Annotated in this window: 53 protein-coding genes, 4 tRNA genes, 3 rRNA genes and 3 pseudogenes (2 of these 63 cut by a window edge); 23 read left to right on the forward strand and 40 right to left on the reverse strand. The window is 50.9% G+C overall.

Going from position 1 to position 57671, the window contains the following annotated elements; translation table 11 throughout:
• From yafO to lafU, 4 genes are all read right to left on the reverse strand, one after another.
• Positions 1–125: the 5' portion of a type II toxin-antitoxin system mRNA interferase toxin YafO gene (gene yafO, locus ACU8XX_RS19515; RefSeq protein WP_001263493.1), read on the reverse strand. It extends 274 nt beyond the left edge of the window; only the first 125 of its 399 coding nucleotides appear in the window; it begins with the start codon at positions 123–125; the stop codon falls past the left edge of the window.
• 2 nt (positions 126–127) lie between these two features.
• Positions 128–421: a type I toxin-antitoxin system antitoxin YafN gene (gene yafN / locus ACU8XX_RS19520; protein ID WP_000554757.1), complete on the reverse strand. Its 294-nt coding sequence runs from the start codon at positions 419–421 to the stop codon at positions 128–130.
• Between the two features lie 51 nt (positions 422–472).
• Positions 473–1528, reverse strand: coding sequence for a DNA polymerase IV (gene dinB, locus ACU8XX_RS19525; RefSeq protein ID WP_112034092.1), 1056 nt, complete (start codon positions 1526–1528; stop codon positions 473–475).
• Between the two features lie 70 nt (positions 1529–1598).
• A complete protein-coding gene (gene lafU, locus ACU8XX_RS19530; protein ID WP_000207587.1) occupies positions 1599–2384 on the reverse strand; it encodes a putative lateral flagellar export/assembly protein LafU in 786 nt (261 codons plus the stop codon).
• On the opposite strand from lafU, the pseudogene ACU8XX_RS19535 reads away from it, so the two are divergent.
• A pseudogene (locus ACU8XX_RS19535) lies at positions 2350–4068 on the forward strand (flagellar biosynthesis protein FlhA); the annotation flags it as partial. The gene lafU and the pseudogene ACU8XX_RS19535 overlap by 35 nt on opposite strands.
• Before the next feature lie 215 nt (positions 4069–4283).
• Here the strand turns inward: ACU8XX_RS19535 and rayT are convergent.
• Both rayT and ACU8XX_RS19545 read right to left on the reverse strand, forming a co-directional pair.
• Positions 4284–4781 carry an REP-associated tyrosine transposase RayT gene (gene rayT, locus ACU8XX_RS19540; RefSeq protein ID WP_000006261.1) on the reverse strand — a complete coding sequence of 166 codons (498 nt, stop codon included), beginning with the start codon at positions 4779–4781 and terminating at the stop codon, positions 4284–4286.
• Between the two features lie 175 nt (positions 4782–4956).
• Complete coding sequence (locus ACU8XX_RS19545) at positions 4957–5706, reverse strand: C40 family peptidase (RefSeq protein WP_001301253.1); 750 nt, start codon at positions 5704–5706, stop codon at positions 4957–4959.
• A 209-nt stretch (positions 5707–5915) separates the two neighbouring features.
• Between ACU8XX_RS19545 and dinJ the strand changes: the two genes are divergently transcribed.
• The 3 genes from dinJ (at position 5916) to dpaA (ending at position 7353) form a co-directional block, all read left to right on the forward strand.
• Entirely contained in the window at positions 5916–6176 is a 261-nt protein-coding gene (gene dinJ / locus ACU8XX_RS19550) for a type II toxin-antitoxin system antitoxin DinJ (protein ID WP_000729704.1), read from the forward strand.
• 2 nt (positions 6177–6178) lie between these two features.
• Entirely contained in the window at positions 6179–6457 is a 279-nt protein-coding gene (yafQ, locus tag ACU8XX_RS19555) for a type II toxin-antitoxin system mRNA interferase toxin YafQ (RefSeq protein WP_000615979.1), read from the forward strand.
• A 155-nt stretch (positions 6458–6612) separates the two neighbouring features.
• Positions 6613–7353, forward strand: coding sequence for a peptidoglycan meso-diaminopimelic acid protein amidase (dpaA, locus tag ACU8XX_RS19560; protein WP_001225679.1), 741 nt, complete (start codon positions 6613–6615; stop codon positions 7351–7353).
• Here the strand turns inward: dpaA and ACU8XX_RS19565 are convergent.
• Positions 7324–8091 carry a class II glutamine amidotransferase gene (locus ACU8XX_RS19565; protein WP_000333379.1) on the reverse strand — a complete coding sequence of 256 codons (768 nt, stop codon included), beginning with the start codon at positions 8089–8091 and terminating at the stop codon, positions 7324–7326. The genes dpaA and ACU8XX_RS19565 overlap by 30 nt on opposite strands.
• A 205-nt stretch (positions 8092–8296) precedes the next feature.
• A complete protein-coding gene (gene lpcA / locus ACU8XX_RS19570; protein ID WP_000284050.1) occupies positions 8297–8875 on the reverse strand; it encodes a D-sedoheptulose 7-phosphate isomerase in 579 nt (192 codons plus the stop codon).
• 239 nt (positions 8876–9114) lie between these two features.
• Between lpcA and fadE the strand changes: the two genes are divergently transcribed.
• Positions 9115–11559 (forward strand): acyl-CoA dehydrogenase FadE, encoded by a 2445-nt coding sequence (gene fadE / locus ACU8XX_RS19575; RefSeq protein WP_000973083.1) that lies wholly within the window; start codon positions 9115–9117, stop codon positions 11557–11559.
• Between the two features lie 42 nt (positions 11560–11601).
• Here fadE and ivy read toward each other — a convergent pair whose 3' ends face one another.
• Positions 11602–12048 carry an Ivy family C-type lysozyme inhibitor gene (gene ivy, locus ACU8XX_RS19580; protein ID WP_001308392.1) on the reverse strand — a complete coding sequence of 149 codons (447 nt, stop codon included), beginning with the start codon at positions 12046–12048 and terminating at the stop codon, positions 11602–11604.
• Between the two features lie 180 nt (positions 12049–12228).
• Between ivy and yafV the strand changes: the two genes are divergently transcribed.
• On the forward strand, positions 12229–12999 hold the full coding sequence (gene yafV, locus ACU8XX_RS19585) for a 2-oxoglutaramate amidase (RefSeq protein WP_001118040.1): 771 nt from the start codon (positions 12229–12231) through the stop codon (positions 12997–12999).
• A 50-nt stretch (positions 13000–13049) separates the two neighbouring features.
• Here the strand turns inward: yafV and ACU8XX_RS19590 are convergent.
• A pseudogene (locus ACU8XX_RS19590) lies at positions 13050–13358 on the reverse strand (ISAs1 family transposase); the annotation flags it as partial.
• Between the two features lie 48 nt (positions 13359–13406).
• On the opposite strand from ACU8XX_RS19590, the gene ACU8XX_RS19595 reads away from it, so the two are divergent.
• From ACU8XX_RS19595 to ykfM, 4 genes and pseudogenes are all read left to right on the forward strand, one after another.
• Positions 13407–14104 (forward strand): IS1-like element IS1A family transposase gene (locus tag ACU8XX_RS19595; protein WP_103215986.1). Its coding sequence is split into 2 segments (ribosomal slippage): positions 13407–13656 and positions 13656–14104, totalling 699 coding nucleotides; the frame shifts between segments, so codons are not numbered across the junction.
• A gap of 15 nt (positions 14105–14119) precedes the next feature.
• A pseudogene (locus tag ACU8XX_RS19600) lies at positions 14120–14494 on the forward strand (Hcp family type VI secretion system effector); the annotation flags it as partial.
• Positions 14495–14537: 43 nt separating this feature from the next.
• Complete coding sequence (locus tag ACU8XX_RS19605; RefSeq protein WP_154311844.1) at positions 14538–15452, forward strand: hypothetical protein; 915 nt, start codon at positions 14538–14540, stop codon at positions 15450–15452.
• 9 nt (positions 15453–15461) lie between these two features.
• Positions 15462–15941 (forward strand): protein YkfM, encoded by a 480-nt coding sequence (ykfM, locus tag ACU8XX_RS19610; RefSeq protein WP_016241900.1) that lies wholly within the window; start codon positions 15462–15464, stop codon positions 15939–15941.
• A gap of 136 nt (positions 15942–16077) precedes the next feature.
• On the opposite strand, the gene ACU8XX_RS19615 is transcribed toward ykfM, so the two are convergent.
• The 3 genes from ACU8XX_RS19615 to dnaQ all read right to left on the reverse strand — a co-directional run bounded on the left by ACU8XX_RS19615 (position 16078) and on the right by dnaQ (position 18133).
• Positions 16078–16863, reverse strand: coding sequence for a hypothetical protein (locus ACU8XX_RS19615; protein ID WP_001053628.1), 786 nt, complete (start codon positions 16861–16863; stop codon positions 16078–16080).
• A 329-nt stretch (positions 16864–17192) separates the two neighbouring features.
• Positions 17193–17269: transfer RNA gene (locus ACU8XX_RS19620), tRNA-Asp, on the reverse strand.
• Positions 17270–17401: 132 nt separating this feature from the next.
• Positions 17402–18133 carry a DNA polymerase III subunit epsilon gene (dnaQ, locus tag ACU8XX_RS19625; protein WP_001300756.1) on the reverse strand — a complete coding sequence of 244 codons (732 nt, stop codon included), beginning with the start codon at positions 18131–18133 and terminating at the stop codon, positions 17402–17404.
• A 64-nt stretch (positions 18134–18197) separates the two neighbouring features.
• Between dnaQ and rnhA the strand changes: the two genes are divergently transcribed.
• Positions 18198–18665, forward strand: coding sequence for a ribonuclease HI (gene rnhA, locus ACU8XX_RS19630; protein WP_000917883.1), 468 nt, complete (start codon positions 18198–18200; stop codon positions 18663–18665).
• Here the strand turns inward: rnhA and ACU8XX_RS19635 are convergent.
• Positions 18662–19384: a class I SAM-dependent methyltransferase gene (locus tag ACU8XX_RS19635; protein WP_001295200.1), complete on the reverse strand. Its 723-nt coding sequence runs from the start codon at positions 19382–19384 to the stop codon at positions 18662–18664. The genes rnhA and ACU8XX_RS19635 overlap by 4 nt on opposite strands.
• A 33-nt stretch (positions 19385–19417) precedes the next feature.
• Here ACU8XX_RS19635 and gloB point away from each other — a divergent pair, with 33 nt between their 5' ends.
• Positions 19418–20173, forward strand: a complete 756-nt coding sequence (gloB, locus tag ACU8XX_RS19640) for a hydroxyacylglutathione hydrolase (RefSeq protein ID WP_001052721.1) — start codon at positions 19418–19420, stop codon at positions 20171–20173.
• 71 nt (positions 20174–20244) lie between these two features.
• The gene (gene mltD, locus ACU8XX_RS19645; RefSeq protein WP_000644685.1) at positions 20245–21603 is read left to right on the forward strand and encodes a murein transglycosylase D; all 1359 of its coding nucleotides are present in this window, start codon (positions 20245–20247) and stop codon (positions 21601–21603) included.
• Positions 21604–21650: 47 nt separating this feature from the next.
• Here the strand turns inward: mltD and ACU8XX_RS19650 are convergent, their stop codons facing one another.
• Positions 21651–22274 (reverse strand): class I SAM-dependent methyltransferase, encoded by a 624-nt coding sequence (locus tag ACU8XX_RS19650; protein WP_000016012.1) that lies wholly within the window; start codon positions 22272–22274, stop codon positions 21651–21653.
• Positions 22275–22277: 3 nt separating this feature from the next.
• Complete coding sequence (locus ACU8XX_RS19655; RefSeq protein WP_001230983.1) at positions 22278–23078, reverse strand: endonuclease/exonuclease/phosphatase family protein; 801 nt, start codon at positions 23076–23078, stop codon at positions 22278–22280.
• 240 nt (positions 23079–23318) lie between these two features.
• Between ACU8XX_RS19655 and yafC the strand changes: the two genes are divergently transcribed.
• Positions 23319–24233, forward strand: coding sequence for a DNA-binding transcriptional regulator YafC (gene yafC / locus ACU8XX_RS19660; protein ID WP_000648577.1), 915 nt, complete (start codon positions 23319–23321; stop codon positions 24231–24233).
• Here yafC and dkgB read toward each other — a convergent pair.
• The 8 genes from dkgB to gmhB all read right to left on the reverse strand — a co-directional run bounded on the left by dkgB (position 24230) and on the right by gmhB (position 31458).
• Positions 24230–25033, reverse strand: coding sequence for a 2,5-didehydrogluconate reductase DkgB (gene dkgB / locus ACU8XX_RS19665; protein ID WP_000997033.1), 804 nt, complete (start codon positions 25031–25033; stop codon positions 24230–24232). The two genes, yafC and dkgB, sit on opposite strands and share 4 nt — an antisense overlap.
• Before the next feature lie 162 nt (positions 25034–25195).
• A tRNA-Asp gene (locus tag ACU8XX_RS19670) sits at positions 25196–25272 on the reverse strand.
• Positions 25273–25326: 54 nt separating this feature from the next.
• Positions 25327–25442, reverse strand: a 5S ribosomal RNA gene (rrf, locus tag ACU8XX_RS19675).
• A gap of 188 nt (positions 25443–25630) precedes the next feature.
• Positions 25631–28534 (reverse strand): 23S ribosomal RNA (locus tag ACU8XX_RS19680).
• Between the two features lie 183 nt (positions 28535–28717).
• Positions 28718–28793: transfer RNA gene (locus tag ACU8XX_RS19685), tRNA-Ala, on the reverse strand.
• Positions 28794–28835: 42 nt separating this feature from the next.
• Positions 28836–28912 (reverse strand) — tRNA-Ile (locus ACU8XX_RS19690).
• 68 nt (positions 28913–28980) lie between these two features.
• Positions 28981–30522: ribosomal RNA gene (locus tag ACU8XX_RS19695) — 16S ribosomal RNA — on the reverse strand.
• Together the 16S, 23S and 5S rRNA genes with 3 tRNA genes alongside form the textbook arrangement of a ribosomal RNA operon.
• A 363-nt stretch (positions 30523–30885) precedes the next feature.
• Positions 30886–31458, reverse strand: coding sequence for a D-glycero-beta-D-manno-heptose 1,7-bisphosphate 7-phosphatase (gene gmhB, locus ACU8XX_RS19700; protein WP_001140174.1), 573 nt, complete (start codon positions 31456–31458; stop codon positions 30886–30888).
• A 187-nt stretch (positions 31459–31645) separates the two neighbouring features.
• Between gmhB and metN the strand changes: the two genes are divergently transcribed.
• The 7 genes from metN (at position 31646) to ACU8XX_RS19735 (ending at position 38110) form a co-directional block, all read left to right on the forward strand.
• Positions 31646–32677: a methionine ABC transporter ATP-binding protein MetN gene (gene metN / locus ACU8XX_RS19705; protein ID WP_000593994.1), complete on the forward strand. Its 1032-nt coding sequence runs from the start codon at positions 31646–31648 to the stop codon at positions 32675–32677.
• Positions 32670–33323 carry a methionine ABC transporter permease MetI gene (locus ACU8XX_RS19710; RefSeq protein WP_001294600.1) on the forward strand — a complete coding sequence of 218 codons (654 nt, stop codon included), beginning with the start codon at positions 32670–32672 and terminating at the stop codon, positions 33321–33323. Before metN ends, ACU8XX_RS19710 begins: the two co-directional genes overlap by 8 nt.
• Before the next feature lie 39 nt (positions 33324–33362).
• Positions 33363–34178: a methionine ABC transporter substrate-binding lipoprotein MetQ gene (gene metQ, locus ACU8XX_RS19715; RefSeq protein ID WP_000874226.1), complete on the forward strand. Its 816-nt coding sequence runs from the start codon at positions 33363–33365 to the stop codon at positions 34176–34178.
• Positions 34179–34295: 117 nt separating this feature from the next.
• A complete protein-coding gene (gene rcsF, locus ACU8XX_RS19720; protein ID WP_001202329.1) occupies positions 34296–34700 on the forward strand; it encodes an Rcs stress response system protein RcsF in 405 nt (134 codons plus the stop codon).
• Positions 34697–35404 carry a tRNA (N6-threonylcarbamoyladenosine(37)-N6)-methyltransferase TrmO gene (gene tsaA, locus ACU8XX_RS19725; protein WP_000094011.1) on the forward strand — a complete coding sequence of 236 codons (708 nt, stop codon included), beginning with the start codon at positions 34697–34699 and terminating at the stop codon, positions 35402–35404. Before rcsF ends, tsaA begins: the two co-directional genes overlap by 4 nt.
• Positions 35405–35514: 110 nt before the next feature.
• The gene (gene proS / locus ACU8XX_RS19730; protein WP_446908311.1) at positions 35515–37233 is read left to right on the forward strand and encodes a proline--tRNA ligase; all 1719 of its coding nucleotides are present in this window, start codon (positions 35515–35517) and stop codon (positions 37231–37233) included.
• Positions 37234–37285: 52 nt separating this feature from the next.
• Positions 37286–38110, forward strand: a complete 825-nt coding sequence (locus ACU8XX_RS19735) for a YaeF family permuted papain-like enzyme (RefSeq protein WP_001301405.1) — start codon at positions 37286–37288, stop codon at positions 38108–38110.
• 199 nt (positions 38111–38309) lie between these two features.
• On the opposite strand, the gene nlpE is transcribed toward ACU8XX_RS19735, so the two are convergent.
• Genes nlpE through ACU8XX_RS19750 form a run of 3 tightly spaced genes read right to left on the reverse strand, consistent with a single transcriptional unit; the run spans position 38310 to position 39998 of the window.
• A complete protein-coding gene (nlpE, locus tag ACU8XX_RS19740) occupies positions 38310–39020 on the reverse strand; it encodes an envelope stress response activation lipoprotein NlpE (protein ID WP_000239183.1) in 711 nt (236 codons plus the stop codon).
• Positions 39021–39033: 13 nt separating this feature from the next.
• Positions 39034–39456 (reverse strand): alternative ribosome rescue aminoacyl-tRNA hydrolase ArfB, encoded by a 423-nt coding sequence (arfB, locus tag ACU8XX_RS19745; protein WP_240765269.1) that lies wholly within the window; start codon positions 39454–39456, stop codon positions 39034–39036.
• Positions 39453–39998, reverse strand: a complete 546-nt coding sequence (locus ACU8XX_RS19750; protein ID WP_001185290.1) for a YaeQ family protein — start codon at positions 39996–39998, stop codon at positions 39453–39455. Before ACU8XX_RS19750 ends, arfB begins: the two co-directional genes overlap by 4 nt.
• A 165-nt stretch (positions 39999–40163) precedes the next feature.
• On the opposite strand from ACU8XX_RS19750, the gene ACU8XX_RS19755 reads away from it, so the two are divergent.
• Together ACU8XX_RS19755 and rof are read left to right on the forward strand one after the other, a co-directional pair.
• Complete coding sequence (locus ACU8XX_RS19755) at positions 40164–40364, forward strand: YaeP family protein (protein WP_000417058.1); 201 nt, start codon at positions 40164–40166, stop codon at positions 40362–40364.
• Entirely contained in the window at positions 40351–40611 is a 261-nt protein-coding gene (gene rof, locus ACU8XX_RS19760) for a Rho-binding antiterminator (protein ID WP_000062312.1), read from the forward strand. Before ACU8XX_RS19755 ends, rof begins: the two co-directional genes overlap by 14 nt.
• Positions 40612–40659: 48 nt before the next feature.
• On the opposite strand, the gene tilS is transcribed toward rof, so the two are convergent.
• The 13 genes from tilS to rseP all read right to left on the reverse strand — a co-directional run.
• Positions 40660–41958 (reverse strand): tRNA lysidine(34) synthetase TilS, encoded by a 1299-nt coding sequence (gene tilS, locus ACU8XX_RS19765; RefSeq protein WP_016241848.1) that lies wholly within the window; start codon positions 41956–41958, stop codon positions 40660–40662.
• Positions 41959–42022: 64 nt separating this feature from the next.
• Entirely contained in the window at positions 42023–42412 is a 390-nt protein-coding gene (locus ACU8XX_RS19770; RefSeq protein WP_000901098.1) for a VOC family protein, read from the reverse strand.
• 56 nt (positions 42413–42468) lie between these two features.
• Positions 42469–44610: a lysine decarboxylase LdcC gene (ldcC, locus tag ACU8XX_RS19775; protein ID WP_001020973.1), complete on the reverse strand. Its 2142-nt coding sequence runs from the start codon at positions 44608–44610 to the stop codon at positions 42469–42471.
• Positions 44611–44708: 98 nt separating this feature from the next.
• Positions 44709–45668 (reverse strand): acetyl-CoA carboxylase carboxyl transferase subunit alpha, encoded by a 960-nt coding sequence (accA, locus tag ACU8XX_RS19780; RefSeq protein ID WP_000055746.1) that lies wholly within the window; start codon positions 45666–45668, stop codon positions 44709–44711.
• A gap of 12 nt (positions 45669–45680) precedes the next feature.
• A complete protein-coding gene (dnaE, locus tag ACU8XX_RS19785) occupies positions 45681–49163 on the reverse strand; it encodes a DNA polymerase III subunit alpha (RefSeq protein ID WP_001294774.1) in 3483 nt (1160 codons plus the stop codon).
• 36 nt (positions 49164–49199) lie between these two features.
• Positions 49200–49796 carry a ribonuclease HII gene (gene rnhB / locus ACU8XX_RS19790; protein WP_000569405.1) on the reverse strand — a complete coding sequence of 199 codons (597 nt, stop codon included), beginning with the start codon at positions 49794–49796 and terminating at the stop codon, positions 49200–49202.
• Positions 49793–50941 (reverse strand): lipid-A-disaccharide synthase, encoded by a 1149-nt coding sequence (lpxB, locus tag ACU8XX_RS19795; RefSeq protein ID WP_016241847.1) that lies wholly within the window; start codon positions 50939–50941, stop codon positions 49793–49795. Before lpxB ends, rnhB begins: the two co-directional genes overlap by 4 nt.
• On the reverse strand, positions 50941–51729 hold the full coding sequence (gene lpxA / locus ACU8XX_RS19800) for an acyl-ACP--UDP-N-acetylglucosamine O-acyltransferase (protein WP_000565966.1): 789 nt from the start codon (positions 51727–51729) through the stop codon (positions 50941–50943). Before lpxA ends, lpxB begins: the two co-directional genes overlap by 1 nt.
• A 3-nt stretch (positions 51730–51732) precedes the next feature.
• Complete coding sequence (gene fabZ, locus ACU8XX_RS19805) at positions 51733–52188, reverse strand: 3-hydroxyacyl-ACP dehydratase FabZ (protein ID WP_000210739.1); 456 nt, start codon at positions 52186–52188, stop codon at positions 51733–51735.
• 104 nt (positions 52189–52292) lie between these two features.
• Positions 52293–53318: a UDP-3-O-(3-hydroxymyristoyl)glucosamine N-acyltransferase gene (lpxD, locus tag ACU8XX_RS19810; protein ID WP_001139279.1), complete on the reverse strand. Its 1026-nt coding sequence runs from the start codon at positions 53316–53318 to the stop codon at positions 52293–52295.
• A gap of 3 nt (positions 53319–53321) precedes the next feature.
• Positions 53322–53807, reverse strand: coding sequence for a molecular chaperone Skp (gene skp, locus ACU8XX_RS19815; protein WP_000758956.1), 486 nt, complete (start codon positions 53805–53807; stop codon positions 53322–53324).
• A gap of 121 nt (positions 53808–53928) precedes the next feature.
• On the reverse strand, positions 53929–56361 hold the full coding sequence (gene bamA, locus ACU8XX_RS19820; protein ID WP_001240896.1) for an outer membrane protein assembly factor BamA: 2433 nt from the start codon (positions 56359–56361) through the stop codon (positions 53929–53931).
• A gap of 29 nt (positions 56362–56390) precedes the next feature.
• Positions 56391–57671, reverse strand: the 3' portion of a protein-coding gene (rseP, locus tag ACU8XX_RS19825; protein ID WP_001295561.1) for a sigma E protease regulator RseP. It continues 72 nt past the right edge of the window; the window shows 1281 of its 1353 coding nt (coding positions 73–1353); its start codon lies beyond the right edge, outside the window; the stop codon is at positions 56391–56393.

Genomic DNA, 57671 nt, shown 5'->3' on the forward strand with positions numbered 1-57671 from the left:
GCATCGCGACCAAATATATCTGGCAAAACACCGTCACGCTTATAGGAAATAAAATCCGCCGTTAACGCATCAAGTTCCTCTGCTGTAAGTTGCAGGCGAATAAGTTTTGTTTTGAATACCCGCATCCTTATTCCTTAAAGTCATTGAAATCATCATCCGTCATATCATTAAGATATTTTTCAGCTCGGCGTGTAATTTCCTCTAATCTTGCAGCACTTGGACGGAAGCGCGCCTTTATGGGCTTTTTCTCCTCTTGTTCAGCAAGCATGTCCATTAACGCTTCGAATGCGCTGGCACTTAAGAGATATCCTGCGGGGCGATTATTAGAAAGAACCGCAACCGGTTGATCAATAAAGTATTTAGCTGGGTTTTTACGTAACTCAGTAATATTGACCGATTTTTCAGCGAGAATTCGATGCATGCAGTGATCCCCTCATAATAATGCACACCAGAATAGACATAATAGTATACATCATAATCCCAGCACCAGTTGTCTTTCCATTTGCGGATCAAGCAACGTCACATGCAGCCCCACCAGTCGCACACCGCGCCCGCCGCGGCGTTCATCCCAGGTTTTACGCGCGGTGGCGATTAAGTCAGCTTTATTCAGCCGCGGCCAGACGTGCTCCTGAGTGGTTTGCTGAAAATCGTCGAACTTTAATTTCACCCCCTGGCGGGCAATCAGTAAATCAGGTTTTACCTTTGCCAGACGGCGTTCAAGTTCCGGATACAGCCGCTCGATAATCGCTTCACATTCAGACCAGTGGTGGATATCTTCCGCCATCGTGCGTTCCACGCCGACGGATTTTCGCAACCGTTCGCTGTTAACGTCGCGCTCGTCAATCCCCTGACTACGCTCCCACAAAATGCGGCCAAATTTGCCAAAGCGTTTAAGCAGCATCACCAGATCACACTTTTGTACATCACCGCAGGTTCGTAGCCCCATCGCTTCCAGTTTTGCCGCCGAGACTTTGCCGACGCCGGGGATTTTTGCCAGTGGTAAGGTTTGTAAAAATGCCGGAACTTCTGCCGGCGTAATCACAAACTGGCCGTTGGGTTTATTCATGTCGGAGGCGATTTTGGCGAGAAACTTTACGGGTGCCACGCCCGCAGACGCCGTCAGTTGCAGCTCGTTGAAAATCGTCTGGCGGATTTCCTGGGCGATGAGGGTCGCAGAACCGTGGCAATGGACGCTATTGGTGACGTCGAGATAAGCCTCATCCAGTGACAACGGTTCAATACGCGAGGTGTAGCGCGAGAAGATTTCGCGGATATGATTTGAGGCTTCTTTGTAGGCGTCAAAGCGCCCCGGAAGCAAGGTGAGATGCGGGCATAATTTGAGCGCCATCCCTGTCGGCATAGCGCTACGTACGCCAAATTTACGCGCGGGATAATTGGCGGTGCTGATCACCCCCCGACGTTCGCGGCTGCCGCCAATAGCAATAGGGATATCGCGCAGGGCGGGATTGTCGCGCATCTCCACTGCGGCGAAAAAGCAGTCCATATCCACATGAATGATTTTACGCATTACTCACCTCTCAACACTGGTAAAGTATACAGTGATTTCAGGGTTTGAGAAATGCGTAAAGATTCAGCATTTAGCGCGTTCGCTGCGAAAGCACCTGCTGCTTATCCAGCTTTTGCACCAGCGGCTGCACCACTTTATCCCCATGCTGACCAAAGTATTGATACAGCGTATCGGACGCACTTTTGGTCAGCACCATAATCTCGATGCGCCGATTACCCGCACTTTGCGGATTCTTCGCGTCCAGCAGCATCTGGTCCGCCATTGCGCTTACCTGCATCACTTTATCTTCCGGCATTCCGGCCTCTTCCAGCACCCGACGAGCCGAAAGCGCGCGGTCACCCGAAAGGTTCCAGTTGTTGTAGATATTGTTTTTGTAGGCCATCGCATCGGTATGCCCGGTAATAATAATTTTATTATCGAGCGAGTCGAACACTGGCGCGAGCTCCACCAGCAGCGTTTTAAAGAACGGCATAATCTTCGCGCTGCCGCGTTCAAACATATTGCGGTTCTGGTCATCTTTAATCAGCACGCGCAATCCCTGGGGAACAATCTCCATCTCCAGATTCGCTTCCATATGCGCATCACGGGCAATGGTGTTGATACTGGTTGCCAGCTCGCCAAGCTCGGTGGCGGATTTCTTCTTCAGCAGCGCTGTTTTCTCGTTGACGTCTCGCGCTTTTTTCTCCGTCTCTTCCGGCACCGCCACGGTGGCAGGTTTTGGCGGATGAGACGGGCTGATTTTATTTAACGGCGACAATCCGCCGCCACTGAAAATCGACTGCCCGTGCAGCGCGGCGATAATGCTTTCACGCTCGGATTTACTGACGCTGTTGACAATCAACTTTATTGTCGTCACCAAAGGGGCCGAGCGTATTTCCGAGGTTTCTGCCCGCTTTACCTTAGACGCGATGCCCGGCAAACAGATGGCGATTGACGCCGATCTTAACGCCGGATTGATCAACCAGGCGCAGGCGCAAACCCGGCGTAAAGATGTTGCCAGCGAGGCCGATTTCTACGGCGCGATGGACGGGGCATCGAAGTTTGTGCGCGGGGACGCCATCGCCGGGATGATGATTCTGGCGATCAACCTGATCGGCGGCGTCTGTATCGGGATCTTCAAATACAACCTGAGCGCCGATGCTGCCTTCCAGCAGTATGTGCTGATGACCATCGGCGACGGCCTGGTGGCGCAGATCCCTTCCCTGCTGCTCTCCACGGCGGCGGCGATTATCGTCACCCGCGTCAGCGACAACGGCGATATCGCCCATGACGTGCGCCACCAGCTGCTGGCAAGCCCGTCGGTGCTCTACACCGCTACCGGGATTATGTTTGTGCTGGCGATGGTGCCGGGAATGCCGCATCTGCCGTTTTTGCTGTTCAGCGCCCTGCTTGGCTTTACCGGCTGGCGGATGAGCAAACGCCCGCAGGCGGCGGAAGCGGAAGAGAAAAGTCTCGAAACGCTGACCCGCACCATCACCGAAACCAGCGAGCAACAGGTCAGTTGGGAAACCATTCCGCTGATCGAGCCCATCAGCTTAAGCCTCGGCTACAAGCTGGTGGCGCTGGTGGACAAAGCCCAGGGCAACCCGCTCACCCAGCGTATTCGCGGCGTGCGACAGGTGATTTCTGACGGCAACGGCGTGCTGCTGCCGGAGATCCGCATTCGGGAAAACTTCCGCCTTAAGCCCAGCCAGTACGCTATTTTCATCAACGGCATTAAGGCTGATGAAGCGGATATTCCGGCGGATAAACTGATGGCCCTGCCCTCCAGCGAAACCTACGGCGAGATTGACGGCGTGCTGGGGAACGACCCGGCGTATGGGATGCCGGTCACCTGGATCCAGCCTGCGCAGAAGGCGAAGGCGCTGAATATGGGGTATCAGGTGATCGACAGCGCCAGCGTGATTGCTACCCATGTGAACAAGATTGTGCGCAGCTATATTCCTGATTTGTTTAACTATGATGATATTACGCAGTTGCATAACCGTTTGGCGTCGATGGCACCGCGCCTGGCGGAAGATTTAAGCGCGGCGCTCAATTACAGCCAGTTGCTGAAAGTGTACCGGGCGCTGCTGACCGAAGGCGTTTCCCTGCGCGATATCGTCACCATCGCCACCGTGCTGGTCGCCAGTAGCGCGGTGACCAAAGATCATATTCTGCTGGCAGCTGATGTGCGCCTGGCGCTGCGGCGCAGCATTACCCATCCGTTCGTTCGCAAGCAGGAGCTGACGGTGTATACGCTGAATAATGAACTGGAAAATCTGCTGACCAATGTGGTGAATCAGGCGCAACAGGGCGGGAAAGTGATGCTTGACAGCGTGCCAGTGGACCCGAATATGCTCAACCAGTTCCAGAGCACGATGCCACAGGTGAAAGAGCAGATGAAAGCGGCGGGGAAAGACCCGGTGCTGCTGGTGCCACCGCAGCTGCGCCCTTTGCTGGCGCGTTATGCAAGGTTGTTTGCGCCGGGGCTGCATGTGCTGTCGTATAACGAAGTGCCGGATGAGCTGGAGTTGAAGATTATGGGGGCGTTGATGTAGGCATGATAAGACGCGTCAGCGTCGCATCAGGCATCGGTGCATAACCGCCGGATGCGGCGTGAACGCCTTATCCGGCCTACCGTTCAGGCGCAGGTTTGTAGGCATGATAAGATGTGCCAGCGTCGCATCAGGCATCCGCGCACAATTGCCGGATGCGGCACAAGTTTGTAGGCACGATAAGACGCGCCAGCGTCGCATCAGGCATCTGCGCATAATTATAAAATGATACGCTCGCCAGCATTTATATCCGTTACGTCCCCCGCCCAATCGATGGGATATAACCCTCGCTCGACATCGCGATGGAACGTTGAGAATGGCCAATCACTCACTTGCTTTACCCAACCATGCTTTACTGGATTTATATAAATATAATCAACATGATGCCTATAATCTTTGGTATTGCGGATGGTGTGCTCCCAAAAACGTGGTTGCCAGATATTTTTCAATCCACAAGCATGGGTAAATTGCTTTTTAATTTCCCGCCAGCGAGAGGAAAAATCATCATCGCCTTCAGGTAATGTCCATATGCAATGCATATGCTCTGGCAAAACGACCCAGGCGTTGATTTCAAAAGGCCTGTCTCGCTTAACTTTAATAATGGCGTTACGGAGCATCTGGTACTGGGTGGTCAAGAGTTGGCTTCGACGATTGCGTAAATTCACCGTGAAAAACCAGGTTCCCCCCTTGATGTAATAACGACGATATTCAGACATGGCGACTCCTTTTTCTCAACGGTAAGAAGAAAAGGAAAGGTCGGCAATGAGGTGATGGAATAACAGGAAAGCGGCTCGCAAAAACGCACAGATTTGTAGGCATGATAAGACGCGTCAGCGTCGCATCAGGCATCTGCGCACCACCGCCGGATGCGGCGTAAACGCCTTATCCGTCCTACAAAATCGTCTCTTCCGTCAATATCCGCCGCGCGCCCAAAAAATGATCCTGCCAGAAAGGTTCAGCTAACCGACTTACCCGAATGGTTTCCCCGGTGCGCGGTGACTCAATAAACTGACCGTCGCCCAGATACACCCCCATATGGTCGGCAATCTCGCGGCTGTGGATATGGAAAAACAGCAAATCTCCCCGGCGCAGGTCGTTGTTCGCCACAATCGTTGCCCGGCGATAGTGATACATCTCATTGGCCGTACGTGGGAGCTTCGCCTCGAGGATCTTGTTGTAGGCATAAAAAACTAACCCGCTACAGTCGAAGCCTTGATCGGGCCGCGTGCCGCCCCAGACGTAAGGCTTGCCAAGTTGCTGTTCCAGGCGGTGAATCGCCACTTCGGTGATGTTATGCAGATGGTCGCTGCTTAAGAAATGATTATTCTCCACCAGCGCCTGCCAGCGTCTGTCACTCGCCTTGAGCGGTGCAGGAAACCATTCTGGATGCTGTTTTATCTGTTCGCGGTTGTGCTGGCGTAGCGCCCTTCTGCTTTCGGCATTGCCTTCCACAATATAGCTGGCCTGTTTTTTCAGATGGGTTTGGTACTGTTTTAATAAACGCGCACGGTTTTGCATCCGCTGGCGGGCGGCGTAGCTGAAAGAGATATGTGATGTGGTGGCGCTGGCAAATGAAGAAAACGGCAAGCAAAGCAACAGTAATCCCGACAACACAAAAGAGGGAATCGACGGCAAGGACATTCTCAATAATGGCTGGTCATGCATTGATGTTGCAGTGTATCCCGGCCCGTACCAGAACAAACTTAATAAACCATTATTATAAAATTAATAAATATATTTCAGTTAATTATGTAAAAACATCCGTTTATTAAATTACTCATGGATTGTCGCTGTTGCTCATTTGAGCTACAATTCAAGCTGAATAAATATACAGCACAGGAGATACCCCAATGGCTGCTAACGCGTTTGTTCGCGCCCGAATCGATGAAGATCTGAAGAATCAGGCGGCGGACGTACTGGCCGGGATGGGGCTGACCATCTCTGACCTGGTTCGCATAACCCTCACAAAAGTCGCGCGTGAAAAGGCATTGCCGTTTGATTTACGCGAGCCTAATCAATTAACCATTCAATCAATTAAAAACAGCGAAGCTGGCGTTGATGTTCATAAGGCCAAAGACGCCGATGATTTATTTGATAAATTAGGAATTTAAATATGATTCAAAGGGATATTGAATACTCGGGACAATTTTCAAAGGATGTAAAACTTGCACAAAAGCGTCATAAGGATATGAATAAATTGAAATATCTTATGACGCTTCTTATCAATAATACTTTACCGCTTCCAGCTGTTTATAAAGACCACCCGCTGCAAGGTTCATGGAAAGGTTATCGCGATGCTCATGTCGAACCGGACTGGATCCTGATTTACAAACTTACCGATAAACTTTTACGATTTGAGAGAACTGGAACTCACGCGGCGCTATTTGGGTAAAGCCCGCTTCCGATGAAATTTGTAAACCCTGCGCCGACAGGCTTGCGTAAAACTCTTTTGGTGATAATGTGAGCCTTCCAAATCCAGACTATTCCGATTTGGGATCCATTTTGCCGTCCTGGCGTGTGTAACCGTTTTATCAAGGAATAAGCAGTATGCGTAAAATCGCATTAATTCTTGCGATGTTGTTGATCCCGTGCGTTTCGTTTGCCGGTTTGCTGGGCAGCAGTAGCTCGACCACGCCAGTGAGCAAAGAGTATAAGCAGCAGTTGATGGGATCCCCTGTCTACATCCAGATCTTCAAGGAAGAACGTACGCTCGATCTCTACGTCAAAATGGGCGAGCAATATCAACTGCTCGACAGCTATAAAATCTGTAAATATTCCGGCGGCTTAGGGCCAAAACAGCGTCAGGGCGATTTCAAAAGCCCGGAAGGGTTTTATAGCGTCCAGCGTAATCAGTTAAAACCAGACAGCCGTTACTACAAAGCGATTAATATTGGTTTCCCCAATGCCTATGACCGTGCGCATGGTTATGAAGGGAAATATCTGATGATCCACGGCGATTGTGTTTCCATCGGCTGCTACGCGATGACCAATCAGGGTATTGATGAGATCTTCCAGTTCGTTACTGGTGCGCTGGTGTTTGGTCAGCCGAGCGTGCAGGTGAGTATTTACCCATTCCGCATGACCGACGCCAATATGAAGCGCCATAAATATTCCAACTTTAAGGACTTCTGGGAGCAGCTGAAGCCGGGCTACGACTACTTTGAGCAAACCCGTAAGCCACCGACCGTTTCTGTGGTCAATGGCCGTTACGTGGTCAGCAAGCCGTTAAGCCACGAAGTGGTGCAGCCACAACTGGCATCAAACTACACGCTCCCCGAGGCAAAATAAGCGCCATTCGCCTGGCATAATTTTTTGCCAGGTTTCATTGCCCGTCAGCGGCTGTGTCGCAATCACCGTGACCACATCATTCGGTGTGGTCTGCGAGCTGAAGTCGATTTCCACATCCTGATCCAGCAACGTTGCCACGCCAAACGGCGCGCGGCGGGTGATCCAGTGTAAATTAGTCGAGCAATACGCCATTACATAGCGACCGTCCGAAAGCAGCATGTTGAAAACGCCCTTCGCCCGCAGTTCATCCGCCAGTGAGGCGATATATTTAAACACTGCCGCCATGTTGCCCGGCGTGCGCGGGTAACGCTGCGTTAATTTATGCAGGAGCCAGCAAAAGGCTTTTTCGCTGTCGGTTTCACCGACCGGGCGGAAGTTGCCGGTTTCCAGTGATTTGTAGCCCGTCAGTTGCCCGTTATGGGCATAAGTCCAGTTACGCCCCCATAACTCGCGGGTAAACGGGTGAGTATTTTCCAGCGCCACCTCGCCCCGATTAGCCTGGCGAATATGAGCCACCACCGAACAGGATTTTATCGGGTAGTCCTGGACAAGTTTGGCGATGGGGGAATTAAAGCTGGGTTGTGGATCTTTAAATGTGCGACAGCCTTTACCTTCGTAAAAGGTAATGCCCCAGCCATCTTTATGTGGCCCGGTTCCACCACCACGCTGTACAAGCCCGGTGAAACTAAAGCAGATATCGGTAGGGACGTTGGCGCTCATCCCGAGCAATTCGCACATGGGTAACCTCCACAACAGCGGGAGCGCATGGCCCCCGGCGAAGATTGATTTAAGAATTTTCAGGTCGGATGCGGCGTGAACGCATTATTCGGCCTACGGTTCGCGTACAGATTTGTAGGCATGATAAGACGCGTCAGCGTCGCATCAGGCATCAGCGCACAAATGCCGGATGCGGCGTAAACGTCTTATCCGGCCTACGCCAGACTTACTTAACCATCTCTTTTTCAATCAACTGGATCAGGATATGGATCACTTTAATGTGAATCTCCTGAATGCGGTCGGCATAACCAAAGTGCGGTACGCGAATTTCGATATCCGCCGTGCCAGCCATTTTGCCGCCGTCTTTACCGGTCAGGGTGATCACTTTCATCCCCTTCTCACGCGCCGCTGCGATCGCTTTGATCACGTTTGCAGAGTTACCGGAGGTGGAGATCCCCAGCAGTACATCGCCTTCGCGACCTACCGCTTCAACGTAGCGGGAGAAAATATCATTGAAACCGAAATCATTACCGACGCAGGAAATATGACTAACGTCAGAAATAGCAATCGCCGGGTAGCCCGGACGGTTTTCACGGTAGCGACCGGTCAACTCTTCGGCAAAGTGCATAGCGTCGCAATGGGAACCGCCGTTGCCGCAGGAAAGCACTTTGCCACCGGCTTTAAAGCTGTCTGCTAACAGGACCGCCGCGCGCTGAATGGCGTGAATATTGGCGTCATCTTTTAAAAAGTTAGCCAGCGTTTCCGCCGCTTCGTTCAGTTCGTTACGAATAAGATCCTGGTACATGAGGATATCCTTCAGCATAAATGTAATAGACAAAATGCAGTGTACCGGATACCGCCAAAAGCGAGAAGTACGGGCAGGTGCTATGACCAGGACTTTTTGACCTGAAGTGCGGATAAAAACAGCAACAATGTGAGCTTTGTTGTAATTATATTGTAAACACATTGCTAAATGTTTTTACATCCACTACAACCATATCATCACAAGTGGTCAGACCTCCTACAAGTAAGGGGCTTTTCGTTATGATGATTTTGAGTATTCTCGCTACGGTTGTCCTGCTCGGCGCGTTGTTCTATCACCGCGTGAGCTTATTTATCAGCAGTCTGATTTTGCTCGCCTGGACAGCCGCCCTCGGCGTTGCTGGTCTGTGGTCGGCGTGGGTACTGGTGCCTCTGGCCATTATCCTCGTGCCATTTAACTTTGCGCCTATGCGTAAGTCGATGATTTCCGCGCCGGTATTTCGCGGTTTCCGTAAGGTGATGCCGCCGATGTCGCGCACTGAGAAAGAAGCGATTGATGCGGGCACCACCTGGTGGGAGGGCGACTTGTTCCAGGGCAAGCCGGACTGGAAAAAGCTGCATAACTATCCGCAGCCGCGCCTGACCGCCGAAGAGCAAGCGTTTCTCGACGGCCCGGTAGAAGAAGCCTGCCGGATGGCGAATGATTTCCAGATCACCCATGAGCTGGCGGATCTGCCGCCGGAGTTGTGGGCGTACCTTAAAGAGCATCGTTTCTTCGCGATGATCATCAAAAAAGAGTACGGCGGGCTGGAGTTCTCGGCTTATGCCCAGTCTCGCGTGCTGCAAAAACTCTCCGGCGTGAGCGGGATCCTGGCGATTACCGTCGGCGTGCCAAACTCATTAGGCCCGGGCGAACTGTTGCAACATTACGGCACTGACGAGCAGAAAGATCACTATCTGCCGCGTCTGGCGCGTGGTCAGGAGATCCCCTGCTTTGCACTGACCAGCCCGGAAGCGGGTTCCGATGCGGGCGCGATTCCGGACACCGGGATTGTCTGCATGGGCGAATGGCAGGGCCAGCAGGTGCTGGGGATGCGTCTGACCTGGAACAAACGCTACATTACGCTGGCACCGATTGCGACCGTGCTTGGGCTGGCGTTTAAACTCTCCGACCCGGAAAAATTACTCGGCGGTGCAGAAGATTTAGGCATTACCTGTGCGCTGATCCCAACCACCACGCCGGGCGTGGAAATTGGTCGTCGCCACTTCCCGCTGAACGTACCGTTCCAGAACGGACCGACGCGCGGTAAAGATGTCTTCGTGCCGATCGATTACATCATCGGCGGGCCGAAAATGGCCGGGCAAGGCTGGCGGATGCTGGTGGAGTGCCTCTCGGTAGGCCGCGGCATCACCCTGCCTTCCAACTCAACCGGCGGCGTGAAATCGGTAGCGCTGGCAACCGGCGCGTATGCTCACATTCGCCGTCAGTTCAAAATCTCTATTGGTAAGATGGAAGGGATTGAAGAGCCGCTGGCGCGTATTGCCGGTAATGCCTACGTGATGGATGCTGCGGCATCGCTGATTACCTACGGCATTATGCTCGGCGAAAAACCTGCCGTGCTGTCGGCTATCGTTAAGTATCACTGTACCCACCGCGGGCAGCAGTCGATTATTGATGCGATGGATATTACCGGCGGTAAAGGCATTATGCTCGGGCAAAGCAACTTCCTGGCGCGTGCTTACCAGGGCGCACCGATTGCCATCACCGTTGAAGGGGCTAACATTCTGACCCGCAGCATGATGATCTTCGGACAAGGAGCGATTCGTTGCCATCCGTACGTGCTGGAAGAGATGGAAGCGGCGAAGAACAATGACGTCAACGCGTTCGATAAACTGTTGTTCAAACATATCGGTCACGTCGGTAGCAACAAAGTTCGCAGCTTCTGGCTGGGCCTGACGCGCGGTTTAACCAGCAGCACGCCAACCGGCGATGCCACTAAACGCTACTATCAGCACCTGAACCGCCTGAGCGCCAACCTCGCCCTGCTTTCTGATGTCTCGATGGCTGTGCTGGGCGGCAGCCTGAAACGTCGCGAGCGCATCTCGGCCCGTCTGGGGGATATTTTAAGCCAGCTCTACCTCGCCTCTGCCGTGCTGAAGCGTTATGACGACGAAGGCCGTAATGAAGCCGACCTGCCGCTGGTGCACTGGGGCGTACAAGATGCGCTGTATCAGGCTGAACAGGCGATGGATGATTTACTGCAAAACTTCCCGAACCGCGTGGTTGCCGGGCTGCTGAATGTGGTGATCTTCCCGACCGGACGTCATTATCTGGCACCTTCTGACAAGCTGGATCATAAAGTGGCGAAGATTTTACAAGTGCCGAACGCCACCCGTTCCCGCATTGGTCGCGGTCAGTACCTGACGCCGAGCGAGCATAATCCGGTTGGCTTGCTGGAAGAGGCGCTGGTGGATGTGATTGCCGCCGACCCAATTCATCAGCGGATCTGTAAAGAGCTGGGTAAAAACCTGCCGTTTACCCGTCTGGATGAACTGGCGCACAACGCGCTGGTGAAGGGGCTGATTGATAAAGATGAAGCCGCTATTCTGGTGAAAGCTGAAGAAAGCCGTCTGCGCAGTATTAACGTTGATGACTTTGATCCGGAAGAGCTGGCGACGAAGCCGGTAAAGTTGCCGGAGAAAGTGCGGAAAGTTGAAGCCGCGTAAATGAATAACGGAGCCGAAAGGCTCCGTTTCTTTATCCGCTAATTATTTAAAATTAAAGCCATCCGGATGGTTTTCCAGGCTGCCGGTCAACGCCGCGAACAACACCGTTTTACCATCAATCGAAAGCGCATCGTTCACATTCAGCCAGGTGAGTTTCTCTTGCGACGTTTTCTCATCAATAGTCGAGAACAGCCCCGTCATCTGATTAGATTTCTCGGACCACATCACAGCGATACGTTGCGAGCCACAGTCATGCGGTTTGCACGCGCTCATCACCTGATACGTCTCATCTCCCAACGTTACGGTTTGTGCGGGAGTATAAGTACCGCCTTTCATCACCCAGGCAGGCAGCTTATGCCCTTGTACCATCTGATTAAATGCAGCTTTGGTGGTTTCGCCCTTTGCAAGGCTGCTAATGGTTAAATCATCCTGCGCCATTGCACTGGTGGCGATGACCAGAGCGGCGACTGTCGTTATTGCCTTAAACATCATTCCTCCCGAGCTTATCCTGCCCATGTTATTAACCTCCTAAAGCCTGGCGATAACACGATAATTTGCAAATCAGATATTTCCAATATCAGCATTTGTTATCAATTTATTCTGCGCTAAGGCAACTGCCTGATAAGGTGTTAAAGTTATAAAACCCTTCGCATAAAGGAGTTGTACACCGTGCCTGGTTTGAAGATTACGCTTTTGCAGCAACCACTGGTGTGGATGGATGGTCCTGCCAACCTGCGTCATTTTGATCGTCAACTGGAAGGTATTACCGGGCGCGATGTGATCGTTCTACCGGAGATGTTTACCAGCGGCTTTGCCATGGAAGCGGCAGCTTCGTCGCTAGCACAAGATGACGTAGTGAACTGGATGACAGCTAAGGCGCAGCAGTGCAATGCGCTGATTGCAGGCAGTGTTGCATTACAAACGGAGTCTGGTTCGGTTAACCGCTTTTTGCTGGTTGAGCCGGGCGGCACGGTACATTTTTATGATAAGCGTCATCTGTTCCGCATGGCAGATGAGCATCTACATTATAAAGCGGGCAATGCGCGAGTGATTGTGGAATGGCGCGGCTGGCGTATTTTGCCGCTGGTGTGCTACGACTTACGTTTTCCTGTGTGGTCGCGCAATCTCAACGATTATGACCTCGCCCTGTACGTCGCCAACTGGCCTGCTCCGCGCTCTCTGCACTGGCAGGCATTGCTGACGGCCCGCGCGATTGAGAATCAGGCGTATGTGGCGGGATGCAATCGCGTCGGCAGCGATGGCAACGGCTGCCATTATCGCGGTGACAGCCGGGTGATTAATCCACAAGGCGAGATTATCGCTACTGCCGACGCGCATCAGGCAACGCGCATTGATGCGGAGCTGTCGATGATGGCATTGCGGGAATATAGAGAAAAGTTTCCGGCATGGCAGGATGCGGATGAGTTTAGGTTGCGGTGAGTGGGGGTTGTGTTTAGGGCTGGGGAGAGTCGGGGAAGACTACGAAAGCCCGCTCTCCTGCGACCACTTTTATCATAGGAGTGTGGAAGTGCTTTTCCATCAATCGCGATGACGTCTTTGTCATTTGATGAATGGCAGTCACGCATCCAGTTAATAAAGCACTCGTGAAATTTTGCAGGACTGATACAGGATACAACTCTGGCAATGGTATCGTGAACAGGAATACCATTTTCAAAATCACCATATTGCTTCAAAAAATCGAGATGTGTTTCCCCAAAATCCTCTATATCTTCCCAACCTTCTGCACCAGAAATAACGGCACAAATAGTCAACAGTAGAATATCCGATAATTGGTGATGCTGCCAACTTACTGATTTAGTGTATGATGGTGTTTTTGAGGTGCTCCAGTGGCTTCTGTTTCTATCAGCTGTCCCTCCTGTTCAGCTACTGACGGGGTGGTGCGTAACGGCAAAAGCACCGCCGGACATCAGCGCTATCTCTGCTCTCACTGCCGTAAAACATGGCAACTGCAGTTCACTTACACCGCTTCTCAACCCGGTACGCACCAGAAAATCATTGATATGGCCATGAATGGCGTTGGATGCCGGGCAACAGCCCGCATTATGGGCGTTGGCCTCAACACGATTTTACGTCACTTAAAAAACTCAGGCCGCAGTCGGTAACCTCGCGCATACAGCCGGGCAGTGACGTCATCGTCTGCGCGGAAATGGACGAACAGTGGGGCTATGTCGGGGCTAAATCGCGCCAGCGCTGGCTGTTTTACGCGTATGACAGGCTCCGGAAGACGGTTGTTGCGCACGTATTCGGTGAACGCACTATGGCGACGCTGGGGCGTCTTATGAGCCTGCTGTCACCCTTTGACGTGGTGATATGGATGACGGATGGCTGGCCGCTGTATGAATCCCGCCTGAAGGGAAAGCTGCACGTAATCAGCAAGCGATATACGCAGCGAATTGAGCGGCATAACCTGAATCTGAGGCAGCACCTGGCACGGCTGGGACGGAAGTCGCTGTCGTTCTCAAAATCGGTGGAGCTGCATGACAAAGTCATCGGGCATTATCTGAACATAAAACACTATCAATAAGTTGGAGTCATTACCGATCAGATCATGGTTTATGCGTTAATGCATTCCATCTCAAGAAGTCAAAATGTCAATCATCATGAATTAATTATCACCAAACCGGTTGATAAATCCTCACCATTGCTGGCAAAAGCACTTAGTGACAATGAAAAAATGGCAATATGTGAATTTATACTCTACCGAACCAGTAAAGCGGGTATTTACCAGCCTTATTATAAAATAAATCTGTCAAAAGCCCGAATATCAAGTATTGATTTTGTCACACCGCATGCTGTCCTGGAAAAAGAACTAGAACCACAGGAGAGAATTGCCTTTATTTATGAAGATATTTCCTGGGAGCATACGTTAGCCGGTACGAATGCAATGAGTAAATGGCAGGATCGTGTACAGTAACTTACTGTAATAACATAATAAATTACTATTGCGGAGAGATAAAATGGCTGGTTTAAGGAATAACAACAACACACAGAATGCACAGTGGGCTGATTATGTGGGTGACATTCTTCGGGGGGCTCAGCCGATAAACCAGCTAGTACCTCAGCACCCTTATCTTAACGACGTCCCACTCATTGATGAGTTAAGGCATCAGAACACTCATCATGTTATTCTCTTGACACTTGATGTTGCAAAAAAAATACTCAGCCCAATAACATCATTTGATTACATTCATTTTATCACTACACATCCTTCAGGTATAAAAGATACACTCGCCTGGTTAGTTAACGCGAGTAAATTAATGACTGAGTTTGATGACAATGGGAAAATTATATTTAACCTTAATGCCTTAAAGTATACAAAAGCAAGTTACTTTGAAATACTTGGAGAGAAATATATAAAAATCACAACATCCAGCCCCTGGCTTTTAGAAAAGCTCGGTAAATATATTTTCTCTTCACGAGCGCCTCAAGTTCTGGAACTCGCTATTGGCTGGCGAGGAGCTTTATCTGAATCAATAAAAGGAGTTAAGTTCTGTATCTGGTTTTCAGTAGCCTGGAGAACCATAGAATTTATTATGAGTTCAGAGCGAGATCTGGTTAATTTTCTTGGCGATTTTTCAATGGATGTGGCCAAAGTAGTTATAGCCGGTGGTGTTGCAACCGCTATTGGAAGCCTGGCTTCTTTTGCCTGTGTTAGCTTTGGCTTTCCAGTAATTCTTGTCGGAGGAGCAATTTTACTGACAGGGATAGTGTGTACAGTTGTTTTAAATGAAATCGATGCTCAATGCCATTTATCAGAAAAATTAAAATATGCAATTAGAGATAGACTAAAACGGCAACAGGAACTTGATAAATGGAAAAGGGAAAACATGACTCCATTTATGTATGTTCTTAACACTCCACCCGTGATATGAGGATTAACCATGCGTTTACATGTTAAATTAAAAGAGTTTCTTTCGATGTTTTTTATGGCCATATTATTTTTCCCTGCATTCAATGCTTCTTTGTTTTTTACCGGAGTTAAACCTCTATATTCAATAATAAAATGCTCCACGGAAATATTTTATGATTGGAGAATGTTGATTCTGTGCTTTGGTTTCATGTCGTTTTCCTTTTTAAATGTTCATGTAATTTTACTTACGATAATAAAATCATTCTTAATCAAAAAAACGAAGGTAGTCAATTTCGCCACAGACATAACAATACAGCTAACTCTTATATTTTTACTAATAGCTATCGTAATAGCACCTTTAATAGCTCCTTTTGTCACAGGATATGTCAATGCTAATTATCACCCCTGCGGTAATAATACGGGAATTTTCCCAGGAGCAATCTATATTAAAAATGGCATGAAATGTAATAATGAATATATTTCTCGCAAGGAAGATTCAGTAGTTAAATAATTAAATATTCTAAAACAAACAGTTTTTAACTCCGGATTCCATGTCCTTTCTTGCACTGTCTTTGTCAAGAAAAATTTCTTATGCAAAGAATTTTGTATTATTTCCGCCAGAAATTCCTGGCGGCAGATATAATTTATTATTGATAGCGGTTAACCAAATCTTTTACCATCGCTTTATAGGTCTTTTGCTTAAGTTGCATGATTTGCTGCTCTGTCATATCAGTCGTACTGGCTTCATTCTTGTCGGGCAATGGTGGAAGCACTTTATATTCATAATTCACCGGCGACCAGGCAGCCCACTCACCTGTAGCTACATCCACCAGCGTGAATCGTACCAGATAGCGCAGTGACATCGTGTCAGTCAATTTTTGATTTTTATAATCTGACCAAACTATTGATTTCAATCCAGAGTCATATTTTCCTGTCTGCAACGTATCCTGGAAAACAATAATCGCTTTCTGATGCCCTTTTGCAGCCACAAAACGCAGTGCCTGCATCCAGTTCATATTCTCAGCACTGGCAACATCCTCGTTCTCATTTTTATCTTTGTTTTTGTTACAAGTCAGAGGCTTTTGCCTGTCCGGGATACCAGAGAATGTGGAAACAGTATAATATTTTCGCATCTCCTCCTGCATAATGGTTTCCGGTGCGCGGTTGCCGGATTGAACAAGTATTACAGGAGAATTAAGGGGAACGCGGAACTCATCTCCATCAAGCGCAGCTTGAATATCCTCTTCGGATACGGCCAGAGTGGTTTCATTACCGAATAAATCTTTGTCTGTCAGTTGCTGGGGAGTGTTTTTATTAATATTACTTTGTGTGACTTGAGCTTTTTTCTTCTTTTCATCAATAGAAGATTCAGAGGCACATCCTGCAAGCAGCGAGAATAATACACATATACAACAAACCCTTCTTAAATTCATAATCGGACACTCCCTCGCCTGTCATAATCATGGTAATGTTTAGCTAACGATTTTTAATTATATACTCCACTTGAATCAGAACAAACAAAAATAACAGTATATATAAATTCATTAAATCAATAGAAAAATGAAAATCATAACATTCAAATATATTTAAATTGAATGATTCGATAGTATGATTAAATATTAATGATATGGTCTACCATATGTGATTAACACATTTACAGCATAACAAAACCATAGACCGAAGAAATAGCGGGATTTAAATGCAAAAAAACCGCAAAATTAAAAATCTTGCGGTTCTCTGAACTCATTTTCATGAGTGAATTTGGCGGAACGGACGGGACTCGAACCCGCGACCCCCTGCGTGACAGGCAGGTATTCTAACCGACTGAACTACCGCTCCGCGTTGTGTTCCGTTGGGAACGAGGCGAATATTACGGATTGCCTCGACCTTCGTCAACGGTTTTTCTCATCTTTTGAATCGTTTGCTGCAAAAATCGCCCAAGTCGCTATTTTTAGCGCCTTTTACAGGTATTTATGCCCGCCAGAGGCAGCTTCCGCCCTTCTTCTGCACCAGATCAAGACGGGCTTCATGTGCTGCAAGCTCGTCATCTGTCGCAAAAACAACGCGTAACTTACTTGCCTGACGTACAATGCGCTGAATTGTTGCTTCACCTTGTTGCTGTTGTGTCTCTCCTTCCATCGCAAAAGCCATCGACGTTTGACCACCGGTCATCGCCAGATAAACTTCCGCAAGGATCTGGGCATCGAGTAATGCCCCGTGTAGCGTTCGTTTACTGTTATCTATTTCGTAGCGGGCACATAACGCATCGAGGCTGTTGCGCTTACCAGGAAACATTTTCCTCGCCACCGCAAGGCTATCGGTGACCTTACAGAAGGTATTGGTCTTCGGAATATCGCGCTTAAGCAACGAAAACTCGTAGTCCATAAAGCCGATATCGAACGCTGCGTTATGGATCACCAACTCCGCGCCGCGGATATAGTCCATGAACTCATCGGCTACTTCGGCAAACGTGGGCTTATCGAGCAAAAATTCATCGGCAATACCATGTACGCCAAAGGCTTCCGGATCCACCAGCCGATCGGGTTTGAGATAAACATGGAAGTTATTGCCCGTCAGGCGACGGTTCACCACTTCAACGGCACCAATCTCAATGATCTTGTGGCCTTCATAGTGCGCACCAATCTGGTTCATACCGGTGGTTTCGGTATCGAGAACGATCTGGCGTGTAATTGCAGTGCTCATAGCGGTCATTTATGTCAGACTTATCGTTTTACAGTTCGATTCAATTACAGGAAGTCTACCAGAGATGCTTAAACAGGTAGAAATTTTCACCGATGGTTCGTGTCTGGGCAATCCAGGACCTGGGGGTTACGGCGCTATTTTACGCTATCGCGGACGCGAGAAAACCTTTAGCGCAGGCTACACCCGCACCACCAACAACCGTATGGAGTTGATGGCCGCTATTGTCGCGCTGGAGGCGTTAAAAGAACATTGCGAAGTCATTTTGAGTACCGACAGCCAGTATGTCCGCCAGGGTATCACCCAGTGGATCCATAACTGGAAAAAACGTGGCTGGAAAACCGCAGACAAAAAACCAGTAAAAAATGTCGATCTCTGGCAACGTCTTGATGCTGCCCTAGGGCAACATCAAATCAAATGGGAATGGGTTAAAGGCCATGCCGGACACCCGGAAAACGAACGCTGTGATGAACTGGCTCGTGCCGCGGCGATGAATCCCACACTGGAAGATACAGGCTACCAAGTTGAAGTTTAAGCCTGTGGTTTACGACATTGCCGGGTGGCTCCAACCGCCTGGCGAATTCGTGGCTTGTTTTTACTCTGTTTCATCGGATTTAGCGTTAAAGGAATAGTCCGTTTCCGGGCAACAATAAGTTGTAAGCAACCAAGCGCAGGAATATGCGCATTCAATAGTTTTCCTCCGTGTTTGTTCCACGGGAGAACGTGGAAACGGCTGGCGTGTAGCACTTCAAAATTCAACAAAGAGAGCCAGTCCAGCTGCCGCATCAGAGTAAACATCCGGCTGTTATAGGGCGAGGTTTTGCGCAATACCGGCACAAGTTTGCGTAATCCCATTAAACTGATGGGATTGAAGCCACTAATGACCAGCCAGCCATCATCAATCAATACCCGATCGGCTTCACGCAATAAACGATGCGGATCGGTGCACCACGGCAATGTATGTGCCAGTAGACAAACATCAACGGATTTATCGGCAAAAGGAAGATGAAGTGGGTCCGCCTGTACCTGGACGGGCATTCCTTGCGCAGAAACATTCACTTGATGAGAAACCGCGCACGCTTCGCAATTGATTTCTGCGCTTAAATTGCCAATCTTAAGCAGATGAAAACCATACATTTTAGTGAACCACGGGTTGAGCTGGCGCTCCAGCGCCTTGCGATAAAGCTCTCCCCAGGGCAAATCGCCCCAGCAATCAGGAGCCACGACAGTTTGAGGGACTCTTGCCGGTTTCATCACAACCTTCCGTTTCACACTGAGAGGTAATCTATGAATCTTAACAGTATTCCCGCCTTTGATGACAATTACATCTGGGTTTTGAATGATGAAGCAGGTCGCTGCCTGATTGTCGATCCCGGAGACGCAGAGCCAGTATTAAACGCCATTGCCGCCAATAACTGGCAACCAGAGGCCATATTTCTCACCCACCATCACCACGATCACGTTGGCGGCGTAAAAGAACTGGTGGAAAAGTTTCCGCAAATTGTGGTGTATGGTCCACAAGAGACACAAGATAAGGGAACAACACAGGTAGTCAAAGATGGCGAAACTGCCTTCGTTTTAGGGCATGAATTTAGTGTAATTGCCACACCGGGTCACACTTTAGGACATATCTGTTACTTCAGCAAACCTTATCTATTTTGCGGCGACACGCTGTTTTCTGGTGGGTGTGGTCGGTTGTTTGAAGGGACACCATCACAAATGTATCAATCACTTAAAAAGTTAAGTGCGTTACCTGACGATACATTGGTATGTTGTGCTCATGAATATACGTTATCAAATATGAAGTTTGCTTTGAGTATTCTTCCGCACGATTTGTCCATAAATGATTATTATCGTAAAGTTAAGGAGTTACGGGCAAAAAATCAAATAACACTACCCGTAATTCTGAAAAATGAGCGGCAAATTAATGTTTTTTTAAGAACAGAAGATATTGATTTAATTAATGTAATTAATGAAGAAACATTATTGCAACAACCTGAAGAACGTTTTGCATGGTTAAGGTCAAAGAAAGATAGGTTCTGATAAAACTTTCTTGTCATCGGCTCCGTTCGCCGTTATGATCGGTCGTCTTTTAAGCAACTATTGACACACACATGAAGGCAAAAGCGATATTACTCGCCTCTGTCCTGCTCGTGGGTTGCCAAAGTACCGGCAACGTTCAACAGCACGCACAGAGCCTTTCTGCAGCTGGTCAAGGGGAAGCAGCAAAGTTTACAAGTCAGGCACGATGGATGGACGATGGGACGTCTATCGCGCCAGATGGTGACTTGTGGGCTTTCATTGGCGACGAGCTAAAGATGGGAATTCCGGAAAATGACCGGATTCGCGAACAGAAACAGAAATATTTACGCAATAAGAGCTATCTCCACGATGTAACTTTACGGGCAGAGCCGTATATGTACTGGATAGCCGGGCAAGTTAAAAAACGTAACATGCCTATGGAACTGGTACTACTACCCATAGTGGAGAGCGCTTTTGATCCTCACGCAACGTCTGGCGCCAATGCCGCAGGCATCTGGCAGATCATTCCGAGCACGGGGCGCAATTATGGTTTGAAACAGACCCGCAATTATGACGCGCGTCGCGATGTTGTTGCTTCAACAACTGCCGCGCTGAATATGATGCAGCGTCTGAACAAAATGTTTGACGGCGACTGGCTTCTGACCGTAGCGGCTTATAACAGCGGCGAAGGTCGGGTCATGAAGGCAATTAAAACGAACAAAGCGCGTGGGAAATCCACGGACTTCTGGTCGTTACCGTTGCCGCAGGAAACGAAGCAGTACGTGCCTAAAATGCTGGCATTGAGTGATATTCTCAAAAACAGCAAGCGTTATGGCGTACGTCTGCCAACGACCGATGAAAGCCGTGCTCTGGCGCGTGTGCACCTGAGTAGCCCGGTTGAAATGGCGAAGGTTGCAGATATGGCGGGGATTTCCGTCAGCAAGCTGAAGACATTCAACGCTGGCGTGAAAGGCTCCACGCTGGGCGCAAGTGGGCCGCAGTACGTGATGGTGCCAAAGAAGCATGCAGATCAACTGCGTGAATCTCTCGCTTCAGGCGAAATTGCTGCTGTACAGTCGACGCTGGTTGCCGACAATACGCCGCTTAACAGCCGTGTTTACACCGTACGCTCTGGCGACACGCTTTCAAGCATCGCTTCACGTCTCGGCGTAAGCACCAAAGATTTGCAGCAGTGGAACAAACTGCGCGGATCTAAGCTGAAGCCAGGCCAAAGTTTGACGATTGGTGCAGGCAGTAGCGCACAGCGGTTGGCAAACAACAGCGATAGCATTACGTATCGTGTGCGCAAAGGCGATTCGCTTTCAAGCATTGCTAAACGCCACGGCGTGAACATCAAAGATGTGATGCGCTGGAACAGCGACACTGCGAATCTGCAACCAGGCGACAAGCTGACGTTGTTTGTGAAAAACAACAACATGCCAGATTCCTGACAAACCAGATAATAAAAAGGCACCGATTCCCCCGGTGCCTTTTTTATTTATGCCGCTTTATGTGCTTCTACCATGATGATATCACTGGTGAAAGAGCCATCAGTCTGCAAGGAAAAATACGTTCTCACCTCTGTCGATGCGCTCTGTTGGTAAATGCGAATAGCGTCTACTAACGCTTCTGGCGTACGCATTCTCACGACCCATGAAGAAAATTCCAGCGGTAACTTATCTGTAATTAAATTATCAACTATCAGATTGGCTTCATTGATTAACGTCAACCACTCACCGCTGGCGTAGTTTCGTACGTGAGAGGTATCGCGTAATGCTTCTACCGTCTGTAACCAGATGTCGCGCACTGGGTGGCCCGGAGACATTACGTCCATCACAATCAGCCTACCGCCAGGTTTCAATATCCGGTTCACTTCACGCAGTGCTGCACCAACATCATGCCAGTGATGGGCAGAATAACGGCTGATAACAATATCAAATGCGTTATCGGCAAATGGCAGACTTTCGGCATAACCCTGGCGGGTGGTGATATTTTTCAGTTGCCGGACTTCGGCAGCTTGTGCCACGACATCCAGCATGTGGGCAGATAAGTCATACGCCACCACCGTGCTCACGTTTTGCGCAGCGACAAACGTTGGTCTGCCCTGTGGCAGACCTGACATACCTTATTTATCAGGCTTGCCGGGACTGAATTCAACGAGTAGCGGATTGTGATCGGAAGCGCGCGTAACCAGTACAGAAGCTTCACTGACGTTCAGACCACGGTAGAAAACAAAATCGAGCGGGCGACCAAACGCCCGACGGCGCTGATCATCGGTAAAACGCACCTGGCGCAGCGACATTTCCCGCGCAAAGCGATATAACGCGTTCATCCTTCTACGGCTCCAGGCATTGAAATCTCCCGCCATAATGACCGGGCCGCTGTGGTGAGCTATCTGATCACCAATAGGAAGTAACTGCTTACTATAGACATCCACGCCCAGACTGAAGTTGACGGCGTGTATATTAACCACCATCAACAGGCGGGTGTCAGGTAATGGATAGACCGTCACCAGTGCCGACTTCGCCAGACGCAAAATGGGTTCTCGTTCACGTAACGGGCAGCAATACACTGGATGTGCCGCCGAAAGGGTCATTACGCCAGAAGGATGTTGTGGCAGCACGAAAGCGGGTACCTGATCGGCGGCAAGATAGTTAGCGGTCGCAAACTGTACTAACTCTGGCGTTGTCTGCGCTTCCTGCAATAACACCAGATGTGCATCTTTGCCGTAGTTCTTTAATACCGACAACCATTCAGCGCGTTGCTGTTTGTATATGTTCCACACCAGGATCCGAATACGCTCTTCGGTACTTAACGGTTCCCCAGGTGGTAATGCCTGGCCGATGCTCGCAAAAGACCCCGGCGGTAAGATCCTTTCCGCAGGTTGTCCGGCAACATAGCGCATGGCATAGGTGTTTTTTCGCACTTTTGACTTTGAAACCTCTATTACGTCAACCCTTCCGCACTCGGGAGGGTTCTACTGTTATAGGGATTTTAGCTCACTCTTTCAACGAGCAATTGTATATTGTTATGTAAGCAAGTGCTTACACCGGTCAGAATTTTGCTCATTATGGAGAACATTAAATCGCATGACATATCACGCATCCTGATGGTTTAATGACAAATAAATTCAAAATATCTCTTCTATTTTGCAACAGGAGCAAAAATGAAAGCCACGTCGGAAGAACTCGCCATTTTTGTTTCGGTCGTCGAAAGCGGCAGCTTTAGCCGGGCAGCGGAACAATTAGGGCAAGCAAACTCAGCGGTAAGCCGGGCGGTGAAAAAGCTGGAGATGAAACTTGGCGTTAGCCTGCTTAATCGGACCACGCGACAACTTAGCCTGACGGAAGAAGGCGAGCGTTATTTTCGTCGCGTACAGTCAATTTTGCAGGAGATGGCAGCGGCAGAATCAGAAATTATGGAGACGCGTAATACACCGCGTGGACTGTTACGGATCGATGCCGCAACTCCAGTGGTGCTGCACTTTCTGATGCCGTTAATTAAGCCTTTCCGTGAACGCTATCCGGAAGTCACTTTGTCGCTAGTCTCCTCCGAAACGATTATTAATTTGATCGAAAGAAAAGTGGATGTCGCGATACGCGCTGGTACGTTAACGGATTCCAGCTTACGTGCCAGGCCGTTATTTAACAGTTATCGAAAAATTATCGCCTCCCCCGATTATATTTCCCGCTACGGGAAGCCAGAAACGATCGACGATTTAAAGCAACATGTTTGCCTGGGATTCACTGAACCCGCTTCCCTCAATACCTGGCCGATAGCCTGTAGTGATGGACAATTACATGAGGTGAAGTACGGTTTGTCATCCAATAGTGGGGAAACACTGAAACAGCTTTGCCTGAGTGGCAACGGGATTGCGTGTTTGTCCGACTACATGATCGACAAAGAAATCGCTCGCGGAGAATTGGTGGAGTTAATGGCAGATAAAGTGTTGCCAGTGGAAATGCCATTCAGTGCCGTCTATTACAGCGACCGTGCGGTAAGTACGCGCATCCGGGCTTTTATCGATTTCCTTAGCGAGCATGTAAAAACAGCTCCCGGAGGAGCTGTCAGAGAGGCTTAATCCCATTCAGGAGCCAGACCTTCCGGGCTAACCAGGCGGTCGTTGCAATCCAGTGCGGCGATCGCTTTTTTATCTTCGGCATCAAGCTGTAAATTTTGTGCCTTAAGATTACTTTCCAGGTTTTTACGTTTAGTAGAAGAAGGAATTACTGAGTAACCTTCCCCCATAGCCCACGCCAGAATCACTTGTGCCGGAGTCGCATTGTGTTTAGCTGCGATACGAGCAATAACCTCATCTTTCAGGGCCTTACCATACGCCAGCGTCATATAGGAAGTAATATGGATGCCGTGCTGTTTAGCCCAGGCAACCACTTTACGGTTTTGCAGATAAGGAGAGAGTTCAATCTGGTTAGTAGCGATGTTTTCAGCGCCAACAGCAGCAATCGCCTTTTCCATCAATGGGATCGTGAAGTTGGAAATACCGATCTCACGCGTCAACCCTTCTTTTTTGGCTTCCAGCAGCGCCTGCATAAACTCTTCAACAGAGACTTCATCGTTTGGTGACGGCCAGTGGATTAGAGTCAGATCAACATAATCAGTACGCAATTTTTGCAGGCTCTCTTTCAGACTCGGGATCAATTTGTCTTTGCTGAGATTTTCAATCCAGATTTTAGTGGTGATGTAGAGTTCATGACGTGGCACGCCACTTTCTGCAATCGCCTGACCTACTGCGGCTTCGTTATCATAGATTTGTGCAGTATCAATTGCGCGATAACCAAGTTCAAGCGCCGTTTTCACAGATGAAATAACAACGTCGTCTTTCAGACGGAAAGTACCTAAACCAAATGCAGGGATAGCCATAATATGCCTCTTTTAATGCTATTTTCGTTAACTGAGGTGATTATGGGCTTCAGACTGTTGAGGAAAAAGAGCGTAAAATGCAGAGGATTTTTGCGATTCTGGCAATAATAGATATACAGACGAAAAAAAACCTCGAGCGTTAACTCGAGGCTTCTTAATAAGTGGCGGAACGGACGGGACTCGAACCCGCGACCCCCTGCGTGACAGGCAGGTATTCTAACCGACTGAACTACCGCTCCACCGAATTCTTTTACAACCACCGGTTTTATGACCGGCTTACTGCTTAATTTGATGCCTGGCAGTTCCCTACTCTCGCATGGGGAGACCCCACACTACCATCGGCGCTACGGCGTTTCACTTCTGAGTTCGGCATGGGGTCAGGTGGGACCACCGCGCTACTGCCGCCAGGCAAATTCCTGTGCTCTGTCCTGTGTCTTTTGTGCTGATACTGCGTCGGCTGCATTCGCGAAAGTCAGTCACATACTTCAGTATGCTCCTTCCTTCGCTTCATTTGCCGCCTTGTCTCAGCGCAAAATCCTTCGGACTCTGAATCAAAGCTGAAATTCTCTCAATCCGCCAAAACATCTTCGGCGTTGTAAGGTTAAGCCTCACGGTTCATTAGTACCGGTTAGCTCAACGCATCGCTGCGCTTACACACCCGGCCTATCAACGTCGTCGTCTTCAACGTTCCTTCAGGACTCTCAAGGAGTCAGGGAGAACTCATCTCGGGGCAAGTTTCGTGCTTAGATGCTTTCAGCACTTATCTCTTCCGCATTTAGCTACCGGGCAGTGCCATTGGCATGACAACCCGAACACCAGTGATGCGTCCACTCCGGTCCTCTCGTACTAGGAGCAGCCCCCCTCAGTTCTCCAGCGCCCACGGCAGATAGGGACCGAACTGTCTCACGACGTTCTAAACCCAGCTCGCGTACCACTTTAAATGGCGAACAGCCATACCCTTGGGACCTACTTCAGCCCCAGGATGTGATGAGCCGACATCGAGGTGCCAAACACCGCCGTCGATATGAACTCTTGGGCGGTATCAGCCTGTTATCCCCGGAGTACCTTTTATCCGTTGAGCGATGGCCCTTCCATTCAGAACCACCGGATCACTATGACCTGCTTTCGCACCTGCTCGCGCCGTCACGCTCGCAGTCAAGCTGGCTTATGCCATTGCACTAACCTCCTGATGTCCGACCAGGATTAGCCAACCTTCGTGCTCCTCCGTTACTCTTTAGGAGGAGACCGCCCCAGTCAAACTACCCACCAGACACTGTCCGCAACCCGGATTACGGGTCAACGTTAGAACATCAAACATTAAAGGGTGGTATTTCAAGGTCGGCTCCATGCAGACTGGCGTCCACACTTCAAAGCCTCCCACCTATCCTACACATCAAGGCTCAATGTTCAGTGTCAAGCTATAGTAAAGGTTCACGGGGTCTTTCCGTCTTGCCGCGGGTACACTGCATCTTCACAGCGAGTTCAATTTCACTGAGTCTCGGGTGGAGACAGCCTGGCCATCATTACGCCATTCGTGCAGGTCGGAACTTACCCGACAAGGAATTTCGCTACCTTAGGACCGTTATAGTTACGGCCGCCGTTTACCGGGGCTTCGATCAAGAGCTTCGCTTGCGCTAACCCCATCAATTAACCTTCCGGCACCGGGCAGGCGTCACACCGTATACGTCCACTTTCGTGTTTGCACAGTGCTGTGTTTTTAATAAACAGTTGCAGCCAGCTGGTATCTTCGACTGATTTCAGCTCCACGAGCAAGTCGCTTCACCTACATATCAGCGTGCCTTCTCCCGAAGTTACGGCACCATTTTGCCTAGTTCCTTCACCCGAGTTCTCTCAAGCGCCTTGGTATTCTCTACCTGACCACCTGTGTCGGTTTGGGGTACGATTTGATGTTACCTGATGCTTAGAGGCTTTTCCTGGAAGCAGGGCATTTGTTGCTTCAGCACCGTAGTGCCTCGTCATCACGCCTCAGCCTTGATTTTCCGGATTTGCCTGGAAAACCAGCCTACACGCTTAAACCGGGACAACCGTCGCCCGGCCAACATAGCCTTCTCCGTCCCCCCTTCGCAGTAACACCAAGTACAGGAATATTAACCTGTTTCCCATCGACTACGCCTTTCGGCCTCGCCTTAGGGGTCGACTCACCCTGCCCCGATTAACGTTGGACAGGAACCCTTGGTCTTCCGGCGAGCGGGCTTTTCACCCGCTTTATCGTTACTTATGTCAGCATTCGCACTTCTGATACCTCCAGCATGCCTCACAGCACACCTTCGCAGGCTTACAGAACGCTCCCCTACCCAACAACGCATCAGCGTCGCTGCCGCAGCTTCGGTGCATGGTTTAGCCCCGTTACATCTTCCGCGCAGGCCGACTCGACCAGTGAGCTATTACGCTTTCTTTAAATGATGGCTGCTTCTAAGCCAACATCCTGGCTGTCTGGGCCTTCCCACATCGTTTCCCACTTAACCATGACTTTGGGACCTTAGCTGGCGGTCTGGGTTGTTTCCCTCTTCACGACGGACGTTAGCACCCGCCGTGTGTCTCCCGTGATAACATTCTCCGGTATTCGCAGTTTGCATCGGGTTGGTAAGTCGGGATGACCCCCTTGCCGAAACAGTGCTCTACCCCCGGAGATGAATTCACGAGGCGCTACCTAAATAGCTTTCGGGGAGAACCAGCTATCTCCCGGTTTGATTGGCCTTTCACCCCCAGCCACAAGTCATCCGCTAATTTTTCAACATTAGTCGGTTCGGTCCTCCAGTTAGTGTTACCCAACCTTCAACCTGCCCATGGCTAGATCACCGGGTTTCGGGTCTATACCCTGCAACTTAACGCCCAGTTAAGACTCGGTTTCCCTTCGGCTCCCCTATTCGGTTAACCTTGCTACAGAATATAAGTCGCTGACCCATTATACAAAAGGTACGCAGTCACACGCCTAAGCGTGCTCCCACTGCTTGTACGTACACGGTTTCAGGTTCTTTTTCACTCCCCTCGCCGGGGTTCTTTTCGCCTTTCCCTCACGGTACTGGTTCACTATCGGTCAGTCAGGAGTATTTAGCCTTGGAGGATGGTCCCCCCATATTCAGACAGGATACCACGTGTCCCGCCCTACTCATCGAGCTCACAGCATGTGCATTTTTGTGTACGGGGCTGTCACCCTGTATCGCGCGCCTTTCCAGACGCTTCCACTAACACACACACTGATTCAGGCTCTGGGCTGCTCCCCGTTCGCTCGCCGCTACTGGGGGAATCTCGGTTGATTTCTTTTCCTCGGGGTACTTAGATGTTTCAGTTCCCCCGGTTCGCCTCATTAACCTATGGATTCAGTTAATGATAGTGTGACGAATCACACTGGGTTTCCCCATTCGGAAATCGCCGGTTATAACGGTTCATATCACCTTACCGACGCTTATCGCAGATTAGCACGTCCTTCATCGCCTCTGACTGCCAGGGCATCCACCGTGTACGCTTAGTCGCTTAACCTCACAACCCGAAGATGTTTCTTTCGATTCATCATCGTGTTGCGAAAATTTGAGAGACTCACGAACAACTTTCGTTGTTCAGTGTTTCAATTTTCAGCTTGATCCAGATTTTTAAAGAGCAAAACTTCGCAGTGAACCTTTGCAGGTACACTCTGAAGTATTTTTTATTTAATCACTACAGAGATGGTGGAGCTATGCGGGATCGAACCGCAGACCTCCTGCGTGCAAAGCAGGCGCTCTCCCAGCTGAGCTATAGCCCCATAACATGTAGTTAAAACCTCTTCAAATTTGCCGTGCAAATTTGGTAGGCCTGAGTGGACTTGAACCACCGACCTCACCCTTATCAGGGGTGCGCTCTAACCACCTGAGCTACAAGCCTGTAGAGGTTTTACTGCTCATTTTCATCAGACAATCTGTGTGAGCACTGCAAAGTACGCTTCTTTAAGGTAAGGAGGTGATCCAACCGCAGGTTCCCCTACGGTTACCTTGTTACGACTTCACCCCAGTCATGAATCACAAAGTGGTAAGCGCCCTCCCGAAGGTTAAGCTACCTACTTCTTTTGCAACCCACTCCCATGGTGTGACGGGCGGTGTGTACAAGGCCCGGGAACGTATTCACCGTGGCATTCTGATCCACGATTACTAGCGATTCCGACTTCATGGAGTCGAGTTGCAGACTCCAATCCGGACTACGACGCACTTTATGAGGTCCGCTTGCTCTCGCGAGGTCGCTTCTCTTTGTATGCGCCATTGTAGCACGTGTGTAGCCCTGGTCGTAAGGGCCATGATGACTTGACGTCATCCCCACCTTCCTCCAGTTTATCACTGGCAGTCTCCTTTGAGTTCCCGGCCGGACCGCTGGCAACAAAGGATAAGGGTTGCGCTCGTTGCGGGACTTAACCCAACATTTCACAACACGAGCTGACGACAGCCATGCAGCACCTGTCTCACAGTTCCCGAAGGCACCAATCCATCTCTGGAAAGTTCTGTGGATGTCAAGACCAGGTAAGGTTCTTCGCGTTGCATCGAATTAAACCACATGCTCCACCGCTTGTGCGGGCCCCCGTCAATTCATTTGAGTTTTAACCTTGCGGCCGTACTCCCCAGGCGGTCGACTTAACGCGTTAGCTCCGGAAGCCACGCCTCAAGGGCACAACCTCCAAGTCGACATCGTTTACGGCGTGGACTACCAGGGTATCTAATCCTGTTTGCTCCCCACGCTTTCGCACCTGAGCGTCAGTCTTCGTCCAGGGGGCCGCCTTCGCCACCGGTATTCCTCCAGATCTCTACGCATTTCACCGCTACACCTGGAATTCTACCCCCCTCTACGAGACTCAAGCTTGCCAGTATCAGATGCAGTTCCCAGGTTGAGCCCGGGGATTTCACATCTGACTTAACAAACCGCCTGCGTGCGCTTTACGCCCAGTAATTCCGATTAACGCTTGCACCCTCCGTATTACCGCGGCTGCTGGCACGGAGTTAGCCGGTGCTTCTTCTGCGGGTAACGTCAATGAGCAAAGGTATTAACTTTACTCCCTTCCTCCCCGCTGAAAGTACTTTACAACCCGAAGGCCTTCTTCATACACGCGGCATGGCTGCATCAGGCTTGCGCCCATTGTGCAATATTCCCCACTGCTGCCTCCCGTAGGAGTCTGGACCGTGTCTCAGTTCCAGTGTGGCTGGTCATCCTCTCAGACCAGCTAGGGATCGTCGCCTAGGTGAGCCGTTACCCCACCTACTAGCTAATCCCATCTGGGCACATCCGATGGCAAGAGGCCCGAAGGTCCCCCTCTTTGGTCTTGCGACGTTATGCGGTATTAGCTACCGTTTCCAGTAGTTATCCCCCTCCATCAGGCAGTTTCCCAGACATTACTCACCCGTCCGCCACTCGTCAGCGAAACAGCAAGCTGTTTCCTGTTACCGTTCGACTTGCATGTGTTAGGCCTGCCGCCAGCGTTCAATCTGAGCCATGATCAAACTCTTCAATTTAAAAGTTTGATGCTCAAAGAATTAAACTTCGTAATGAATTACGTGTTCACTCTTGAGACTTGGTATTCATTTTTCGTCTTTCGACGTTAAGAATCCGTATCTTCGAGTGCCCACACAGATTGTCTGATAAATTGTTAAAGAGCAGTTGCGACGCGCTTTAGCGCACTGTCGCGAGGTGGCGTATATTACGCTTTCCTCTTTCAGAGTCAACCCTGAATTTCAGGATTTTTCTCTTCAACCGAATCGGCTGTTTGTGTGAAGTGATTCACATCCGCCGTGTCGATGGAGGCGCATTATAGGGAGTCGTCTCAGGAAGACAAGTGGAAAAATGCATTTTTATTTCAATCGCTCATCTTTTAATCATTATGCCGGTTTTTGCTGCTTTTTTATCGCTTGCGGCAGGTCTGCCAGGCTATTTAACACCCAATCCGCCGCGTTTTCTGCTTCAGGCGTAATAGGTTTACCCGTACGCACCAGCACTTTTGTTCCCACGTTCGCCGCAGCCGCTGCCTGCATATCTTCTAATTTATCGCCCACCATATAAGAAGCGGCCATATCAATATGCAAATAATCGCGTGCTGACAAAAGCATCCCCGGATGTGGTTTACGGCAGTCGCAGACCTGGCGAAACTCTTCAACACTACCCTGCGGATGATGCGGGCAATAATAGATACCATCCAGATCGACATCTCGGTCCGCCAGCGACCAGTCCATCCACTCGGTCAGCGTTTCAAACTGTGCTTCGGTAAATTTACCGCGAGCAATGCCAGACTGGTTGGTTACTACCACCAGCGCAAAGCCCATTTTTTTTAGCTCGCGCATGGCGTCAATAACACCGTCGATAAATTCAAAGTTGTCGATCTCATGGACATAGCCGTGATCGACATTAATGGTGCCATCACGGTCAAGAAAAATTGCGGGTACGCTCTTCGCCACCTTTTATAGCTCCTTAATAAGGCATGTGACGCTAGTATCGCATGTTTCGACCTGCAAGAAAGTGCTCTTCGCATAAACCTGATTGATTTAGACGTCTGGATGCCTTAACATCCATTTCATTGACGGCGTTGCCCGTTTCAGGCATTCGAAATGCCACGACTAACTTAATGACGATAATAAATAATCAATGATAAAACTTTCGAATATCACCAAAGTGTTCCACCAGGGCACCCGCACCATCCAGGCGTTGAACAACGTCAGCCTGCATGTGCCAGCTGGACAAATTTATGGCGTTATCGGTGCCTCAGGCGCGGGTAAGAGTACGCTTATACGTTGTGTAAACCTGCTGGAGCGCCCAACCGAGGGTAGCGTGCTGGTCGATGGCCAGGAGCTGACCACGCTGTCAGAATCTGAGTTGACCAAAGCTCGCCGCCAGATTGGTATGATTTTCCAGCATTTTAACCTGCTCTCTTCGCGTACTGTTTTTGGCAACGTGGCTCTGCCGCTGGAGCTGGACAACACACCGAAAGACGAGATCAAACGTCGCGTGACGGAATTGCTGTCATTGGTTGGTCTTGGCGATAAGCATGATAGCTACCCGTCGAATCTTTCCGGTGGGCAGAAACAACGTGTGGCGATTGCCCGTGCATTAGCCAGCAATCCCAAAGTATTGCTGTGTGATGAAGCCACCAGCGCGCTGGACCCGGCAACGACACGTTCTATTCTCGAACTGCTGAAAGACATCAACCGCCGTCTGGGTTTGACGATTCTGTTGATCACCCACGAAATGGACGTTGTGAAGCGTATTTGTGATTGCGTGGCGGTCATCAGCAACGGCGAACTGATCGAGCAGGACACGGTAAGTGAAGTGTTCTCACATCCGAAAACGCCGCTGGCGCAGAAGTTTATTCAGTCTACCCTGCATCTGGATATCCCGGAAGATTACCAGGAACGTCTGCAAGCGGAGCCATTCACTGACTGCGTGCCGATGTTGCGTCTGGAGTTTACCGGTCAATCGGTCGATGCCCCACTGCTTTCTGAAACCGCGCGTCGTTTCAACGTCAACAACAACATTATTAGCGCGCAGATGGATTACGCCGGTGGCGTTAAGTTCGGCATCATGCTGACTGAAATGCACGGCACACAACAAGATACGCAAGCCGCCATTGCCTGGCTGCAGGAACACCATGTAAAAGTAGAGGTACTGGGTTATGTCTGAGCCGATGATGTGGCTGCTGGTTCGTGGCGTATGGGAAACGCTGGCAATGACCTTCGTATCCGGATTTTTTGGCTTTGTGATTGGTCTGCCGGTTGGCGTCCTACTTTATGTCACGCGTCCGGGGCAAATTATTGCTAACGCGAAGCTGTATCGTACCGTTTCTGCGATTGTGAACATTTTCCGTTCCATCCCGTTCATTATCTTGCTGGTATGGATGATTCCGTTTACCCGCGTTATTGTCGGTACATCGATTGGTTTGCAGGCAGCGATTGTTCCGTTAACCGTTGGTGCAGCACCGTTTATTGCCCGTATGGTCGAGAACGCTCTGCTGGAGATCCCAACCGGATTAATTGAAGCTTCCCGCGCAATGGGTGCCACGCCGATGCAGATCGTCCGTAAAGTGCTGTTACCGGAAGCATTGCCGGGTCTGGTGAATGCTGCGACTATCACCCTGATTACCCTGGTCGGTTATTCCGCGATGGGTGGTGCAGTCGGTGCCGGTGGTTTAGGTCAGATTGGCTATCAGTATGGCTACATCGGCTACAACGCGACGGTGATGAATACGGTACTGGTATTGCTGGTCATTCTGGTTTATTTAATTCAGTTCGCAGGCGACCGCATCGTCCGGGCTGTCACTCGCAAGTAACGTTCAACACAACATAAATAATTGAAGAAGGAATAAGGTATGGCGTTCAAATTCAAAACCTTTGCGGCAGTGGGAGCCCTGATTGGATCACTGGCACTGGTAGGCTGCGGTCAGGATGAAAAAGATCCAAACCACATTAAAGTCGGCGTGATTGTTGGTGCCGAACAGCAGGTAGCAGAAGTCGCGCAGAAAGTTGCGAAAGACAAATATGGCCTGGACGTTGAGCTGGTAACCTTCAACGACTATGTTCTGCCAAACGAAGCATTGAGCAAAGGCGATATCGACGCCAACGCCTTCCAGCATAAACCGTACCTTGATCAGCAACTGAAAGATCGTGGCTACAAACTGGTCGCAGTAGGCAACACTTTTGTTTATCCGATTGCTGGTTACTCCAAGAAAATCAAATCACTGGATGAACTGCAGGATGGTTCGCAGGTTGCCGTGCCAAACGACCCAACTAACCTTGGTCGTTCACTGCTGCTGCTGCAAAAAGTGGGCTTGATCAAACTGAAAGATGGCGTTGGCCTGCTGCCGACCGTTCTTGATGTTGTTGAGAACCCCAAAAATCTGAAAATTGTTGAGCTGGAAGCACCGCAGCTGCCGCGTTCTCTGGACGACGCGCAAATCGCTCTGGCAGTTATCAATACCACCTATGCCAGCCAGATTGGCCTGACTCCGGCGAAAGACGGTATCTTTGTCGAAGATAAAGAGTCCCCGTACGTAAACCTGATCGTAACGCGTGAAGATAACAAAGACGCCGAGAACGTGAAGAAATTCGTTCAGGCTTATCAGTCTGACGAAGTTTACGAAGCAGCAAACAAAGTGTTTAACGGCGGCGCTGTTAAAGGCTGGTAATTTTTAGGCTGTTTCCACAATTTGTAATATCATTCAGGACGGGCGCTTGCCCGTCTTGTCATTTTTACAAGCTCCTGATTCAATATTGACGTTTTGATCATACATTGAGGAAATACTATGCGTGCTTTACCGATCTGTTTAGTAGCACTCATGCTAAGCGGCTGTTCCATGTTAAGCAGATCCCCTGTCGAACCCGTTCAAAGCACTGCACCCCAGCCGAAAGCGGAGCCTGCAAAACCGAAAGCGCCGCGCGCCACGCCGGTCCGAATTTATACCAATGCAGAAGAATTAGTCGGCAAACCGTTCCGCGATCTCGGTGAAGTCAGTGGCGACTCTTGCCAGGCCTCTAATCAGGACTCTCCGCCGAGCATTCCAACCGCACGTAAGCGGATGCAAATCAACGCCTCTAAAATGAAAGCCAATGCTGTATTACTGCATAGCTGCGAAGTCACCAGCGGTACGCCGGGCTGCTATCGTCAGGCTGTATGTATCGGTTCTGCGCTTAACATTACGGCGAAATGAGCAGTTTCCAGTTCGAGCAAATAGGCGTTATTCGCTCGCCCTATAAAGAAAAATTCGCCGTTCCGCGCCAGCCAGGTCTGGTAAAAAGCGCCAACGGCGAACTGCATCTCATTGCTCCCTACAACCAGGCCGACGCCGTTCGCGGCCTGGAAGCGTTCAGCCATTTATGGATCCTTTTCGTCTTTCATCAAACGATGGAAGGCGGCTGGCGTCCGACTGTGCGTCCACCGCGCCTCGGCGGTAACGCCAGAATGGGGGTTTTCGCAACACGCTCTACTTTCCGCCCTAACCCAATTGGCATGTCGCTGGTAGAGCTGAAAGAGGTTGTTTGCCATAAAGACAGCGTGATTCTGAAGCTCGGCAGTCTGGATCTGGTCGATGGTACGCCGGTAGTGGATATCAAACCGTATCTCCCCTTTGCCGAATCGCTTCCCGATGCCAGTGCCAGCTATGCGCAAAGTGCGCCAGCTGCAGAGATGGCGGTGAGTTTTACCGCAGAGGTCGAAAAGCAGCTTTTGACGCTGGAGAAGCGTTATCCGCAGTTAACGCTGTTTATCCGCGAAGTACTGGCGCAGGACCCGCGCCCGGCCTATCGTAAAGGTGAGGAAACGGGCAAAACCTATGCCGTCTGGCTACATGATTTTAACGTTCGCTGGCGCGTCACCGACGCAGGTTTTGAAGTCTTTGCGCTGGAACCGCGTTAAATTCACGCCCTTCTCTTTTGACATTTCTTTTGCACTGGTAAACTAAATCACTTTTTTTGTCCCAGGCTCGCCTTGAGCCTGTTCTACCTTCCAACTGGAACCGTAACAACATGCGTACTAGCCAATACCTGCTCTCCACTCTCAAGGAGACACCTGCCGACGCCGAGGTGATCAGCCATCAGCTGATGCTGCGCGCCGGGATGATCCGCAAGCTGGCCTCCGGGTTATATACCTGGCTGCCGACCGGCGTGCGCGTTCTGAAAAAAGTCGAAAACATCGTGCGTGAAGAGATGAACAACGCCGGTGCAATCGAGGTGTCGATGCCGGTGGTTCAGCCAGCCGATTTGTGGCAAGAGAGTGGTCGTTGGGAACAGTACGGTCCGGAACTGCTGCGTTTTGTTGACCGTGGCGAGCGTCCGTTCGTACTCGGCCCAACTCATGAAGAAGTTATCACTGACCTGATTCGTAACGAGCTTAGCTCTTACAAACAGCTGCCGCTGAACTTCTATCAGATCCAGACCAAGTTCCGCGACGAAGTGCGTCCGCGTTTCGGCGTCATGCGTTCCCGCGAATTCCTGATGAAAGATGCTTACTCTTTCCATACTTCCCAGGAATCCCTGCAGGAAACCTACGATGCAATGTATGCGGCCTACAGCAAAATCTTCAGCCGCATGGGGCTGGATTTCCGCGCCGTACAGGCCGACACCGGTTCTATCGGCGGCAGCGCCTCTCACGAATTCCAGGTGCTGGCGCAGAGCGGTGAAGACGATGTGGTCTTCTCCGACACCTCTGACTATGCAGCGAACATTGAACTGGCAGAAGCTATCGCGCCGAAAGAACCGCGCGCTGCGGCTACCCAGGAAATGACGCTGGTTGATACGCCGAACGCGAAAACCATCGCGGAACTGGTTGAACAGTTCAATCTGCCGATTGAGAAAACGGTTAAGACTCTGCTGGTTAAAGCGGTTGAAGGCAGTAGCTTCCCGTTAGTTGCGCTGCTGGTGCGCGGTGACCACGAGCTGAACGAAGTTAAAGCAGAAAAACTGCCGCAGGTTGCAAGCCCGCTGACTTTCGCGACCGAAGAAGAAATTCGTGCTGTGGTTAAAGCCGGTCCGGGTTCACTGGGTCCGGTAAACATGCCGATTCCGGTGGTGATTGACCGTACCGTTGCGGCGATGAGTGATTTCGCTGCTGGTGCTAACATCGATGGTAAACACTACTTCGGCATCAACTGGGATCGCGATGTCGCTACCCCGGAAGTTGCGGATATCCGTAACGTGGTGGCTGGCGATCCAAGCCCGGATGGCCAGGGTACGCTGCTGATCAAACGTGGTATCGAAGTTGGTCACATCTTCCAGCTGGGTACCAAGTACTCCGAAGCACTGAAAGCCTCCGTACAGGGTGAAGATGGCCGTAACCAAATCCTGACTATGGGTTGCTACGGTATCGGGGTAACGCGCGTTGTGGCTGCGGCGATTGAGCAGAACTACGACGAACGCGGCATCGTATGGCCTGACGCGATCGCACCGTTCCAGGTGGCGATTCTGCCGATGAACATGCACAAATCCTTCCGCGTACAGGAGCTTGCTGAGAAACTGTACAGCGAACTGCGTGCACAAGGTATCGAAGTGCTGCTGGATGACCGCAAAGAGCGTCCGGGCGTGATGTTTGCTGATATGGAACTGATCGGTATTTCGCACACTATTGTGCTGGGCGACCGTAACCTCGACAACGACGATATCGAATATAAATATCGTCGCAACGGCGAGAAACAGTTAATTAAGACTGGTGACATCGTCGAATATCTGGTGAAACAGATTAAAGGCTGATGCCAGAAAGGGTCCTGAATTTCAGGGCCCTTTTTTACATGGATTGTATAAAATGGATAAACCAAAGGCGTACTACCGCCTGCTTCTCCCCAGCTTTCTTTTACTTTCGGCCTGTACCGTAGATATCAGCCAGCCAGACTCATCAGCCACAGCGGTAGATGCCGGGGCGAAAACATGGGCAGTCAAATTCCAGCATCAAAGCTCTTTCACCGAACAATCAATAAAAGAAATAACGGCACCTGATCTCAAACCCGGCGATTTGCTGTTCTCCTCAAGCCTTGGGGTAACCTCATTTGGAATCCGCGTCTTCAGCACTTCCTCTGTGAGTCACGTTGCAATCTTTCTGGGTGATAATAACGTTGCAGAAGCGACAGGCGCTGGCGTCCAGATTGTTTCCCTTAAAAAAGCGATGAAGCATAGTGATAAGCTTTTCGTCTTACGAGTCCCGGATCTTACCCCGCAACAAGCCACAGATATCACCGCGTTTGCCAATAAAATCAAAGATAGCGGTTATAACTATCGCGGCATTGTCGAATTTATTCCCTTTATGGTGACTCGCCAGATGTGCTCACTGAATCCGTTCTCCGAGGATTTTCGCCAACAGTGCGTCAGCGGCCTGGCGAAAGCGCAGTTAAGCAGTGTGGGCGAAGGAGACAAAAAGTCGTGGTTTTGTTCGGAATTTGTCACTGATGCATTTGCCAAAGCCGGGCATCCGCTTACGCTGGCGCAATCAGGCTGGATTAGCCCTGCCGATCTGATGCATATGCGTACTGGCGATGTCTCTGCGTTTAAGCCAGAAACGCAGTTACAGTATGTTGGGCACCTGAAGCCTGGGATTTATATCAAGGCGGGTCGCTTTGTTGGTTTGACCCGGTGATAAAGTAAATGCCTTATCCGCCTTAAGGTATGAGGGGGGTTGTAGGCATGATAAGACGCGCCAGCGTCGCATCAGGCGTTGAGCACCATTGCCGGATGCGGCGTAAACGCCTTATCCGGCCTACAAAAAACGTGCAAATTCAAAATGTTGAAATATATCCTTCTGGCCTGTTTTGCGTTTGTTTCTGTCTCAAGACGGGTTACTGCCCCAAACTACTGCAATCCTGGTTGGGGTAAAATTTCCCTGCCGTATCGGGTGCCAATACTTTAGTCGGCGCACCGGTATCCGGATTACCCTCAAGCGTAAAGTGACCTTCTACTGACAGTAACACCGGTTTTTCACTGTGACCGCGCGCAGCCAGGTAGCCACGCTCCAGCTCTGCGTTATTCGCTACCATGAAACGTTTTCCGGTCGCGCAATCAGTGAAGGTCGCCGCATCAGCCATATAAAAATACATGCCTCGCAGGGTCATCGGCGTCATAGGTAAACTGGATTGTGCCGGTTCCAGCGTATAGTTGAACTGCGATTCAATCGGATTGCCTTCACGATCGAGCATCTCCAGCGCATCGCCTTTCGCCCGATAATATGACTTTTCACCTTTGCTGTCGGTTAATACCAACTTGTCAGCGGTTCGCGCCCATGTACCGTAGGAAGCGAAGGAGGAAGGTTCTTCACGCGCGCCCAGATAACGTTCGTTCATCACCCATGTTCCGTCTTTTTCAAGAAACAAAGAGGTTTCGATCCCTTCGCAATCAGCACACGGCAGCACGCCGCGCCAACTTTGCGGCATCGGTTTCAGTTCGGCAGCCTGAGCCGGAGAAAGCGTATCGACTTCGGCCCGATTATTACATCCCATCAGTGTAAAGAGGCTGATTACAGCCATCGCTGTCACTATCGCTTTTTTCACCATCCATTCCTTCTTTTTATTCCCGACCGCTGCGCACTTTGCCGCGCAACGCTTTCACGCTTGATTTTTGTGCTTTCGATGCCAGCCTGCGCTCTTTCGATGCACGGGTGGGCCGCGTGGGTCGTCGGGCTTTTTGTTCTGTTGTTAAATCTTTAATCACTGCCACCAGCCGGGCCAGCGCGGCTTCGCGGTTCAGTTCCTGACTGCGGTATTCCTGTGCCTTAATGACAATCACGCCATCACTGCTGATCAAATGATGGCTGGCGGCGAGCAGACGCTCTTTGTAATACTCTGGCAGGCTGGACGCCCGAATGTCAAAACGCAGATGAATGGCCGTTGAGGTCTTATTAACATGCTGCCCGCCCGCGCCCTGCGCACGAATGGCGGTGATCTCAAGCTCACCATCGGGAATAGTAACATGTCGGGAAATCACAATCATGAAGGTTGTTGCCAGGCGGTTAAGTTAACTTCCAGATTATTCTTATCGTCCGATAACCAGATCACGCCATCCTGAATCGTTGCCTGCAGCGTCATGGTACGATCGGCAAAGGCGCTTACTTTCGCCAGTTGTTCATCGTCCAGATACCAGACGGAAAGATTGGCAAACTGCACACATTTGCTCTGATTTTGCTGCCACCAGATTTGCGCCGCCCGACTATTATAGGTAAACAGCGCCACTTCTGCGGCCTGGGTGCAGGCTTTCTTAATCCGCCGCTCATCCGGCAGCCCCAGCTCAATCCACAAATCAATGCCCAGGTGATCGTTACGCAGCCACGCTTCCGGCTCATCATCGGCACACAAACCACGGGTAAATTGCAGACGTTCATCAGCATATTTCAGCCACGCCAGCAAGCGCAGCATCATACGCTCCTGGGTTTCTGAAGGGTGGCGCGCCAGCGTCAGAGAGGCATCGAGAAACTGGTTGCGGTCGAGATCGGCCACATTAACCGTCGCTTTATAAATTGTCGCTTTAAGCGCCATAAGAAAACTCCTTTCGAATCAGGAGGCCATTGTAACGGAATACGTGCAGTTGCGGCGCTGATATTGCAGAAATGAGTGTGGTATAGTCACCTTGCGAAACAGAGTTTATCTTCGTAGGCTTAGACTTGCATCCACGGTTAAGTCAGAGTGCTGACAGGAGGGCATGTGGAAAAATATTGTGAGTTAATACGCAAGCGGTACGCGGAAATCGCCAGCGGAGACTTAGGATACGTTCCGGACGCGCTGGGCTGCGTTTTGAAAGTGCTGAATGAAATGGCTGCCGACGACGCCCTTTCTGAGGCTGTCAGGGAAAAAGCAGCATACGCTGCGGCAAACTTACTGGTGAGCGATTATGTCAATGAATGATACGTATCAACCAATCAATTGTGATGATTACGATAATCTTGAGCTAGCCTGCCAGCATCATTTAATGCTGACACTTGAGCTGAAAGATGGCGAAAAATTGCAGGCAAAAGCCAGCGATTTAGTCTCCCGCAAAAATGTGGAGTATCTGGTCGTCGAGGCCGCTGGCGAAACCCGTGAGCTACGTCTGGATAAAATTACCAGCTTTAGCCACCCGGAAATCGGTACGGTGGTGGTGAGCGAGTCCTGATTGACTTTCGCCGGATGCGACGTTTGATGCGTCTTATCCGGCTTTCACTTAACTAAGCGTTTTCTGCCAGACAAAACTTACGCCATTCTCACCTTCAGCCACACCTTCTTGCGTCACAAATACCCCTGCCGCCGCAATCAGCGTTTCGCCATAAAACAGCAGTGGCGTGGTGTCACGTAGCCACGGCGGCACGCCTAACTCTTGCCAGATTTTCTTCAGCTTACGTCCGCCGTTGCGCCCGACAATATGCAGCAATCCTGCCGCTTTGAAACGCACGCTGACCGCTTCGTCTGCACGCGGAGGGCGAATATCGCCTCCCGCAGTAAGCTGTACGCTTCCCAGCCCCGCCGGTAATTCCAGCGGTTGTAGCCACGTCTGCCACGGCACAATGGTTTCGCTTTGCCCGGCAACGGATTTAATCCACCACAGTTGCGACTGATATCGGCGGATTTCAAACGCGCCCAAGCGTAAACAGGGGGAGGCATCTTCCCGCGCCAGCGCCACTTCCTGCCAGATCCGCACCAGCGCGTCGCGGGAAGGCATTGGTGCATTCTGCCCTGCCAGCCAGCGACGGATAATCGCCGCGCGGCGGGCATCACTCATCGCCAGCATTGGCGCAATCTGCAGCGTCCCCTGCGACGTTTGGCAGTGTGCTAAATCATCCGCCAGCAGTTCATCCAACAGACTCTCTTGTTCAGCACAAAGTGCGGCGCTGCGGGCCGTTGCTTCGGCAAAATGCGGCCAACGCTGCTGCAATAACGGCACTACGCGCAGGCGCAGAAAGTTACGATCGTATGAGTCGTCCTGATTACTTTCGTCTTCAATCCAGCGTAAACCATGCGCCAATGCCCACTGCGCCAGTTCCCCCCGCGTGCGGGCAAGCAACGGGCGGATAAGCCGTGTTCCGGCAAACTCCGAAACTTCCGCCATAGCCGAAAGCCCGGCAGGGCCGCTACCGCGTTTTAGCGCCAGCAGAAAGGTTTCACATTGATCGTCGAGATGTTGCGCGGTGACCAGCACTTCGCCGGGCAATAGGGTACGGGCAAATGCCTGATAACGCGCCTGCCGCGCCTGGGCCTCAATCCCCAGCCCCTCTTGCGCAAGTTGTACGCGTTCGACCACCAGCGGCACCTGCCACTGTTGGCAGACGTTTTCGCAATGCGTAACCCAGGCATCGGCATTGGCACTTAAACCGTGATGCACATGAATAGCGCGCAGAGTGACGCCCGGATTTTCCGTCCGCCACTGCACCAACTGATGCAGCAGAACGGTGGAGTCAAGCCCGCCGCTAAAGGCCACCAGAATCTGGCGTGAGGTGAGAAGTTGTCTATTGAGCGTGAGTGTCATGATGGTGCGATTTTACAGTAGCAATGCCCGGCACGTTACCGGGCAAATGCGGCGATGACAAGCCTTACTGCTCATACAGTTCCAACGGCAGCCCGTCCGGATCGTTAAAGAAGGTGAAGCGTTTTTGCGTGTATGGATCGACACGGATGGCTTCACACTTCACGTTATGGCTTTCAAGGTGCGCCACTGCCGCATCGATGTCATCAACGCTAAAAGCCAGATGACGCAGGCCGCAAGCTTCCGGTCGGCTGGGGCGCTCCGGCGGGAACGGAAAAGAGAAAAGCTCAATCACATATTGCCCATTAAGCGCCAAATCCCCTTTCCACGAGTCGCGCGCTTCGCGATAGACTTCGCTTTGCAGCGTGAAACCAAGAATATCGCAGTAGAAAGCTTTGCTCACCGCATAATCCGTCGCAATAATCGCAATATGGTGAACCTGTTTTAAACCCAGCATAACGTCTCCTTTATTTGTTAACAGCACGTTACTCGCCCGGAAGCCGCTCTGGCAAGTTATCCCGCCATTTTTAGGACTCGTACGCGGTAAACGCCGTCTTCGTCCTGTTTCGCGCCGTGAATATCCGTTTCAAAACCGGGGTAATGTTGCCCTACGGAACAAAGCATCAGTAGAAAATCGAGTACCGTGCGGCTCTCTTTGGTCAGCATTTCTCCTGGCATCAACAGCGGTACGCCCGGTGGATAAGGCAGGATCATATTTGCCGATACTCTACCGACCAGTTGTTCCAGCGCAATGGTTTCTACTTCACCTTTAATCTGTCTCTGCCATGCCTGATGTGGCGTCATGATCATTTCCGGCAAAGTATCGAATGCCCGCAACATCAAACCGGGAAGATCGTGTTTACGAATCAGCTTATGGATCCCTTGCGCCAGATCCTGGATACGCATATTGCGGTAGAAATCGGGATCTTCAGCATAGAGATCGGGTAGCATATTTTTGATCCGCAGGTTGAGATCGTAAGAGCGTTTAAATTCCGTCAACCCACGCAATAATCCCATTGCTTTGGTTTTATCGATACCAATACTAAAGAGAAACAGCAGGTTATAAGGGCCGGTTTTCTCTACTACGATCCCACGTTCGTCGAGGAATTTTGCCACCAGCGCCGCCGGGATCCCCTCCTCGCTCATATTGCCCTGTTCGTCCATCCCCGGTGTCAAAATAGTGACTTTAACCGGATCGAGAAACATATGATCGGCATCCGCATCGTTAAAGCCGTGCCACTGTTCGCCAGGCGCAACGGGCCAGCATTCGGCTTCATCCACCTGCGGCGGTTGCCAGATATCGAAAAACCAACCGTCAGACTCTTCCCGCAACCGCTGGACCTCTTTGCGAAAATGCAGCGCCCGCTCCACCGAACGGTTAATCAGCCGTTTGCCCGGATTACCACGCAGCATCGCCGCCGCCGTCTCAACCGAAGCAACAATGGGATAACTGGGCGAGGTGGTGGTATGCATCATAAAGGCTTCGTTAAACGCCTCTTCGTCATACTCGCCTTTAATGTGGATCAGCGAAGCCTGCGATAACGCCGCCAGCATTTTGTGGGTCGATTGCGTTTCGAAGATCACTTTTCCCGCAACACGCTCGCCGCTCATACCACTTTTCCCCTGGTAGATCGGATGAAAATGGGTGTACGGCACCCAGGCGGAATCGAAGTGGATCGACGGGACATCCAGCGTCTGTTTGATCCAGTCGGTGTTGTAGAGCAAGCCATCATAGGTGGAGTTGGTAATCACCGCATGAACCGGCCATTGTGCCTGCGTGGTGGCAGCGACTTTCTCTTCGATGCTGTCGCGAGTAAATTCACGGCGCGGGATCCCACCAAGAATCCCCAACGCATTACGCGTCGGTTTCAGCCAGACTGGCACTACATCGTTCATCATCAACAGATGCGCCAGCGATTTATGACAATTGCGGTCGATCAACAGCGTACTGCCGGATGGCGCGGCGTACATACCCACAATTTTGTTCGACGTCGATGTTCCGTTGGTAACGATATAACTCTGTTCCGCGCCAAAAGTCCGCGCGATGTACTCTTCCGCTTCCAGGTGTGGCCCGGTGTGGTCGAGCAACGAACCAAGCTCGGTAACCGAAATAGAGACATCAGCCTTGAGGGTATTCCCGCCGAAAAAATCATAAAACAGACAGCCAACCGGGCTTTTTTGATAGGCGGTACCGCCCATATGCCCCGGCGTACAAAAGGTGTACTTCCGCTCTTTGACGTAGGTAAACAAGGCTTTCGTGAACGGCGGTGTAATGTTATCAAGATATTCGTCGGTGTACTGACGCATACGAATGGCGATATCTTCCGCCTGCCCCAGCGCATATTCAAAAAACCAGAGCGCCATCCGCATATCCTGCACGCTGACATCCATCGTCGAGTGGGTGTTGATGAAGGCATAAAGCGGGAGATATTCATTAAGCTGATTGATATCGCTACATAAATCGAGACTGTACTCATCCCAGTCAAAAATCACGCCGCAAATTCGAGGGTTATGTTCGATAAATTTCAGCAAATCAACGCTGTTTTGTGGCCAGATAATCTGAAAGCCTTGCGCCACCAGCGCCGACTCCAGTTCTTTGATGGGCTCATCTTTATAAAAGACGCCATGCGGTCCCATAATGGCAATGATGTTCATGTGTTCCTCCTGGAAAATCCTTCCTTAATCATAGCCTGCTCAAACCGTGGCGATAAAAAAGGGCCACCGAAGTGACCCTTTTTCAGAACTTTTGCGAATTACGCGTAACCGTAGCTCATCAGGCGCTGATAACGACGATTTTTTAAATCTTCAGTGCTTAACACGTCGAGATCGGCCAGATCCGCCAACAGTTGCGCTTTCAACGATGCCGCCATCGCTTCCGGGTTACGGTGAGCACCACCCAGCGGTTCCGGGATGATGGAGTCGATCAGTTTTAGTTCTTTCAGACGCGGAGCGATGATACCCATCGCTTCAGCCGCCAGCGGCGCTTTATCAGCGCTCTTCCACAGAATGGACGCACAACCTTCCGGCGAGATAACGGAATAGGTGCTGTATTGCAGCATATTCACTTTATCGCCCACGCCAATCGCCAGCGCGCCGCCAGAACCACCTTCACCGATAACGGTACAAATAGTCGGTACGCTAAGGCGAGACATTTCACGCAGGTTGCGTGCAATGGCTTCAGACTGACCGCGCTCTTCTGCGCCCACGCCCGGATAAGCCCCCGGGGTGTCGATAAAGGTGATGATTGGCATCTTAAAGCGTTCAGCCATTTGCATCAGACGCAGTGCTTTGCGGTAACCTTCTGGCGCTGGCATACCAAAGTTACGGCGAATTTTTTCTTTGGTTTCACGACCTTTTTGATGACCAATGATCATCACCGGACGACCATCGAGACGGGCGATACCACCGACGATAGCTTTATCGTCTGCATACGCGCGGTCGCCAGCCAGTTCGTCAAATTCATCAAATGCCAGGCGAACGTAATCCAGGGTATAAGGACGCTGTGGATGGCGTGCCAGTTGCGCAATCTGCCATGCACCGAGATCGGCGAAGATTTTACGTGTCAGTTCTACGCTTTTTTCACGCAGACGATGCACTTCTTCATCGATGTTAATATCCAGTTTCTCATCCTGACGGCTAACCGCAGTCAGAGAATCGATTTTCGCTTCCAGCTCTGCAATCGGCTGTTCAAAATCAAGGAAATTCAGACTCATAGTATTCCTGTATTAGTCAAACTCCAGTTCCACCTGCTCCGAACCAATGAGGCCACGGAGATCGTTTAATAAACGATCGCTCGGAGAGACACGCCACGTCGCGCCAAAACGCAACCGCGCGCGTGCATCCGCCCTCTGATAGTAGAGATGTACTGGAATTGTCCCAGAGCGGTGGGGTTCCAGAGACTGACGGAGTCGGTTTAAAAGCTGGTCATCAATTTGCCTGTCCGTCAGCGAGATAGCAAGCCCGCGAGCATATTTTTCCCGGGCTTCGTCAATATCCATCACTTCGCGAGCGGTCATTTTAAGCCCACCGCTGAAGTCATCAAAGCTGACCTGTCCGCTGACGATAAGTATGCGGTCTTTTTCCAGCAATTGCTGGTATTTATCCAGGGCGTCAGTAAACAACATCACTTCCAGCCGCCCGGAACGGTCATCCAGCGTGCAGATACCGATACGATTGCCGCGCTTGGTGACCATAACCCGCGCGGCAACAACGAGCCCCGCAGCCGTGATGACTTTACCACGTTCTGTCGGGTGCATGTCTTTCAGCCTTACGCCTCCGACATAACGCTCAATCTCTTTTAAATACTGGTTGATAGGGTGTCCGGTCAGGTACAGGCCTAACGTTTCACGTTCCCCATCTAATACCACCTGCTCCGGCCACGGTTGGCAGCTGGCGTAGGATTGTTCAATTTGTTCCGGCTCTTCGGCCAGCACGCCGAACATATCGGCCTGACCGATAGCTTCCGCTTTCGCGTGTTGATCTGCCGCTTTTAACGCATCGCCCAGCGAGTTCATCAGCGCTGCGCGATGTGGCCCAAGACGGTCAAACGCCCCGGACATGATCAGTTTTTCCAGCACGCGACGGTTCAACTTTTTGGTGTCGGTACGGGCGCAGAGATCAAACAGTTCGCGGAAGTAGCCGCCTTTATTACGGGCTTCGATGATGGCCTCAATCGGACCTTCACCGACCCCTTTGATCGCGCCAATACCATACACGATTTCGCCGTCGTCGTTGACGTGGAAATGGTAAAGACCGGAGTTTATATCTGGTGGCAGGATTTTCAGCCCCATCCGCCAGCACTCATCCACCAGACCCACCACCTTCTCGGTGTTGTCCATATCGGCGGTCATTACCGCCGCCATAAACTCCGCAGGATAGTGCGCTTTCAGCCATAACGTTTGATATGACACCAAAGCATAGGCCGCAGAGTGCGATTTGTTAAATCCGTAACCAGCGAATTTCTCCACCAGGTCGAAGATTTTCATCGCCAGTTCGGCGTTGATTCCGTTCTTTTCTGCACCTTCAGCAAATACAGAACGCTGCTTAGCCATCTCTTCCGGCTTTTTCTTACCCATCGCACGACGCAGCATATCCGCGCCACCGAGGGTATAACCAGAAAGCACCTGCGCAATCTGCATGACCTGTTCCTGATACAGGATGATGCCGTAGGTTGGCTCCAGTACCGGTTTCAGGCTTTCATGCTGCCACTGTACGTCCGGATAGGAGATCTCTTCGCGACCATGTTTACGGTCGATAAAGTTATCCACCATCCCTGATTGCAACGGACCAGGGCGGAACAGTGCCACCAGTGCGATCATATCTTCGAAGCAGTCAGGTTGCAGACGCTTGATCAGGTCCTTCATGCCGCGCGATTCAAGCTGGAATACCGCCGTGGTTTCCGAGCGTTGCAGCATGTCGAAGCTTTTCTTGTCATCCAGCGGGATCGCGGCGATATCCAGCGGCGGCTCGCCATTCTTCGCCCGCCGCTTGTTGATCATCTCCAGCGCCCAGTTGATGATGGTGAGCGTACGCAAACCAAGGAAGTCGAACTTCACCAGTCCGGCGTATTCAACGTCGCTTTTATCAAACTGGGTGACCGGATGTTTGCCCTCTTCATCGCAATAAAGCGGCGCAAAATCGGTAATTTTGGTCGGCGCGATAACCACCCCACCGGCGTGCTTACCGGCGTTACGGGTGACCCCTTCCAGTTTGCGCGCCATGTCGATCAGCGCCTTAACTTCTTCATCCGCTTCGTAGATTTCCGGCAGCTGCGGCTCGGCTTCAAACGCTTTCGCCAGCGTCATGCCAGGATCGGGCGGGATCAGTTTCGAGATACGGTCGACAAAGCCGTACGGATGCCCCAGCACGCGGCCTACGTCGCGGATCACCGCTTTCGCCGCCATCGTACCGAAGGTGATAATCTGCGATACCGCATCACGACCGTACATGTCCGCTACGTGCTCGATAACCTGGTCGCGTTTCTCCATACAGAAGTCAACGTCGAAGTCAGGCATGGAGACACGTTCCGGGTTAAGGAAACGTTCGAACAGCAGGTCAAATTCCAGCGGATCGAGGTCGGTGATTTTCAGCGCGTAGGCCACCAGTGACCCTGCACCAGAACCACGGCCCGGCCCTACCGGTACGCCGTTATCTTTCGACCACTGGATAAATTCCATAACGATGAGGAAGTAGCCCGGGAAGCCCATCTGGTTGATAACCTGAAGTTCAGTCTCCAGACGTTCGTCATATTCCGGGCGGCGCTTAACACGTTCTTCCTCGTCAGGGAATAAAAAGGCCAGACGCTCTTCCAGGCCCTCTTTTGCACGCTTGACCAGATAATCTTCGGTGCTCATGTCCCCGGTCGGGAACTGCGGCAGGAAGTATTCACCAAGACGCACAGTTACGTTACAGCGTTTGGCGATCTCAACGGTGTTGGCAAGGGCTTCTGGGATGTCGGCAAACAGCTCGCACATCTCCTCTTCGCTACGCATATATTGCTGCGGCGAATAGTTACGCGGGCGTTTAGGATCGTCGAGGGTAAAGCCGTCGTGGATCGCGACGCGGATTTCGTGTGCGTCAAAGTCGCTGCTGTCGATAAAGCGCACGTCGTTGGTCGCCACGACGGGCAAACCGCGCGCTTCCGCCAGTTCCACCGCCGCGTGCAAATAGCTTTCTTCATCCGGCCTGCCGGTGCGGATCAGCTCGAGAAAATAGCGATCCGGGAAGTGTTCTTCATAAAACGCGACACACTCATCTACCAGCGCGCTGTTACCACGCAAAAGACTGCGTCCGACGTCGCCCATGCGCCCGCCGGAAAGAAGGATCAACCCTTCGTTTAATTCGATAAGCCAGTCGCGATCGATGATCGGCCCGGCGGCACCGTACCCGCGCTGATACGCTTTTGAGATCAGCAACGTCAGATTCTGATAGCCGGTATTGTTCGCCGCCAGTACCGTCAGGTGGGTTAACTCATCACCCAGCAGGTCGCACTGGACATTAAAATCTGCCCCGACGATAGGCTTAATCCCTGCGCCATGTCCCGCTCCGTAGAACTTCACCAGACCGCAAAGGTTGGTGAAATCGGTGATCGCCAGTGCTGGCATACCCAACGCCGCCGCCTTTTTTACCAGCGGTGCGGTTTTGGCCAGGCCATCGATCATCGAGTAGTCGCTGTGCACCCGCAGGTGTACGAAACGTGGTTCAGACATCTTCAGATTCCGGTTTACTTAATCTCGACACAAGAATCAGGACGCAAGTCCCAGTGCGCGTTTGACAGGCCCAAAGCTGCGACGATGATGTTCAGTCGCGCCATATTCAGCCAGTTTTTCCAGATGAAAAGCGGTTGGATACCCTTTATGTTGGGCAAAACCATATTGCGGGAAAACAATATCCAGCGCCGCCATTTCGGCGTCGCGCGTCACTTTCGCCAGGATAGACGCGGCACTGATTTCCGGTACGCGGCTATCGCCTTTCACCACTGCCATCGAAGGCATCGGTAATTTCGGGCAGCGGTTACCATCAATCAACACATATTCCGGCGCAATATGCAGCCCAGCGACGGCTCGCTGCATCGCCAGCATGGTCGCATGAAGAATGTTCAGCTCGTCGATTTCGTAGGGTTCCGCGCGGCCCAGACTCCAGCTCAACGCTTTCTCTTTGATCTCTTCACAGAGCGCCAGACGACGTTTTTCGCTCAGCTTTTTGGAATCATTCAGCCCGGCAATCGGGCGCGCCGGGTCGAGAATCACCGCAGCGGTGACGACCGCGCCAACTAACGGCCCGCGTCCGACTTCATCCACACCCGCAACCAGGTGCGTGTGCGGATAAACAAATTCGATCATTGTGCTAACTCCAGAACGGCTTGTGCCGCCTGCTCATCGGCATTGCAGCGGATCTGCTGATGCAGTTCACGGAAGGTATCGTGCATCGCGTGGCTGGTTTTCCCGTTCGCCAACAGCGGTAACAGCGCCGCAGCCAGTTTTTGCGGCTCACACTCTTCCTGCAATAACTCTTTGACTAACTCTCTGCCCGCCAGCAGATTTGGCAGCGAGACATAATCAGTTTTCACCAGCCGCTTCGCCAACCAGAAGGTAAAAGGCTTCATGCGATATCCCACCACCATCGGGCATTTCGCCAGCATACACTCCAGGGCTGCCGTCCCCGACGCCAGTAGTGCCGCATCGCTGGCGACCATCGCCTCACGGCCCATTCCATCCAGCAAATGAACCGACAGGTCTGGCGCGACTTCAGCTTTGATGCGTTCAAACTGCTCGCGGCGTTTGGCATTCACCAGCGGCACCACGATTTCGAGATCCGGATATGTCTGGCGCAAAAGCTGGGCAGTTTTCAGGAAATCGGCACTAAGCATTTCGACTTCTGCACCACGGCTGCCCGGCAACAATGCCAGACAGTGGGCATCGTAAGGGATCCCCAGCACATCACGGGCACCATTTTTATCTGGATCTAACGGCATGGCATCAGCCATGGTATGACCGATAAAGCGGCACGGTACATTGTATTTGTCATAAAACGCTTTTTCGAAAGGCAGAAATGCGAGCACCAGATCGGTGGCTCTGCCTATTTTGAAAACGCGTTTCTGTCGCCACGCCCAGACGGATGGACTGACGTAATGAATGGTTTTGATACCCTGCTTTTTGAGGTTACCTTCAAGAGTAATATTGAAGTCGGGCGCATCAATACCAACAAAAACATCTGGCTTCAGTTCGCCAAAACGCTTTGTCAGATCGGCACGAATATGCAGTAAGCGACGCAGACGACCGAGCACTTCAACAATGCCCATCACCGCCAGTTCTTCCATTTCGTACCAGGCTTCGCAGCCTTCAGCCTGCATTCGTGGCCCGGCAACACCAACAAAGCGGGCGTTGGGCACATGTTCTTTCAGAGCGCGGATTAAACCGGCCCCCAGGATATCGCCGGAGGTTTCTCCGGCGACCAGGGCAATCGTTAATGGACGCTGTTCAGTCATTAACGAATCAGACCGCGCGTTGAGCGTGCAAAGAAATCGGTAAAGGCTTTCACTTCCGGATATGTTTCCGCCAGTTCAGCAATTTCCGGTTTCACTTCATCGAGCGTTTTACCGCTACGATAAATCAGCTTATACGCATTGCGGATAGCGGTAATCGCCTCACGGCTGAATCCGCGGCGCTTCAGCCCTTCGATATTGACACCGAACGGCGTTGCGTGGTTACCCTGCGCAATGACATAAGGAGGGACGTCCTGCGCCACACCGGAGCAGCCGCCAACCATCACGTGCGCACCAATGATGCAGAACTGATGGACTGCGGTCATGCCGCCGATGATCGCGAAGTCGTCAACCGATACGTGACCCGCCAGCGTTGCGTTGTTGGCGAGAATACAGCGGTTACCTACCGTACAATCGTGCGCAATGTGCGCGTTGATCATCAGTAAGTTGTCGCTGCCCACCTTCGTCAATCCACCGCCCTGGACTGTGCCACGATGAATGGTGACGCTTTCGCGAATGCGGTTACGATCGCCGATTTCCACACGGGTCGGTTCGCCAGCATATTTCAGATCCTGGTTAACTTCGCCGATGGAGGCGAACTGATAAATCTCATTATCGCGGCCAATTTTAGTATGACCATTCACGACAACGTGAGATTTCAGTACGGTACCCTCACCAATTTCGACATGGGGTCCAACGATACAAAAAGGACCAATGTGTGCGTTCGCGCCAATTGACGCGCCCTCTTCCACAATGGCGGTTGGATGCACAAAGGCGGATTTATCAATCACGTATCAGGCCTCCCGGCTACGAGCACACATCATCGTTGCTTCGCAAACTACTTTACCATCGACCAGAGCAACCCCTTTAAAACGGGTCAGGCCGCGGCGCGTTTTTTCGAAAGTGACTTCCATGATCATTTGATCGCCAGGCACGACCGGGCGCTTGAAGCGCGCTTCGTCAATACCAGCGAAGTAGTACAGCTCACCCGGTTCCAGTTTTCCTACGCTTTTAAACGCCAGAATACCTGTTGCCTGTGCCATTGCTTCCAGAATCAGCACACCCGGGAAAATCGGTTTTCCAGGGAAATGGCCCTGGAAGAATGGCTCATTGACAGAGACATTTTTTACTGCGCGCAGAAAACGACCTTCTTCAAAATCCAGCACGCGATCCACCAGTAAGAACGGGAAACGGTGCGGCAGAAGTTCTAAAATCTCTTCAATCTGCAGAGTATGAGTGTTAGTAGTCAAGATACTCTTCCTGTCAAAATATAAGAAACGACAATAATAACACGGCCTGCCGCAATCGTAAGAATGAGACAGGCCGTAAAGTTTGGCGAACAAAAGATGGAACGTTAGTCTTGTTGATTAACCTTGCGCTCAAGCGATTTCAGACGCTTGCTCATGTCATCAATGTTCATCACCAGTGCAGCGGTTTTGCGCCAGACTTTGTTGGGTTGCAGCGGAATGCCTGAGGAATAGACGCCTGGTTCAGTGATGGGACGCATCACCATACCCATGCCCGTAACCGTCACTTTGTCGCATATTTCCATATGCCCGTTGATTACGCTGGCTCCGCCGATCATGCAGTAACGACCAATTTTCAGGCTGCCCGCCATAATGACGCCACCGGCAACCGCCGTATTGTCGCCAATCACGACGTTATGTGCAATCTGGCACTGGTTATCAATGATCACGCCATTGCCAATAATAGTGTCATCCAGCGCGCCGCGATCGATGGTTGTGCAGGCACCGATCTCCACGCGATCGCCAATAATTACGCGACCAATCTGTGGGATCTTCACCCAGTTACCACGATCGTTGGCATAACCAAAGCCGTCTGCGCCTACCACTGTTCCGGACTGGATCAGGCAATTCTGACCGATCTGGATCTCATGGTAAATGGTTACGTTCGCCCAGAGACGCGAACCTGCACCGATTTTGCTGTTTTTACCTACGAAGCAACCGGCACCGATAATCACGTTATCGCCCAGTTCAACGCCGGACTCAATCACCGCGTTAGCGCCAATCGATACGTTGTTACCCAGCTTCGCCGTCGCGTCGATCACCGCACTGGGTGCAATGTTCTGCGCGGGCTGCGGCGTGGTATCTAAAATTTGCGCCATGCGCGCGTAAGTCAGGTAGGGATTCTTCACTACCAGTGCGGCACTTTTCGCGAAAGGAAGATCGTCCTGGGTCATGACAACCGCGGACGCCTGGCACAAGCCTAAATGCTCACGGTATTTTGGGTTAACCATGAACGTAATGTGACCTGTTTGTGCAGATTGCATGGACGCAACGCCGGTGATGACGATATCGCCATCACCGTGTAGTTCTGCATCCAACTGCTGCGCTAAATCAGCCAGTCGAATTGAAGGCATTACTTATTTAACCTGTTTCAGTACGTCGGCAGTGATGTCTTTTACATCGCTGCTGTTGTAAGCAACGGCGTTTGCATCAACAACCAGATCGATATCCTGGCTGTTGGCAACGGATTTCACAGCAGTCTGGATACGAGTAACCAGTTTGCCGCGTTCTTCGTTGGAACGACGTGCGCGATCCTGCTCAAAAGCCTGCGCTTTCTGAGCAAAAGTCTGGCGCTGAGCCATCACGTCTTTTTCCAGCTTAGTGCGATCGCTGCCCGCTTTCATGGACTGCAGCTTTTTCATTTTAGCCTGCAGATCGGTTTCCATACGCTGCAGTTCGCTGGCACGGCCTTTGAACTCATTTTCCAGCGTGTTAGAAACACCGGTTTTCTGCGCTACCTGCTGGAACAGGCTGCCCATGTTGACGATTGCAATTTTGTCAGCCGCCTGAGCAGAAGTTGCCAGTGCTAAACCGAGACCTGCAGCTAATAACCACTTTTTCACAATAAACTCCTTACCATCCCATTTGCACCGGAGGGTGCAGTTCTTTGCGTGGCCCGGCGATCTTATATTGATCGCCTAAAGTCATCGCTACACTACCACTACATTCCTTTGTGGAGAACACTTACCAGGTTTTACCGATGTTAAACTGGAACTGTTCTGCCTTGTCTCCATCGTACTTTTTGAACGGCTGGGCGTAGGAGAACACCAACGGCCCCAATGGGGACATCCATTGTAATGCGATACCCGCAGACATACGGATATTGCTTGGATCACTATAGTCCGGATATCCAGAATATTGGCTGGAATCCCAGTTTGTATCCCAAACGGTACCCATATCCCAGAAGAAGGAAGTACGAACCGAGTTAGCATACTTATCGCTAATAAACGGCGTCGGGGTGATGAACTCGAGGCTGGCAACCGCCATGGCGTTACCGCCTACAGCATCATCCGATTTACACAGGTCTTTCGCGCCGTCCTGAGTCGCACATTCGTAATCATAGTCCGGATCATAATTACTGGCCTGATGCGGGAAGTAAACTGCTTTCGGACCAATGGTATTGGACTGGAAGCCACGCACGGTGCTGGAACCACCGGCATAGAAGTTCTCGTAGAACGGCATCTCTTTGCCGCCTAAACCATCACCATAACCCCAGCGGGTACGCCCCAGAACAACCCATTTGTGATCGTCATCGATCGGCACATAAGTCGCCGTGTCTAACGTCACTTTGTAGTATTCGTTATCCGATCCAGGAATGGTCACTTTACCGGTCAGGTTGACACGTGAACCATCTGTCGGGAAGTAACCACGGTCAAGCTTGTTATAGGTCCAACCATAGTTGAACGTGAAGTCGTCCGTTTTGAAGCTGTTATCCTGATCAGAGGTGCTCGGATGTTCACCCATAGAGTACAGATAACGCCACATCGCAACCTGAGGCTGCATGTTGGACAGGGAGTTATGTACATAACCCAGACCTGCACGCAGCGAGTTATATTCGTTAATCGGGAAGCCCAACGTCACGTCTGTACCATAACTCTTGTTGGTATAGTCGGACAGGTCGGCGTCATCTGCCTGGAAGTCATTATAGAAGAGACGACCACCAAGGCTTACGCCATCTACGGTGAAGTACGGGTTGGTTACCGACAGTTCAGCATAGGTCTGGTAATCGTTTTTGGTCCCGTTGATACCAACAGCATAACCTGTACCTAACCAGTTATCCTGCTGCACACCAGCCTGGAAGCTCACGCCACTTTCAGTACCGTAACCAATACCAAAGTTGAAGCTACCGGTGTTGCGCTCTTTTACCTTGTAGACGACATCAACCTGGTCCGGGCTACCCGGAACACGTTGGGTATCGGTATCGACAGTTTCAAAGAAGCCCAGACGATTCAGACGCTCCTTACCCTGATCGACCAGATCGCTCCCCAGCCATGCACCTTCCATCTGACGCATTTCGCGACGCAGGACGGCATCTTTCGAGGTATCGTTACCTTCAAAACGGATCTTACGCACGTAGAAACGGTTACCCGCATCAACGTTCACACGTAATTTAACGGTTTTGTCGGCATCGTTAATTTCGGGCATCGACTGTACGCGCGGATAGGCATAACCATAGCGACCGAGAAGCTTTTTGATGTCATCTTCCATCTTGGTCACTTTGGTGCCGTTATACAGCTCACCCGGCTCGATCTTAGTCAGCTGCTCAATTTCAGCGGAGTGCCCGGCAAGGTTGCCGCTCACTTCAACGCCAGAAAGCTTGTACTGATCGCCTTCGGTGATGTTCACCGTGACGTAAATACCTTTTTTATCTGGCGTCAGACTGACCTGGGTAGAGTCGATGTTGAAACGGGCATAACCGCGATCCAGATAGTAGCTGCGCAGGGTTTCAAGGTCGCCCGCCAGTTTCTGTTTCTGGTATTTACGATCGCCTACCACGTTCCACCACGGCACTTCGTCACGCAGTTGGAAATGAGAGATCAGTTCGTCGGTGGTGAAAGCATGGTTACCAACAATGTTAATTTGCTGGATTTCAGCTGACACACCTTCCTGGAACACCAGTTTTAGGTCAACACGGTTGCGCGGCAGCGGGGTCACGACAGCTTTTACGCTGGCGCTATATTTACCGACGCTGTAGTAGAAGTCTTCCAGACCTTTCTCGATATCGGCAATGGTGGTGCGATCGAGGGATTCGCCCACACGCACACCAGAAGCCTCGAGGTTTTGCTTCAGCATGTCATCTTTCACCGATTTGTTACCGGAGAAAGTAATGCTGGCAATGGTCGGACGTTCTTTTACCTGAACCAGAAGGGTATCACCATCACGAAGGACGCGAACATCCTCAAAGTTGCCGGTAGCAAACAGAGCGCGAATGGTATTACTGATATCTTCATCATTAACCGTGTCGCCTGTGCGCACCGGCATACTGAGGAGGGCCGCACCAACGGCGACACGCTGAAGGCCTTCGAAATGAATATCTTTCACTACGAACCCTTCAGCACCGTATACGGTGGCGCTGCTAAACAGCAGCGACGCTATGAGCAACTTTTTCATCGCCATCGTTATTATGCGTTCTTCCTAACTAACTCTCATAACCGAGAGAAATCATTGAAAAGTGCAAGCCCCATTAACAGCACCAGCAGAATCGAGCCAATGCGATAACAAAAGTCTTGAACCCGCTCGGATACCGGTCCGCCCTTGATCTTTTCGATCGCAAGGAACAGCAGATGCCCCCCGTCAAGTACGGGCAACGGAAACAGGTTAATTATCCCTAAGTTCACGCTAATAAGCGCAAGAAACGGCAGGTAATAAACAACCCCGAGTTCCGCTGTCATCCCAGCCCCCTTGGCGATAGAGATCGGCCCACTGAGGTTGTTCAGTTTCACATCACCGGTGATCAATTTTCCCAGCATACTGACCGTCAGCTTCATCAGCTGCCACGTTTTGTCCGTGGCTTCGACGATGGCGTTGAACGGCCCATACTGGCGTACAACTTTATACTCATCTGGCAAAGGAATGACTTTCGGCTCAATACCGACAAAACCAATCGCTTTACCATTACCCGGTTTACTCTCCGGGATTAATGTCAAAGACAAGGGACTCCCCTGCCTTTCGATTTCTAACGCTAAGGATTTACCCGGGTTATCCCGGACAAGCATCACAAAGGTCACCCACTGCGTTAAGGGCTGACCATCGACTTTAACGATCCTGTCGCCTGCTTGCAAACCTGCCTTGCTTGCCGCCGAGTTTGGCTGCACATTTTCCAGTACAGGTTCAATTTGCGGCCCACGAGGACGAATCCCCAGCGAAGATACCGGATCTTCTTTATCAGGCTCAAACGCCCAGTGACGTAAATCGAGCTTTACATCCCGCCGTTGGTCGCTGCCAAATGGCGCTACTGTAATGGTGGTGCTTTCATCGCCAATTTTATCGACCAACTGCAAACGCACGGCATCCCAATCAGGCGTTTCGATACCATCTACGGCTTTTAGTTCCGTACCTGGTGCAATTTGTGCTTCCGCAGCTATCGAATTGGCTGCTATTTCGCCAACCACCGGACGTACGCCAGGCACACCAATAATAAAAACCAGCCAGTAGGCAAAGATAGCAAAAATGAAGTTTGCAACCGGACCTGCGGCAATAATCGCCGCTCGTTGGCCGACAGATTTATTATTGAAGGCATGGTGGCGGAGTTCCGGAACGACCGGTTCTGCGCGCTCATCCAGCATTTTGACATAACCGCCCAACGGGATCAGGGCGATAACATATTCGGTGCCGAGCTTATCAGTTCGCCGCCAGAGCGCCTTACCAAACCCTATTGAGAAACGCTCAACGCGAACACCACAACGCCGGGCAACCCAGAAATGACC

The sequence above is a fragment of the Escherichia sp. MAL-1 genome, from assembly GCF_052948035.1.

What these genes read in the sequence shown, in the direction of transcription:
- ACU8XX_RS19770 (WP_000901098.1), bottom strand. Translation starts at nt 42,412, where the DNA reads ATGCTGGGTTTAAAACAGGTTCACCATATTGCGATTATTGCGACGGAT.
- ACU8XX_RS19565 (WP_000333379.1), bottom strand. Translation starts at nt 8,091, where the DNA reads ATGTGCGAATTGCTCGGGATGAGCGCCAACGTCCCTACCGATATCTGC.
- ykfM (WP_016241900.1), top strand. Translation starts at nt 15,462, where the DNA reads ATGCGTTTACATGTTAAATTAAAAGAGTTTCTTTCGATGTTTTTTATG.
- dnaQ (WP_001300756.1), bottom strand. Translation starts at nt 18,133, where the DNA reads ATGAGCACTGCAATTACACGCCAGATCGTTCTCGATACCGAAACCACC.
- tsaA (WP_000094011.1), top strand. Translation starts at nt 34,697, where the DNA reads ATGAGCAGTTTCCAGTTCGAGCAAATAGGCGTTATTCGCTCGCCCTAT.
- lpcA (WP_000284050.1), bottom strand. Translation starts at nt 8,875, where the DNA reads ATGTACCAGGATCTTATTCGTAACGAACTGAACGAAGCGGCGGAAACG.
- rayT (WP_000006261.1), bottom strand. Translation starts at nt 4,781, where the DNA reads ATGTCTGAATATCGTCGTTATTACATCAAGGGGGGAACCTGGTTTTTC.
- proS (WP_446908311.1), top strand. Translation starts at nt 35,515, where the DNA reads ATGCGTACTAGCCAATACCTGCTCTCCACTCTCAAGGAGACACCTGCC.
- rcsF (WP_001202329.1), top strand. Translation starts at nt 34,296, where the DNA reads ATGCGTGCTTTACCGATCTGTTTAGTAGCACTCATGCTAAGCGGCTGT.
- mltD (WP_000644685.1), top strand. Translation starts at nt 20,245, where the DNA reads ATGAAGGCAAAAGCGATATTACTCGCCTCTGTCCTGCTCGTGGGTTGC.
- ACU8XX_RS19615 (WP_001053628.1), bottom strand. Translation starts at nt 16,863, where the DNA reads ATGAATTTAAGAAGGGTTTGTTGTATATGTGTATTATTCTCGCTGCTT.
- fadE (WP_000973083.1), top strand. Translation starts at nt 9,115, where the DNA reads ATGATGATTTTGAGTATTCTCGCTACGGTTGTCCTGCTCGGCGCGTTG.
- arfB (WP_240765269.1), bottom strand. Translation starts at nt 39,456, where the DNA reads ATGATTGTGATTTCCCGACATGTTACTATTCCCGATGGTGAGCTTGAG.
- metQ (WP_000874226.1), top strand. Translation starts at nt 33,363, where the DNA reads ATGGCGTTCAAATTCAAAACCTTTGCGGCAGTGGGAGCCCTGATTGGA.
- ACU8XX_RS19750 (WP_001185290.1), bottom strand. Translation starts at nt 39,998, where the DNA reads ATGGCGCTTAAAGCGACAATTTATAAAGCGACGGTTAATGTGGCCGAT.
- dinJ (WP_000729704.1), top strand. Translation starts at nt 5,916, where the DNA reads ATGGCTGCTAACGCGTTTGTTCGCGCCCGAATCGATGAAGATCTGAAG.
- ACU8XX_RS19710 (WP_001294600.1), top strand. Translation starts at nt 32,670, where the DNA reads ATGTCTGAGCCGATGATGTGGCTGCTGGTTCGTGGCGTATGGGAAACG.
- ACU8XX_RS19635 (WP_001295200.1), bottom strand. Translation starts at nt 19,384, where the DNA reads ATGAAACCGGCAAGAGTCCCTCAAACTGTCGTGGCTCCTGATTGCTGG.
- nlpE (WP_000239183.1), bottom strand. Translation starts at nt 39,020, where the DNA reads ATGGTGAAAAAAGCGATAGTGACAGCGATGGCTGTAATCAGCCTCTTT.
- dpaA (WP_001225679.1), top strand. Translation starts at nt 6,613, where the DNA reads ATGCGTAAAATCGCATTAATTCTTGCGATGTTGTTGATCCCGTGCGTT.
- dinB (WP_112034092.1), bottom strand. Translation starts at nt 1,528, where the DNA reads ATGCGTAAAATCATTCATGTGGATATGGACTGCTTTTTCGCCGCAGTG.
- lpxB (WP_016241847.1), bottom strand. Translation starts at nt 50,941, where the DNA reads ATGACTGAACAGCGTCCATTAACGATTGCCCTGGTCGCCGGAGAAACC.
- dkgB (WP_000997033.1), bottom strand. Translation starts at nt 25,033, where the DNA reads ATGGCTATCCCTGCATTTGGTTTAGGTACTTTCCGTCTGAAAGACGAC.
- ACU8XX_RS19605 (WP_154311844.1), top strand. Translation starts at nt 14,538, where the DNA reads ATGGCTGGTTTAAGGAATAACAACAACACACAGAATGCACAGTGGGCT.
- accA (WP_000055746.1), bottom strand. Translation starts at nt 45,668, where the DNA reads ATGAGTCTGAATTTCCTTGATTTTGAACAGCCGATTGCAGAGCTGGAA.
- yafC (WP_000648577.1), top strand. Translation starts at nt 23,319, where the DNA reads ATGAAAGCCACGTCGGAAGAACTCGCCATTTTTGTTTCGGTCGTCGAA.
- yafN (WP_000554757.1), bottom strand. Translation starts at nt 421, where the DNA reads ATGCATCGAATTCTCGCTGAAAAATCGGTCAATATTACTGAGTTACGT.
- bamA (WP_001240896.1), bottom strand. Translation starts at nt 56,361, where the DNA reads ATGGCGATGAAAAAGTTGCTCATAGCGTCGCTGCTGTTTAGCAGCGCC.
- rnhA (WP_000917883.1), top strand. Translation starts at nt 18,198, where the DNA reads ATGCTTAAACAGGTAGAAATTTTCACCGATGGTTCGTGTCTGGGCAAT.
- ivy (WP_001308392.1), bottom strand. Translation starts at nt 12,048, where the DNA reads ATGTTTAAGGCAATAACGACAGTCGCCGCTCTGGTCATCGCCACCAGT.
- tilS (WP_016241848.1), bottom strand. Translation starts at nt 41,958, where the DNA reads ATGACACTCACGCTCAATAGACAACTTCTCACCTCACGCCAGATTCTG.
- ACU8XX_RS19650 (WP_000016012.1), bottom strand. Translation starts at nt 22,274, where the DNA reads ATGTCAGGTCTGCCACAGGGCAGACCAACGTTTGTCGCTGCGCAAAAC.
- dnaE (WP_001294774.1), bottom strand. Translation starts at nt 49,163, where the DNA reads ATGTCTGAACCACGTTTCGTACACCTGCGGGTGCACAGCGACTACTCG.
- ACU8XX_RS19545 (WP_001301253.1), bottom strand. Translation starts at nt 5,706, where the DNA reads ATGTCCTTGCCGTCGATTCCCTCTTTTGTGTTGTCGGGATTACTGTTG.
- metN (WP_000593994.1), top strand. Translation starts at nt 31,646, where the DNA reads ATGATAAAACTTTCGAATATCACCAAAGTGTTCCACCAGGGCACCCGC.
- yafQ (WP_000615979.1), top strand. Translation starts at nt 6,179, where the DNA reads ATGATTCAAAGGGATATTGAATACTCGGGACAATTTTCAAAGGATGTA.
- ACU8XX_RS19735 (WP_001301405.1), top strand. Translation starts at nt 37,286, where the DNA reads ATGGATAAACCAAAGGCGTACTACCGCCTGCTTCTCCCCAGCTTTCTT.
- ldcC (WP_001020973.1), bottom strand. Translation starts at nt 44,610, where the DNA reads ATGAACATCATTGCCATTATGGGACCGCATGGCGTCTTTTATAAAGAT.
- rof (WP_000062312.1), top strand. Translation starts at nt 40,351, where the DNA reads ATGTCAATGAATGATACGTATCAACCAATCAATTGTGATGATTACGAT.
- rnhB (WP_000569405.1), bottom strand. Translation starts at nt 49,796, where the DNA reads ATGATCGAATTTGTTTATCCGCACACGCACCTGGTTGCGGGTGTGGAT.
- lpxD (WP_001139279.1), bottom strand. Translation starts at nt 53,318, where the DNA reads ATGCCTTCAATTCGACTGGCTGATTTAGCGCAGCAGTTGGATGCAGAA.
- gloB (WP_001052721.1), top strand. Translation starts at nt 19,418, where the DNA reads ATGAATCTTAACAGTATTCCCGCCTTTGATGACAATTACATCTGGGTT.